At 37.1% G+C, this 57,671-nt stretch carries 48 protein-coding genes (1 of these 48 running past the window's edge); 13 read left to right on the top strand and 35 right to left on the bottom strand.

Features of this window, described 5'->3' with window-relative positions; all coding sequences use genetic code 11:
* The 7 genes from HX062_RS07190 to HX062_RS07160 all read right to left on the bottom strand — a co-directional run.
* Positions 1-2,270 carry the 5' portion of a primase-helicase family protein gene (locus HX062_RS07190; RefSeq protein WP_286466946.1) on the bottom strand. 133 nt of this gene lie to the left of the window's left edge, so 2,270 of the gene's 2,403 nt are visible here — the first part of the coding sequence; its start codon is at positions 2,268-2,270; its stop codon lies off the left edge, out of view.
* A 4-nt stretch (positions 2,271-2,274) separates the two neighbouring features.
* Positions 2,275-2,550: a helix-turn-helix domain-containing protein gene (locus HX062_RS07185; RefSeq protein ID WP_286466945.1), complete on the bottom strand. Its 276-nt coding sequence runs from the start codon at positions 2,548-2,550 to the stop codon at positions 2,275-2,277.
* Between the two features lie 109 nt (positions 2,551-2,659).
* Positions 2,660-3,718: a hypothetical protein gene (locus tag HX062_RS07180; RefSeq protein ID WP_286466943.1), complete on the bottom strand. Its 1,059-nt coding sequence runs from the start codon at positions 3,716-3,718 to the stop codon at positions 2,660-2,662.
* A gap of 17 nt (positions 3,719-3,735) precedes the next feature.
* On the bottom strand, positions 3,736-5,058 hold the full coding sequence (locus HX062_RS07175) for a tyrosine-type recombinase/integrase (RefSeq protein WP_286466942.1): 1,323 nt from the start codon (positions 5,056-5,058) through the stop codon (positions 3,736-3,738).
* A gap of 411 nt (positions 5,059-5,469) precedes the next feature.
* Positions 5,470-6,924, bottom strand: coding sequence for a SusD/RagB family nutrient-binding outer membrane lipoprotein (locus tag HX062_RS07170; RefSeq protein WP_286466941.1), 1,455 nt, complete (start codon positions 6,922-6,924; stop codon positions 5,470-5,472).
* A 3-nt stretch (positions 6,925-6,927) separates the two neighbouring features.
* Positions 6,928-10,023, bottom strand: a complete 3,096-nt coding sequence (locus tag HX062_RS07165) for a SusC/RagA family TonB-linked outer membrane protein (protein ID WP_286466940.1) — start codon at positions 10,021-10,023, stop codon at positions 6,928-6,930.
* Between the two features lie 10 nt (positions 10,024-10,033).
* Positions 10,034-11,218 (bottom strand): alkaline phosphatase family protein, encoded by a 1,185-nt coding sequence (locus tag HX062_RS07160; protein ID WP_286466938.1) that lies wholly within the window; start codon positions 11,216-11,218, stop codon positions 10,034-10,036.
* A gap of 454 nt (positions 11,219-11,672) precedes the next feature.
* On the opposite strand from HX062_RS07160, the gene HX062_RS07155 reads away from it, so the two are divergent.
* A complete protein-coding gene (locus tag HX062_RS07155; protein WP_286466937.1) occupies positions 11,673-13,115 on the top strand; it encodes a hypothetical protein in 1,443 nt (480 codons plus the stop codon).
* Positions 13,116-13,306: 191 nt separating this feature from the next.
* Positions 13,307-14,473 (top strand): immunity 26/phosphotriesterase HocA family protein, encoded by a 1,167-nt coding sequence (locus tag HX062_RS07150; RefSeq protein WP_286466936.1) that lies wholly within the window; start codon positions 13,307-13,309, stop codon positions 14,471-14,473.
* Between the two features lie 187 nt (positions 14,474-14,660).
* Here the strand turns inward: HX062_RS07150 and HX062_RS07145 are convergent, their stop codons facing one another.
* From HX062_RS07145 to HX062_RS07135, 3 genes are all read right to left on the bottom strand, one after another.
* Complete coding sequence (locus tag HX062_RS07145; RefSeq protein WP_286466935.1) at positions 14,661-15,128, bottom strand: YbaK/EbsC family protein; 468 nt, start codon at positions 15,126-15,128, stop codon at positions 14,661-14,663.
* Positions 15,129-15,289: 161 nt separating this feature from the next.
* Complete coding sequence (locus HX062_RS07140) at positions 15,290-16,000, bottom strand: siderophore-interacting protein (RefSeq protein ID WP_286466934.1); 711 nt, start codon at positions 15,998-16,000, stop codon at positions 15,290-15,292.
* An 885-nt stretch (positions 16,001-16,885) separates the two neighbouring features.
* A complete protein-coding gene (locus HX062_RS07135; protein ID WP_286466932.1) occupies positions 16,886-17,389 on the bottom strand; it encodes a hypothetical protein in 504 nt (167 codons plus the stop codon).
* A gap of 393 nt (positions 17,390-17,782) precedes the next feature.
* On the opposite strand from HX062_RS07135, the gene HX062_RS07130 reads away from it, so the two are divergent.
* A complete protein-coding gene (locus HX062_RS07130) occupies positions 17,783-19,210 on the top strand; it encodes an FAD-dependent oxidoreductase (protein ID WP_286466930.1) in 1,428 nt (475 codons plus the stop codon).
* A 676-nt stretch (positions 19,211-19,886) separates the two neighbouring features.
* Complete coding sequence (locus tag HX062_RS07125) at positions 19,887-20,249, top strand: DUF6713 family protein (RefSeq protein ID WP_286466928.1); 363 nt, start codon at positions 19,887-19,889, stop codon at positions 20,247-20,249.
* Between the two features lie 46 nt (positions 20,250-20,295).
* Here HX062_RS07125 and HX062_RS07120 read toward each other — a convergent pair whose 3' ends face one another.
* The 8 genes from HX062_RS07120 to HX062_RS07085 all read right to left on the bottom strand — a co-directional run bounded on the left by HX062_RS07120 (position 20,296) and on the right by HX062_RS07085 (position 31,778).
* Entirely contained in the window at positions 20,296-20,769 is a 474-nt protein-coding gene (locus HX062_RS07120; RefSeq protein WP_286466927.1) for a GNAT family N-acetyltransferase, read from the bottom strand.
* 84 nt (positions 20,770-20,853) lie between these two features.
* Positions 20,854-21,435: a lipocalin family protein gene (locus tag HX062_RS07115; protein ID WP_182627572.1), complete on the bottom strand. Its 582-nt coding sequence runs from the start codon at positions 21,433-21,435 to the stop codon at positions 20,854-20,856.
* 102 nt (positions 21,436-21,537) lie between these two features.
* Positions 21,538-21,993 carry a DUF1801 domain-containing protein gene (locus HX062_RS07110; protein WP_182627570.1) on the bottom strand — a complete coding sequence of 152 codons (456 nt, stop codon included), beginning with the start codon at positions 21,991-21,993 and terminating at the stop codon, positions 21,538-21,540.
* 47 nt (positions 21,994-22,040) lie between these two features.
* Entirely contained in the window at positions 22,041-22,400 is a 360-nt protein-coding gene (locus tag HX062_RS07105) for a DUF2200 domain-containing protein (RefSeq protein ID WP_182627568.1), read from the bottom strand.
* Positions 22,401-22,821: 421 nt separating this feature from the next.
* Entirely contained in the window at positions 22,822-23,442 is a 621-nt protein-coding gene (locus HX062_RS07100; RefSeq protein WP_286466925.1) for a hypothetical protein, read from the bottom strand.
* Positions 23,443-23,813: 371 nt separating this feature from the next.
* A complete protein-coding gene (locus tag HX062_RS07095) occupies positions 23,814-24,386 on the bottom strand; it encodes a Crp/Fnr family transcriptional regulator (protein ID WP_182627564.1) in 573 nt (190 codons plus the stop codon).
* Positions 24,387-25,108: 722 nt separating this feature from the next.
* Complete coding sequence (locus HX062_RS07090; protein WP_182627562.1) at positions 25,109-25,972, bottom strand: outer membrane beta-barrel protein; 864 nt, start codon at positions 25,970-25,972, stop codon at positions 25,109-25,111.
* Between the two features lie 88 nt (positions 25,973-26,060).
* On the bottom strand, positions 26,061-31,778 hold the full coding sequence (locus HX062_RS07085) for an MBG domain-containing protein (protein ID WP_286466924.1): 5,718 nt from the start codon (positions 31,776-31,778) through the stop codon (positions 26,061-26,063).
* A 365-nt stretch (positions 31,779-32,143) separates the two neighbouring features.
* Here HX062_RS07085 and HX062_RS07080 point away from each other — a divergent pair, with 365 nt between their 5' ends.
* Positions 32,144-32,866, top strand: a complete 723-nt coding sequence (locus HX062_RS07080; RefSeq protein WP_286466922.1) for an FAD-binding oxidoreductase — start codon at positions 32,144-32,146, stop codon at positions 32,864-32,866.
* On the opposite strand, the gene HX062_RS07075 is transcribed toward HX062_RS07080, so the two are convergent.
* The 3 genes from HX062_RS07075 to HX062_RS07065 form a co-directional block, all read right to left on the bottom strand.
* Entirely contained in the window at positions 32,861-33,283 is a 423-nt protein-coding gene (locus HX062_RS07075) for a GNAT family N-acetyltransferase (RefSeq protein WP_286466921.1), read from the bottom strand. The genes HX062_RS07080 and HX062_RS07075 overlap by 6 nt on opposite strands.
* A gap of 63 nt (positions 33,284-33,346) precedes the next feature.
* Positions 33,347-33,925 (bottom strand): Crp/Fnr family transcriptional regulator, encoded by a 579-nt coding sequence (locus tag HX062_RS07070; RefSeq protein WP_286466920.1) that lies wholly within the window; start codon positions 33,923-33,925, stop codon positions 33,347-33,349.
* Positions 33,926-34,145: 220 nt separating this feature from the next.
* Complete coding sequence (locus HX062_RS07065) at positions 34,146-34,688, bottom strand: GNAT family N-acetyltransferase (RefSeq protein ID WP_286466919.1); 543 nt, start codon at positions 34,686-34,688, stop codon at positions 34,146-34,148.
* Between the two features lie 152 nt (positions 34,689-34,840).
* On the opposite strand from HX062_RS07065, the gene HX062_RS07060 reads away from it, so the two are divergent.
* A complete protein-coding gene (locus tag HX062_RS07060; RefSeq protein ID WP_286466917.1) occupies positions 34,841-35,662 on the top strand; it encodes an AraC family transcriptional regulator in 822 nt (273 codons plus the stop codon).
* 118 nt (positions 35,663-35,780) lie between these two features.
* On the opposite strand, the gene HX062_RS07055 is transcribed toward HX062_RS07060, so the two are convergent.
* On the bottom strand, positions 35,781-36,440 hold the full coding sequence (locus HX062_RS07055) for a response regulator transcription factor (protein WP_286466916.1): 660 nt from the start codon (positions 36,438-36,440) through the stop codon (positions 35,781-35,783).
* Between the two features lie 358 nt (positions 36,441-36,798).
* Here HX062_RS07055 and HX062_RS07050 point away from each other — a divergent pair, with 358 nt between their 5' ends.
* The 4 genes from HX062_RS07050 (at position 36,799) to HX062_RS07035 (ending at position 39,636) form a co-directional block, all read left to right on the top strand.
* Positions 36,799-37,491, top strand: a complete 693-nt coding sequence (locus HX062_RS07050) for a DUF2589 domain-containing protein (RefSeq protein WP_286466915.1) — start codon at positions 36,799-36,801, stop codon at positions 37,489-37,491.
* Positions 37,492-37,544: 53 nt separating this feature from the next.
* Positions 37,545-38,135 carry a DUF2589 domain-containing protein gene (locus HX062_RS07045; protein ID WP_286466914.1) on the top strand — a complete coding sequence of 197 codons (591 nt, stop codon included), beginning with the start codon at positions 37,545-37,547 and terminating at the stop codon, positions 38,133-38,135.
* Between the two features lie 202 nt (positions 38,136-38,337).
* A complete protein-coding gene (locus HX062_RS07040; protein WP_286466913.1) occupies positions 38,338-38,853 on the top strand; it encodes a DUF2589 domain-containing protein in 516 nt (171 codons plus the stop codon).
* An 18-nt stretch (positions 38,854-38,871) separates the two neighbouring features.
* Positions 38,872-39,636 carry a M15 family metallopeptidase gene (locus HX062_RS07035; RefSeq protein WP_286466912.1) on the top strand — a complete coding sequence of 255 codons (765 nt, stop codon included), beginning with the start codon at positions 38,872-38,874 and terminating at the stop codon, positions 39,634-39,636.
* Between the two features lie 79 nt (positions 39,637-39,715).
* Here the strand turns inward: HX062_RS07035 and HX062_RS07030 are convergent, their stop codons facing one another.
* The gene (locus HX062_RS07030; protein WP_182627545.1) at positions 39,716-41,179 is read right to left on the bottom strand and encodes a S41 family peptidase; all 1,464 of its coding nucleotides are present in this window, start codon (positions 41,177-41,179) and stop codon (positions 39,716-39,718) included.
* Between the two features lie 266 nt (positions 41,180-41,445).
* On the opposite strand from HX062_RS07030, the gene HX062_RS07025 reads away from it, so the two are divergent.
* Both HX062_RS07025 and HX062_RS07020 read left to right on the top strand, forming a co-directional pair.
* Positions 41,446-41,859 (top strand): hypothetical protein, encoded by a 414-nt coding sequence (locus HX062_RS07025; protein ID WP_286466909.1) that lies wholly within the window; start codon positions 41,446-41,448, stop codon positions 41,857-41,859.
* A gap of 177 nt (positions 41,860-42,036) precedes the next feature.
* Complete coding sequence (locus HX062_RS07020; protein WP_286466908.1) at positions 42,037-43,023, top strand: diaminopimelate dehydrogenase; 987 nt, start codon at positions 42,037-42,039, stop codon at positions 43,021-43,023.
* A gap of 74 nt (positions 43,024-43,097) precedes the next feature.
* Here HX062_RS07020 and HX062_RS07015 read toward each other — a convergent pair whose 3' ends face one another.
* The 12 genes from HX062_RS07015 to HX062_RS06960 all read right to left on the bottom strand — a co-directional run bounded on the left by HX062_RS07015 (position 43,098) and on the right by HX062_RS06960 (position 56,410).
* The gene (locus HX062_RS07015; RefSeq protein ID WP_286466907.1) at positions 43,098-43,880 is read right to left on the bottom strand and encodes an enoyl-CoA hydratase/isomerase family protein; all 783 of its coding nucleotides are present in this window, start codon (positions 43,878-43,880) and stop codon (positions 43,098-43,100) included.
* Between the two features lie 2 nt (positions 43,881-43,882).
* Positions 43,883-44,764 carry a 3-hydroxyisobutyrate dehydrogenase gene (gene mmsB / locus HX062_RS07010; RefSeq protein ID WP_286466906.1) on the bottom strand — a complete coding sequence of 294 codons (882 nt, stop codon included), beginning with the start codon at positions 44,762-44,764 and terminating at the stop codon, positions 43,883-43,885.
* Between the two features lie 3 nt (positions 44,765-44,767).
* Entirely contained in the window at positions 44,768-45,877 is a 1,110-nt protein-coding gene (locus tag HX062_RS07005) for an enoyl-CoA hydratase/isomerase family protein (protein ID WP_286466905.1), read from the bottom strand.
* 1 nt (position 45,878) lies between these two features.
* On the bottom strand, positions 45,879-47,039 hold the full coding sequence (locus HX062_RS07000) for an acyl-CoA dehydrogenase family protein (RefSeq protein ID WP_286466904.1): 1,161 nt from the start codon (positions 47,037-47,039) through the stop codon (positions 45,879-45,881).
* Between the two features lie 14 nt (positions 47,040-47,053).
* Complete coding sequence (locus HX062_RS06995) at positions 47,054-48,550, bottom strand: CoA-acylating methylmalonate-semialdehyde dehydrogenase (protein ID WP_286466901.1); 1,497 nt, start codon at positions 48,548-48,550, stop codon at positions 47,054-47,056.
* Positions 48,551-48,632: 82 nt separating this feature from the next.
* The gene (locus HX062_RS06990; protein ID WP_182627534.1) at positions 48,633-50,084 is read right to left on the bottom strand and encodes a bifunctional 2-methylcitrate dehydratase/aconitate hydratase; all 1,452 of its coding nucleotides are present in this window, start codon (positions 50,082-50,084) and stop codon (positions 48,633-48,635) included.
* Positions 50,085-50,113: 29 nt separating this feature from the next.
* Positions 50,114-51,265, bottom strand: a complete 1,152-nt coding sequence (gene prpC / locus HX062_RS06985; protein WP_182627532.1) for a bifunctional 2-methylcitrate synthase/citrate synthase — start codon at positions 51,263-51,265, stop codon at positions 50,114-50,116.
* A gap of 2 nt (positions 51,266-51,267) precedes the next feature.
* A complete protein-coding gene (prpB, locus tag HX062_RS06980) occupies positions 51,268-52,161 on the bottom strand; it encodes a methylisocitrate lyase (RefSeq protein ID WP_182627530.1) in 894 nt (297 codons plus the stop codon).
* Between the two features lie 748 nt (positions 52,162-52,909).
* Positions 52,910-53,740, bottom strand: coding sequence for a CvfB family protein (locus HX062_RS06975; RefSeq protein ID WP_182627528.1), 831 nt, complete (start codon positions 53,738-53,740; stop codon positions 52,910-52,912).
* A gap of 17 nt (positions 53,741-53,757) precedes the next feature.
* The gene (locus HX062_RS06970) at positions 53,758-54,528 is read right to left on the bottom strand and encodes a DUF8439 domain-containing protein (protein WP_286466900.1); all 771 of its coding nucleotides are present in this window, start codon (positions 54,526-54,528) and stop codon (positions 53,758-53,760) included.
* 53 nt (positions 54,529-54,581) lie between these two features.
* Positions 54,582-55,667 (bottom strand): DNA polymerase III subunit gamma/tau, encoded by a 1,086-nt coding sequence (dnaX, locus tag HX062_RS06965; RefSeq protein ID WP_182627525.1) that lies wholly within the window; start codon positions 55,665-55,667, stop codon positions 54,582-54,584.
* A 47-nt stretch (positions 55,668-55,714) separates the two neighbouring features.
* The gene (locus HX062_RS06960) at positions 55,715-56,410 is read right to left on the bottom strand and encodes a DUF4294 domain-containing protein (RefSeq protein ID WP_286466899.1); all 696 of its coding nucleotides are present in this window, start codon (positions 56,408-56,410) and stop codon (positions 55,715-55,717) included.
* Positions 56,411-56,489: 79 nt separating this feature from the next.
* Between HX062_RS06960 and HX062_RS06955 the strand changes: the two genes are divergently transcribed.
* On the top strand, positions 56,490-57,581 hold the full coding sequence (locus HX062_RS06955) for a M42 family metallopeptidase (RefSeq protein WP_286466995.1): 1,092 nt from the start codon (positions 56,490-56,492) through the stop codon (positions 57,579-57,581).
* Positions 57,582-57,671 lie beyond the last annotated feature (90 nt).

The following is a 57,671-nucleotide window of genomic DNA, read 5'->3' as shown; positions in this document are numbered from 1 at the left end:
TTGTCATTTGACTTATATAAATTAAGAAAGTCTGTTGCATTAAAACCATCTGCTTTATTTGAAATTAAACTAAAAACACGTTCAAACTCTTCTGTAATAACATCATTAGAAAAGTATGCCCTGTAATTATCTTCTTCTTTATCATACTTCGGTGCGTCTAAACCAAATTCTAAATAATAACCAACACAAGCATACACAAAATTGTAAAAACGATTCCATTCATCAGAATCCCAATCTTCAAATAATCTACGATTAAAAACATCATTAGGTGTATTATCAAGATTAAAATAATCAGTTAATTTAAACTCTAAAAAACGTCTGTGAGTTGAAGTTGCTTCAGCATCATATCGAACTGCCCAATTTGTGGTTATTACAAATTTAGGAGCATCTTTAAAAGGAATTGTTATTGCTGTTTTTCCTTTACGTTCACAGGTAATATCTCCAATAATATTAGTATAAAGGTCATCATAATTAAAACCAGCCAATACATCATCAATAACATAGATTTTGTGTTCTTGTTCTAGGTCTGCAAACTTGTGTCTGTAACTACCATCAAACTCATTACCTCCTTTAATTTTGGTATTTCTAACATTCTGTAAAGCTTTAGTGATTAGAGTTTTTCCTCTTCCACCTTTTCGGCTAATATCATTAGCTCCCTCATCTGACAAAATGATTGCAGGGCTAAAACTTTGGTCTTTGTAGCTATGGCATAAATAACCAAACATTTTAAAGAATTGCATTCTTATTTTGTTTTCTGTTGCTGTAAGCGTTTCTTTAATTGGGTCTTTTGCAACTGAAACCATAGTAAGAAAACGTTCAAATTCACAAGGTTCAACATATTCTTTAAACTCAAAGTTTTTTTCTTGTGTTGGATGTTGTGCAAAAAATCCGTTTACTTCTTCATACTCCAAAATTTCCGTTTGTTCATTTCCTTTAGTGTATTTACAAAAACCATTTTTAAATGGTATTCCAAATTCATTTTGTAAATCAGTGTAATAAATAAGTTTTTTGGGTTTCATTAATAGAAAGCCCCCGTTAATGATGTTATTAATATCTCGTGTAATTTGATTTTGTACTGCCGTTGTATCATATTCGTTTATTTTTTCGGATAAATAAGAAACAGTATCTGTTTTATAATTAAAAGGTTTAACTACGTTATTAGAGTCTTTAAAAATGGTTATTTTATCAGTTTCTGCTTCTGTAATTCTTATAAAATTTTCTTGTTCAAAAAACTCTTTATAAAAAACGGGTTGAGTAATAACTCTATTATCTGCATCAATTTGGTAAAAGCTTTTCTTATTATTTATAACTGCTGGCGGTTTTACCTCTTTAGTATTAAATTTAACCGTTTCAAATTCTGTTTGAGTTATTTCTGTGGTTTCTAAAACAATTACTGCATCGTGAAGACGTACATATTTTACAATGTTATTAGCGTTTACAAATTCGTTGATATAGTTAGCTTCGTATTTAGTTAAATCTCGAAACATTTGCCCTTTATTATAAAAGCGTTTTTCTGTTATAACCTCATCAACTCGATTATCATAAACACATCTTAATTCATTGCGTACGCTTTCAATTGAAGTGCCTTCAATCTCATTATGAATATTTATTAGTTTATTAAACTTTCGTTTGTCTATTAAGCTGTAAACGTCTTCATTTCGGCTAATACCTAACTCTAAATCAATAAAAGTTGGATACGCTCTGTAAATGTCAAATTCTATTAATTTAAGTGATGGTGGTAACATTCCACGTAAAGGACGTGATAAAGATGTTATTGGATTGTATTCCCGATTTTCATCAATTTTAACGTTAAAAACTTCGTCCATTTTTTCGGGTTTATACAAACCTGTGAACTTTAGAAGTATAAACAAAACGTACTTTTCCCAATTGTTTTTTGAAAATGGTGTATAACTTGGGTTTTCATCTACCTTTTTATATAATTGATGTAATAATTCTAAATCGTGTTTAAAATACTTTTCATCTAGCTTCTTACCCTTTTTATAACTATTTAGATACTTGAAGTAATCGTTTTTCCCTAATGGATTTGAGCTTATAAATTTAAAATGCTCTATAAATACATTATCTAAAGGTGTACGTCGACCTTCACTTTTTTCAATAGCATCATTTATTGTAAAAACGTGCTTTTGACTGTTTAAGGCTTGTTTTATTCGTGAAGTAAAGTCTGTTTGCCATTCTGTTATAAAATCCGTATATTTACTCATATTCTCAGCTACAAGAATATTAGAGCTATTTGTGTTTTGTGTACTCATAGCTCTATTTTTTTTGAACTAAACTTTGTTCTAACTCAGACTTTTTAAAGTAGCGTTTGCCACCAATACCGTGTGAAGTGATTTTACCTTTCTTTTCGTATCTCCAAAGCGTGGCTGTTGTAATTTTTAAAAACTGCATTGCTTCAGTACGTGTCAAAAATTCTTCTTGTTCTGTTTCCTGACGTTGAGGTGCTTGATTAATTAATAGCTCTGCTGTTCTTTGAGCTATTCTTTCAATAAGTGTGTCCGTGTTTATAGGACTAAAAACTAAATCGTTCATTGACTTATAATATTGAGTTAATTAATAAACCCTCGTCAGGGCTTCATTTTCAATTGAATACCCCAAATTTATAGCGAACGACTTGGTACTTAAACTGGTACTGGTACTATTACAGTACTATTGTTTCAAACTCATTTAGAAACCATTCTTTTGGTTCTTTACCTATTGATTTTAAATGTGTTAATACTTTTTTAATTATTTCGGGATTATTACGTAAATTTTTATTTTGATTTGAAACTGTGTAGTTTGCAATCGTACATTTTAGATAAACTTCATTAAGCATATATTTATCAGCTAATTTTCGAAAGCTTAAATCTGTATTAAGTAAAATATTACCTTCTTTAATAATTAAATCTTCATCAAGTTCTCCCAAAGCTAATTTTAAACCAATCTTAAAAAGATATCCTTCCTTCTTTGTAGGTTTTTTCTCAATGGTATTAGATTGATTGTTTTCTTTTATTGTTTGTACTTGTGTTTCTAAATATATTTTCAAATAATTATCTAAGTACATTTTAGCTTTTGCATAATTATCTTCAAATTCTTTTTTGTTGAAGTTATTATTTAAGAATCCATTTAAATGTGAATTTATATTTTCTTTGTCGTTTATAATTGTTTCAATGATTTTTGTTCTTATTGGCTCGTAATTTAGATTTTGTATTTCTGAAATTAGACCTTCGCCAAACTCTTTTGCTTGTTGTAACAAACTATCTGTTGAAATATCAAAGTCTTTCATTTCTTTGAAACTATTAAGTATATTTTCAATATTTCTAAACTGTTGATAAATATTGGTTTCTACAATAATATGAGTATAGCATTTTTTCGGTTCTTTTCCTTCTCCTATTAGGTTATAAAATTTTCTTGACTCATCATTTAATTCTTTTTCTGAAGGAACTTTTTCAATGTTGCTTTGAATTCCTTTTAATTTTAGTATAGTAGCGTTTACATTTTCTTCTCCAAATTGTCCTATCCAGTATTTCGAGACATCTGGTTTTAATGCTGTATTTGAAAATTCATTTTGAAAAGCCTGCATAAATTCATTATCATCTTCGAAACTTCTGAATAAATTAATGAAAGTATTACCTAATTGCTGAATTTTTCTATATTCAGTATTAAATTCTTCTTCAATGCTTTTAGGTGTAAAATTGAAATCATTATTTTTTTCTTTCATAACTGACTATTAGTTAATTAAACAATGCTTTTAAAATAGTTACTTGTTTCTTTTGCTAAATCTTTGTTTGATTTTCCGATATATGCCAAGAACATTGCTTCTGAAGAATGCCCTGTGGTGTAAATTAAATAGGTTGTTGGTATTTTTCCGTAAAAATTAGTAGCAAAAGAACGTCTTCCAATATGAGAGGTTATAAGTTCATATTTAGGAAATTCTCCTGATACTTTTCTATATTGTTTACTCTTTGGTGCTGTTTCAACTTTTTTACTTCCACTTACAATTTGTGTAATTCCAGCACGTTGGCAAACTTCTTTTATATATAAGTTGTAATTCACATCTGATATTTTTCTTGGAAAATCTCCGTTTCTCTTTTCTAGTATTTCAATAACTTTTGGGTGTATTGGTACTGTCATAGGTTTTTTAGTTTTAACTTGAGTGAACTCTAAAAACATTTCATTATTTTCAATGCGAATCATATCTTTTTTAAATCTCATAAAATCAGATACTCTTTGCCCTATATAACAACTAATTATTAACCAATCTCGTGCATTATCTAAATACTCAGGTAAATTATTAGTTTCTTTTATTTGTTCTATCTCTTCAAAAGTTAAGTAAATAGGAATTACCTTTTCTCTATCTATTCGTAAACCTTCCATTTGTGGGTGTGTTTCTAATCCTACAAAAGAAGCGTGTCTGCAAAATGTTTTTATAAATACTAATTCTCTTTGTATAGTGTTTTGAGAATAACCATGTTTTTTTTGATACGCTACAAATTCTTGTTTGAACTTATCGTTTACATCTTTTATTAAAATTGTTTTTTTACGTTCTTTCTGAAAACGAATCAATTTGTTTTTAACAACATTGTTCTTTTTGCGTAATGATTCCGAAATTTCGTGTTTACGATAATCTAAATAATAATCAATATAGCTGATTAAGTCAGTTGGAATTTTAGCCTGTTCTTCTTCTTCCTTAGTTTTAGGAGGGTTGTAATAAATATCAATTTGGTATTCTAACCATTTTTTATTTACTACTTTTAAAACCTCATCGCTTGGTACTAAATCAAAAGCCGTTAATATATGAGTTCTGATATTTTCAATTTCTTCATTTATAGCAAACTGCTTGTTTTTTATTTCTTTTACTTCATTTTGTTTGTCAATATCTCTGTAGTTAGGAAAATCAGTTTTAGTATGTAAATTTTTCCAATAAACTTTTTCAACAATAATTTTAGAACGACAATAAAAAGAGTAAGGATTTTTACTTCCATCAATACGAAATGATAAACGAACTTCTAAAGGTGCTTTTTCTTTTGTAGAACGATAAGAGAATGTTACAGCAGACATTATTAAATATTTTTGAATGTATAAACTCAAATTTAATAAATTTGCACACAACTTGCACACAAAAATTAAATCAGTTAAAATAAAATGTAACTTTAAAAAATATTTATATTTGTAATGTACTGATTAATAACAGTATTATGTTTTAATTAGTTTTAAATAATTTCAAACAATTTCATTAGCAATACTCTCGGCGACTCCACAGAAACAAAAGCCTAACTATTGATAATTAAATAGTTAGGCTTTTTTATTTGTATAAATTGTAGGGATTTCCATCAAGTAAACTGAAGAGTCTACTTTGAATTTGTGCTTCTATGCAAGGCTGTATTGCATTCGCTTAGCTGAAATAGGGAAAAAAATAAACCTGTAAACGAAAGTCTACAGGTTTATACTACTTATTTTAATTTTTGTTTGCTATTTCATCAGCCACATCACCCCATTAATATCATCTCCAAGGGTAAACTGTCTTTCAATTGCTTGAGACAGGTTGTCATTATTGCTAATTACTTCCGAGTTTGGGTACATCCATCTCTGTGGTATTTTACCTTGATTCAATACTCCACCTCCATCTACGTTAAACGTGGGAAAACCAGTACGTCTATGATCATAAAACGTATTCCATCCTGTATTCATAAAAGAAGCAATATGTTTCTGCGTTAGGATGAGCTCCAAGTCATTCTTCCCATCCAAAGCAACTCCTTTACTGCCTAAATAATCTGCTGGTAATTCTGCCTTAAAAAAGGCAAATGAACTCTCAATTCCCTGTTTGTAATACATCGATGGATCCGTTGGTAACCACCCGCGTTGTGCAGCTTCAGCTAAGATAAAATTCAATTCAAAATAACTGATTAAACTACTCGGCTCATTGATTGGATTGTTATAGTATCTCTCATTAATTCTAGAAGCCTCTCCTGCTACTGCCTTTTTCACATTGTCACTCAATACACCACTTCCTTTTAGACCTCCATAATTCTCGAAATTAGTTATATCATTATCTTGTCTTTTATTTTTTAAAGCAGCAAATTTAAACAAACGCGAATCTTTGAGTTCCTGTAGTTTACTAACAAAAGACTCTTCTAAATAGTAAGCCGTTTGCATTGAATTACTATTAAAAGTTGGATATTGATTCGCCTTACTGTCTACAAAGTGTAGAAAGGCTGAGTCTTGATTGTTTTCAAAAATAGGATACTGCTCTGGGTTATTTACAATCTTCTGGAAGTGTTCTACTACTTTAAGATCGCTATCGCCGGTTTTATTAGATAAGTTAATCAATACTCTTAAAGCATAAGTATTCACTAATTTTCTCCATTTTAAGCGATCGCCTTTGTATAGTATATCCCCTTTAATTGGATCATTATTTTCAGCTAACAATTCATTTGCACGCTCCAAATCCTTGAGTATTTGTACAAAGATCTCTTTTTGTGTATCGTACTTTGGTTTTGTAATTCCTTGTTCCACTTTGAGTGCTTCAGCATATGGAACATCGCCAAAAACCAAGGTAGTCTGAAAAATAAAATGAGAATTAAAGAATAAGGCTAGAATAGAATAAACTTCTTGTTCATACTTTGCAGCTTCTTCTTGCATTTTTTGTACTTGTTTCAGCTTGTAATAATTGTCAAAATCCGCACGTTGCCAATTGTAATACTGGCTATTGCTCACGCCATCTGTATTTGTTAGTTGTCTACTTGCTAATGCGTTGTCAGTAGATATATTCTGGGCAGCATCAATAATAATCGTAGTTAACAACAGATCAGGTGTAACACTTTGTACTCTGTTTGGGTCGTCTTGTAGGTTATCTATTTTTTCGCAACTCACAACTACTGTGGCTAAACTAAGAATCCCTATCAGTGGTAAAAAAAATCTTTTCATTAGTTAAAACTTAGCGTTAATATTAAATCCTATACTTCTCATTGTAGGGGTTTGTAAGGCGTCTTTTCCTGAATCTGGATCTATGTTTTTAATTTTAGATGCCATCCACAAATTCGTCCCAATAAGAGAGAAGCTCAAGCTACTAAATGCTGTTTTCTCCAATTGCTTAGGTTGTAGTTGATAGGTTAAAGAAAGGTCTCTTAATTTGATAAAATCTTGTTTGTAGTAGTGATAATTCTTCTCTGCATTATTACTTGTCGTCTGCATAAATGCATTGTAATTTACAGCTACATCATTTGCTTCAAAAACGCGGGTATCACTTACAATATTCCCATTACTATCATACTCTACTTGTCCAGATACAACCTTTACTCCTTTTGCGATAAAGGTATTCAAGCCTTCGTTAGCATCGTCTCTAAACTGATTTACTGTACCTGGATCTACACCACCCCACCACATTTTCTGATTGGTTTGTGAAAACATCATACCTCCTAGTCGACCATCTAAAGTAAAACTCAATACAACATTTTTATATTTGAATGTATTGGTTAATCCAAAGGTCCAATCAGCATCTGAGTGACCAATAAAACGACTATACGGATCAGCTACGGGATATCCATTTTCATATATTACATTGCCTTCTTTATCATATTGGTACTTGCTAATATACATTCCATCAACGCGATCTCCTTTTTTAATGTATTTATCTGTCTGTGTACGCCCCTCTGCTAATTCAGTTAGATATTTTCTATACGTACTTAAATTTATTACTGTATTCCATTCGAAATCCTCATTCTTAATTGGCGTACCCTCCAAGACAATTTCTATTCCTTTTCTCTTAAACTCATCTCCATTTATTAGGTTGTTTTCATACCCTGTTCCCAAAGACAAAGGCATATATATAAGATTGTTGAAATCTTTGGTTTGATAATAAGCGATATCAAAACTAAAGCGATTTTTAAAGAATCTCATATAAGTACCTATTTCCCAAGTATCTGAAGTTTCTGGTTTTAAATTACTGGACAACAAAGAGTTTCCGAAATAAGTAGAAGGAATACCGTCCCAAGTAGTACCTTGTTCGTATCCTTGAATATGATTATAAGGATTGCTACCAATGCGACCTTCTGACACTCGTGCCCATGAACCTCTTACTTTGGCAAAATCAATCCAAGAAGGCATTGACACGATATTGGATACAACGATAGACGAAGCTACAGAGGGATAAAAGAATGAATTAGCAGCAGTTGGTAAAGTAGAAACCTTATCATTACGTCCTGTTAAAGACAAAAAGTACGTTTGATCGAATTCTAAATCCACAAATCCATAAAAACTGTTGATTCCCTCTTTCTCTTCTCTATTAGAAGAAATAATGGTTGGACCCGCATTATTAGCTAGACTGTAAAATCCTGCAATATTTAAACCATCTGTTGCACTGCTCAGTTTATTCCAATTTCTTCTGTATCGAGAATAAGCAACCTCTCCAGTTAGGCGTAATCTACTTGTAATATCGCGATCTACTCTAAACCCAAAGTCAGTTGTTATATCAAAATAACTCTCTCCTTCAATTGTATAATTACCTCTTGATTTAGCTCCATACCCAATATAACTTTTTGGTTCTTTATACGTTCTATCCAATCCGTAGTAGTTTATTCCTCCGAGAGATTTAAAACTAATGCCAGGTGCAAACTCATAATTGAGATTAAAATTACCGAATAGGTTATTTTTGTTATATCCTCTCAAATATTCGTAGGCTTGAAAATAAGGATTGTTATAATAGGAAATATTGTAATGTCTTTGTTGCACTCCTTCTTGTCCTGGTCTCCAATAGTTCTTTAAATCTCGTATATCTACATCTGTTCCCGTCCACAACAACAAATTGTACAAATAATTCGTTGGGCCATACCCCACTTCTGGGAAATTATCTGTAAACTGTCTGTTATAAGTCAGGTTAGATGAAACAGTAAACTTATCTGTTGGGGTTAGACTACCCCCAATAGCAAAGGAAGTATTATTTAAGTCTGTATTGGGAACAATCCCCTTTTGATATTGATTTGATAGTGAAAGACGAAAACTCGCTTTATTACTACCCCAATCAATACTTACATTATTGGATTGGATTAATCCAGTACGGAAAAAATTCTCAACGTTATTTTTTCCTCTTGACAAAAACGGTATAGGAATTAGCTGCCCTGTGGTAGGATCTATTTCGCTATTATATTGAGGTGTTTCGAAATAACCACTTGCTGTAGTGGGGTCTATTTGATCCAACTTTGGTCCCCATATCCAGCCTCCACCTTCTGTACCTCCACCTGTACCATCTATATAAGCGTATTTTCCTTGATTTCCATTTCCATACGTTGTTTGTCTATTTGGCACTCTTAAAAAAGACGTTTGAAACATCGTAGAATTATTCGCAGATACTGTTAATCGGCCTTCTTTTCCTTTTTTTGTTGTAATCATTATAGCACCACTTCTTCCTACTGAACCATATAGTGCAGAAGCCGTAGCCCCTTTTAAAACACTTATATTTTCAATATCATCGGAGTTAACTCGCCAAATATCTGCTGTTCGATCTGGAATACCATCGATCACAATCAACGGTTTTGCACCTCTTAAACTCACATCTGGATTTTGAAACAAATCCCCCGAATTCTTTATGTTAAGTCCTGCAACCTTTCCGGTTAAAGAACTAATTGCATTACTCTCTTTTACCTTCTCTAAATTTTTTCCATCAAAATCTTGAACAGCATAGCCCAGTGCTTGCTTCTCTTTTTTGATTCCTAATGCGGTAATTACAACTTCTCCAAGTCCTTGGCTTTCGGATTGTAAAGCAACCGTAAATACAGTTTGAACTCCTACCTTTACTACAGCATTTTTATAGCCGATATAACTAAACTCTAACTCACTGTGATCTAGGGTAACAATAGAAAAGTTTCCATCAACATCAGTCATTGTTCCTTCTGATGTTCCTTTGATGGCAACTGTTACGCCAATCAATGCTTCTCCTGTCGCTTGATCTTTTACAACCCCACTTCGTTGTATTTGCCCTATCAAGATACTTGGTAGGATAAGACAAAGTATTAAAACAATATTTTTCATATCCCTGCAATTACATTATCCAAGTATTCAACTGACCTACTGAAGATTTCAAGTAAACCTTATAGAATTCTCCTGAGTGATTTTTTAACTTTTTTGTCCACTTTTTATCCTTTAGGTTTACTTTTCCTAATAAAACAAAAGTATCTTCTCCTCCTTGCTTTTTATTATTTGAAGAGGCTCCCCAAATTTCGGCTGTTTCTTCGCCATCCAATTGGCTTGCTTCCCAAGTTAAGGTTAAGTTATTTCGCTTAATATCACCCTTTAGGTTGGCAATTTTCACTGCATCAAACATAGAATTACCGTCCCACTCTCTTTCCACTTCTATCGGAGCTTTTAATCCCAAATAATCGATGACTGAAGGTGCAATATCAACAATAGAAGGCGTAAAATTTGTGGTCTTATTTTTCCAATCTTTCTGATTAGATAAGATCCAAATACTGCGCTCTCTATCCGATTGCCCTCCATGTCCTTTTCCATCACTTGCTGTACGTCCATGATCCGTAGTCACCACAAACAACCAATCTTCATTGAACTCTTTTTCTCTTTGTACTACTGATTCATATATTTTTCCAATTAATGCATCTTCATAGGTAATTGCATTGTACAATTGCGCTCCATCTCCATAGCGATGCCCCATATCGTCAGTGTATTGCAAATACACCCATGACAGATCTGGTCCGTGTTTTAAAATATATTCAGCAGCACGATTCGCAATTGCACCATCTATCTCTTTAATATACTCGCTATTATTGTCGTGGGGATATCGTTGTTTGTCTATTTCAAAACCATCAAAAGCATAATCTACTTCCACTTTATTTGTTTCTTCTAAACCTTCACCTATTAACTTAGTTCGATTGTCTAACCAAGTAGAAAAAACAGCTGTTTTTAAGGTAGGTTGCAGTTGTTTTACAAGTTGAAATAGCGTGGGATAGTTATAGTTTGGAGCATCAATATTATTATCTGGCACATTGTGTTTATTTACCCAAGTCCCTGTTAGCAAACTATTGTATCCTACTGCAGATATTGTAGGAGTCTGAGTATAGGTGTCTTTTCCTCCGCCTATATAAGCAGGTAGTAAACTTCCTTTTTCCGCTATCTTATCCAGAGAAGGAGTAGCTGTTTTAGCAAGCATATCGTATGCTATTCCATCTACAATAATAAATACCACCTTTTTTGTAGGTGTTTCTTTTGCCATAATTTGTCCAGTCAAAAGCAAAGCAAAACAGACTATAAGCTGTTTGAAATAAAAATTGTTCATTTGTTTTGATTTATTTTTATCCAAAAGTAGATACATTACACTCCAAACACTTTAACTAAACATTATCTATCATTTAACTAATCACCATGGCAATATCACCCCAACATTAACTAAGATAACTTTCGCTTTACCTTAACTTACTCCGCGATAAGATTGGACTCCGAGCCAATACATCGGCTGCGATCTACATCATCTTCAACAAAAGTGAATAGTGTCGAATTAATAAATAATAACACTTTACCTTGTATTAATTTATTTGACAACATTCAAAATGCAGTTTATTTTTTGATGTTTATTTTTTCTATATTTGATTTATATCGAAACTTTAATGCTATTGTTAAAGCATTAAAATTTCCAATTTACATCCCAAAATATCCCTTCAAAAAAACACATGAGAAAACGACTATTCTTATTTTGCCTATTGGCTTTTGCTCAGTTTTCAATTGCACAAGAAATCATGCAGTTCAAAGTAAGCAAGCCCTATTGTGTATATAATTTCTTGGAAACAATGACCACTCAGCAGGGAGTTTCCCCTAATTTAAGAGAGTATATTGTACCAAACATCGCAAAGGACAGCAGTTTTCGACAGCTTTGTATTGATTTTCAAAATTTAAAACTGAATCACCACTATCAATTGGAGGGGTATCCAGCAAATAGAAAATCATTTCGTTCAACCCAGGATTTACTCATTATCGCTTTAGTCAATGCCCATACGATAGACGATTTTAAACAGAGGTCGATTGGGATTTTACCTCATAGTGAACAGCAGAAATTGGTCACGCTTCTTAAACAAGCAGAAACGTATTACGATGTTTTAATCTGGGATGATTATGAGGAAAATATAATGGAACAACGAAAAAAATTAGAAACATACGTTCCACAAGCATCGGAAATATTTAATAAAATTCGACATTTTTATCGTTCCACATGGACGGCAGATATTCCTTTCCTCGTGAGTCTTTACCCCATTCCTGGACAAAAGGGAATTTCAACCGCTACCCCACATGCCAATAGTCTTTGTATTGGTGTTTTGACGAATGATACCCGAGGTGTCGAACGAATGGGCGTTGTTTTTCACGAAATGTGTCATGTGCTATTTAATGAGCAAACGCCAGAATTTCAGCAGCAACTCGATCAGTGGTTCGAAGCAAATACCTCTCCATACAAGCAGTATGCCTATAACTTTTTTGATGAAGCCTTAGCTACAGCCATAGGAAATGGGTGGGTACATAAAAACATCAGTGGTAGCTTACTTACAAAAGATTGGTACAACAACGAATACATCGATGGATTTGCAAAGGAACTTTACCCATCTGTTGAGGAATACTTCGCCAAACAACAGCCGATAGATCAACCTTTTATTGATCATGCTATTGCTTTATTTGCCGCAAAATTTCCCGATATGCGAACAGATTATAGCGTTCTTCTCAATCGAGTTTCCATTTACAATGATGCCGAAACTAATATAGAACGAACAGAAATAAGACAAGCTTTTGGGAAATATTTTCAACTGACGCACAGCAGTTTATCCTCCCCCATTTTAGCTCCACAAAATTTGGAGTCCCTACAAAGTAGCCCTCAAACACAATTGATTATTATTGACAAAAATCATCAAGAAACACTGAATGCTATAAAAGAATTATTTCCGCAATTATCAAAGATAACGGCTAGTGATTTAACCAATCATACACTTCTAAGTTTTTACGATCATTTGAATAGACCTATTATTATTTTATATGTCATCAATGAACAGGGAATGGAAACACTTGTGCAACAAATGAAAGCACTCCATTTTTTTGACACAAAGAAAATCATCCAGTACAAAGTAGACTAATGGATTGTATTCTTCTAATACCCTAATCTTCACCATCCGAAAAAGAACAGCTAGTCATCTAACTTTCATTTCCTCCGTCTTGGTAGGTGTTGTTCACTAAATTGGTCATTTTCAATTAATCCTAGGTATAGTTTTTATTTATCGTTATTTTTACGAAAAATGCACGAAAATAAAAATTAGCACGAAAAAGAATGACTACTCCAGAATTTGAACTTTCGAATGAACAACGTGCCTATTTAGGGCTTGAACTGGTTGAGGCCCATTGGGAACGCGTATCCTTGTTTAACAAATACTATTACTTTGAGGGAGACACGATACGCAAAGAAATAAGCGTGGGCGAACAAGGCTATACTGAGCGCAGCCTCTGTGAAAAAACAGCAGAGAACAGAAGTATACTCTTACCTAAAACGGGCAAGGGCAAGAGTAAAAAACTCAATTTTACTGCTTCTCAATCTTTTAAGGGGATTGGTGTTTATTTTTCCTTTTGGAATGAATACCTAACGCTGTCGAATTATACCACACAGACCTCGTTTTACAGTGAACAATTGCCCAATCATAAGCTAGAAGACCTGCCGTTGTGGTTAGATCAATGGATAGCCGCTACTACCCCTCAAGAGTTAGAGGCGATTACGCAATTTAGCCAAGCCCAGCGACAACACTGTAAGTATGCTGAGGGCGACTTTTTTGCTTTCAAGACAGGAAGAAACCAATGGGGATTTGGACGTATCCTCCTCGATGTTCAAAAGCAGATTAAAACCAATAAAATAAAGCGAAACGAACACTTTGGGTTGACCAATCTCATGGGAAAATGCCTTCTTGTCAAAGTATACCACAAAATAAGCGATACCCAAAACGTAGATTTACAAGCACTTGCTCAAACACCTGCGCTACCTTCTCAAATCATCATGGACAACCATTTTTATTATGGAGAAAATCCCATAATTGGTCATCTTCCCTTGCAACCACAAGAATATGACATGCTCATTTCTTATAGTAAAAGCATCAGCAGTGACTCCCCTTCTATGGTCTACTTACAATATGGGATGTTGTTTCGCACTCTAGATATACAAGTGTTTGACCGCTATCTCCTACATGAAGATGACAGCCTTTATTTGGGCTATGAAGAAAATCCGTATCGCAAAGAAGATGCTGGCTTTGGTTTGGATACTGATAGCCTTGTGGAATGTATCAAGACAAAATCGAATCTTCCGTACTGGCAGAGCAAAGCTGCATTCTACAACACCCGATTTGACCTAAGAAATCCAGCCAACCTTGCTATAAAAAGAGAAATATTTAAGGCTTTTGGCTTAGATGGGGATAAAACTTATATGGAAAATTTACAACTGACTGAAAACTAATACTTAAAATATATAATATAAAGTAAATCGCTATAAAAATTAGCCTTATAAACGCGGAACGAGAATCAAAACTATTGAAGTACATTTTATCTTGATTGAACTCAAAATAAGCATTAGCTGTACTACTAAGCTTCTAATGTGGCTAAGTGGTTGTGTTTGCAATTTTATAGCAAACCAAAATCTGGATCTATTTTGTTACCGATACCCAATCAATAAAATCACATAAGTCAAGCAGTTCTTCTTGTTTTAGTCGAACTACGGTATTAGCACTACCACCTGCTGGATAGAGCACTTGATGCTTTTGTAAAGATTTATCTAAGTAGATTTTGGTTGACTCTTTTACCTTAAAAGGGCAGACTCCCCCTACTCGATGACCTACTAGTTCTTCTACATCTTCGTATTTAAGCATCTTGGCTTTGACACCAAAAGTGTCTTTAAAAGCTTTATTATCAATCTTACTATTTCCTGAAGCAACAACAAGAATAGCAGTTCCCTCTTCTGGGGCATAAAGTGTTATACTCTTTGCTATTTGGTCACCTTCACAACCAATCGCAATTGCAGCTTCACCCACAGTAGCTGTACTTTGTTCAAATTCAATAAAACGATCTTCAAAACCCTTGCTTTTTAGATAGTCTTTTACTTTTAAATGGTTCATAATACGTAATCTTGGTTTTTAAAAATATGAATTATAATGCAATTGACAAGTTTTAATGGTGAAGACTTGTTTTCTCCGCAAGCCCAATAATCCTTTTTATTTCAATAATAAGCGCTGAGATCGATACGCTTAGCGATACACCCATTACATGAAAACAAAGTTTATAACCCCTTCTTTCCTTCTAACCAATAACCTTGAAAACAGATTTTTCCCCCCTTCTTCGCTTTTAGGGTTTTTCTTATTTGTTGTACGCTATTAACATTACCAGTGAGAATAAAATTGGCGTTTACCCAACTCGGATCTTCAAATAATGACAGGCTCTCCATCCATGTAGGCTCTTTACATGCATTATTTTTTGGCACAATCGTAAAGTTTTCTAATCCCAAGCGCTGTGGTACTTCTTCATTAGAAGCGTTTAATTCAAAGTAAAAATGAAAGCGCTGCTTGTTTTCTTTAAAAAGAGGAAGTAAGAAACACGCCAATCCCAAAGAGGTTTCATCGCCAAAAAACAGCTGTTGTTCAACAAAAGATTCATAGAGTCTTTTGCCACGAGGTAATGAGATAAATAGTTCATCTCCAACTTGCAAAGAAGCAATAAGATCACTGCCTACACCGTTGCCGTGAAGCGTAAAAATCATGTCAAAGGTAGACTCCTCTATATTGTATGTTGCAACGGAATAATTCCTAAAATCTGTATCGTTGATTCGAATAACATTCGCATAGCCTGCTTGAAAATTCCATTTGGAGATGTCTCCTTTAAATCGGATTTGCTTAATTGCTGTACTTAAATAGATTATTTCTACAATTTTCATATTGGGACGTAGTGCATTTCCAAAGAGACTACTTACCCATTTTGGTAGGGTTGAAATCATAATATTACGTTGTTTATTCGCTCTTTCTTTTACAAATACAAAGCAATAACAGCGTACTCTCCTATCCAAGACCAAACTAATGGATGTATTGGACTAATCACTGTTTTTATGTTGAGTTAATAGGAGGATTTACTGCCCTACCTTTATGTGTTGCAGCAATGTGATATACCGCTATTATTTCTCAGAAGCAGATCCTATTTTTACACCCTAAGCTTCTCCTAAATATCTTTAACTATCCATACTTTACTTTGCTACTGCCTATTGTTTTGTCTGCCTTAATTCAAAACAAAGTCTCAGCAGAGCACATAAAAAAAAAGAGGCTGTCTAAAAAGGCCGAAAAACAAGATCCCGACTTTTAAAGACGGGATTTTTTTTATCCCGATCAGACAGTTTTATGTTTTTAGATGAATTTAGACGAAAAAGAAGTATTTAGTTTCCTGCTCTACATCGGTAAATGGTTGGGTTTTGTTCGAGTCTGCTTCGAGTCAGCTTCGGTAAATCGGGGTTAAACCCCCGTAAATACGAAGGTTTGTCGAAGAAGACCCGAACAAAACTAAAACAAAACCAAATAAACAACTGAATAACAGCTGTTTGTGTTGTTTGTTGAAGGAAAAACAAACCCTTTTGTGCTTTTTTTTTCCATCTAATGGAAAAACACGAAAGAGGATAGTTTAGGTTAATTTCGACAGATGTAGTTTTGTAGCGTATTCGTGTAGAAGGTGTATAGAACAAAACGATTGTAAAAAAATAGTAATCCCCACGATGGGAGTCTAACATTCGCTTTATTTGCAAGAATTTTTAATCAAAGAAAAAAATACTGTTTTATAAAAAAACAAGAGGGTGACCTTTTGGGACACCCTCTTTTAAATAGAGGTTACAACTCGCTTATTTTTTTGTTAACTCAAATTGAATAAAGGTTGTTCCTTTTGGCCAGCCTTGTTTTTCTACGGCAGCTTCTGTTTGTATATTCAAATCTAATACCACCATTTTTTTTGCTTGCATAGAAATAATTTCTTCTTGAAAAACCACTAACATATCACCATCCGCATAGGTATAGTTAATCTTATTTCCAACAATATCGAATTCTTCTTGTAAACGCTCCGTCACACAAGTGGCCGCATGGTTTTTATAACTAAAAATATTCGTAACAGAACCTTTGGCATATACTCGTTTATCAACACCACAACCCTCATGATCTGGGGCTGCTACTTGGCCAATTACCTTCCTGTTTTTGTCTAAATAGAAGATCTTTGACTTCTGCCAAGTCCCTTGAATTGTCTCTTGGTAGTTTGGATTGATAGGTCTTGAATTGTTGTCGTCACCTGAACACGCTAGAGTGCCTACTGCCATAATCCCTATGGCTACTACTAAATAAATCTTTTTTATCATCTTAATTAAATTTTTATTGAAAATAAAAATATACAATTACCATTATAATCACATAAAGAATGGTATATTTATAATTATTACACAAAAACAAAAAGATAAAACTAAAATTTACACCATATACCAACCTTTTTAATTGCAGCTGTAAAATGCTAGCATACTAAAGTATATCTACAAACAGAGGTGCTATTCACTCTACTTTTTGCTTATGTCAAGGCCTTTATATGATGCTACCTAGGTGGCAGAAGTACACCTTTTTATTTTTTAAATTATACTTAAAATACCTCGTCCTTGGACAAATTAGCTGTCGATTATTGTAACTTTGTTGGCTAAATAGCTCCCCAATCGTTCAGCCTTGTGTTTTCTTCGTTTGGGTGATTGAGACCTATCAATAAAATGAAGAAAGAAAAAGGAGACAAAGAACAGCTACATTGGACGGCGTGTAAAGCCTGTCATGGGCTAGGAAAGAAAAACAAAGGAAGGCGAAAAAAAGCAAAGTACAGCAAGGAATTGTCTGTAGCAGCCGAGGAGAGAGCTATTGTTCATTACTCCCCTTGTTCGAAGTGTGGTGGGTCTGGTATTGTGCCTGCTACTTCCCCTCCTATTCCAGATGAACAATACCCTCATCTAGCTATTATCGGCGGTGGCATTGGCGGTATCGCCTTAGCCGTTGCTTGTTTACACCGCGGAATCCCCTTTACCCTCTATGAACGAGATCAACACCTGAATGCTCGTGCTCAAGGCTATGGACTGACCTTACAACAAGCGGGTAAAGTAATGAAAGACTTTGGACTTTTATCTTTAGATGATCAAGTTATTTCTACCAAGCACGTAGTTCATCAAACCGATGGTAAAGTGCTTGGCGAATGGGGCCTTCGAAAATGGCAGCAGGAAAATCAAACCACTCCAAAAAAGAGAAGTAATTTTCACATCCCGCGTCAATCGCTACGCTCAGCATTGTTCCAACAATTGGGCCAACAGCAAGCTGTAGAATGGGGCCATCAGTTGATCGACTATACGCCTCTGAATACGGAGGAGATTGAACTGACTTTTCTAGTGAATGGCCACATCAAAAAAGAGCGAACCAATCTTTTGGTTGGAGCAGATGGGATTCGAAGTACCGTTCGAAAACTAAGCCTGGGCGAAGAAGTAGCCCCTTTACACTATTTGGGGTGTATGGTTATTTTGGGAATCTGTCCTTTGGCTGCCATACAAGAAGAAACAACAAGTGAATTACTCGATTCAGCCACTGTCTTTCAAACAGCCAATGGAGAAGAACGCATCTATATTATGCCATATACGGCAGATTCCATTATGTGGCAACTGAGCTTCCCTATGGACGAAAATGAAGCTATCGCCTTAGCAGCACAAGGCAAAGAGGCATTGTATGAAGAAGCTTGTCGCAGAACGCCCTGGCACAATCCTATTCCTTCAATTGTAAAAGTTACTGCACCTGCCCTAATTTCAGGCTATCCCGTATATGATCGGGAAGTTGTTGATCCTGCCAATTGGAAAGAAATGAATGCTGTGACACTACTTGGTGATGCAGCCCATCCCATGAGCCCTTTTAAAGGACAAGGAGCCAACCAAGCCTTGTTAGATGCCTTACTCTTAGCGCGATTGATCGTCAAAGGATGTACCCATACCCCATGGAGAGAAAAAGGACTAAAAACTAGTGTACTGCATGAATTTGAATCCCTGATGCTTGAGAGAAGTGCTGCAAAAGTTAAAGGCTCAGCTCAAGCTGCTCAGCTGCTCCACTCTACCCTTGTTTTAAAAGAATGCAATCAACCTAGAGGAACACTCGTAAACTATATTTCTTAATAAAGAATATATATTTGTTTGTATTTTTTAACAGTAATTACATATATTCTGTACATATAAATAAAATTATATAAATATGATTAAATCATATAGTTAATTATATAACTTTACTTTGCAATTCAAAATCTCATCTACAAATAAAAATGTTGTTGATGCGTTGTCGTTCTATATTTTAAAGACCAATAACAATCGCTTCCGATAAAACCTTGGGGTGCCTCCAAAGGGAATGGGTTGACGAGAATAGAAGAAATAAAGGTTGTATAGGGCTACCATACTACAAGTGAGGTAATTGTGCTAGTGACATTAGTTTGCGTTCATTAGCTTGCTCTATTAGCTATACATTTAATAGAATGCATGAGGTAGCCGTATAGAAGATTGGAGGGTGTCCCTAGTGGGCATCCTCTTTCTTTTTAGCTGTAGGTAGATCATTATTTAGGTTGCCCTGCTTTTTTCTTTTTCAATGGTGAACGAAAATAAAGAAAGGCTTCTTTATTTTCAAGAAAACGCCTGCGCAAGCAGGCCTTATTTTTTATGATGGACCTAGACGATTTACGATAAGAAAATTATTGAACTACTTGAGGAGCATACTGTACATTATTTGTTTGCATAGCTGAAGCTACTTCAAATCCACCTATCTTTGTAGGCAATTTTTACATTATACTATTTGCCCCAAATCATGGATTATATTTTTTTTTACTTGGCGCTTTCCCTTATCATCATGCACGAAATCGACGCCGTCCGTTGCAAGGAATGGAGAATATTTCCCGGACTAGCTTCTCTGGGTGATAAAGTAGGATATATTGTTTTTCTTTTTGGACATTTACCCCTCTTTGTTTGGGCGCTATGGTATTTAAATCAAAGTGAAAATCCAGACAATTTTATCATAGGATTTAGTCTGTTCTGTATTTTACACATCGGGCTTCACCTTTTGTTTTACAAGCACAAATACAATGAATTTAAAGATTGGATCTCCTGGTCTTTAATAGTGGGCGCTGGATTGGCAGGACTATTCCAATTAATTTGGATGAGCAGTTGCTAATGGCCTTTTTTATACACTTTTATTAGACTTTGAGCATGAAAACAATCTAATCAGCACGATTTAAACGCATGCGCATGGAGTGACTAAATGGCTCTAGGCCCATTCGTTTGTATAATTCTATTGCCTTTTGATTTGTGGATAGCACGTTAAGTTCAAAATAGTCAACCTTATTTTCTTGTCCCCATTCCTTAACTCTTTCTATGAGTTTAGTACCAAAGCCTTTGCCTTGAATTCTTGGGTTAACCACTAAATCCATGAGGTATACACAGCGTTGTTGTACAAAACAATTGTAGGGTGGACTATTTTGCAATTGAGCAATCGCAAATCCTTGGATTTGACCCTCTTTTTCTGCTACAAATATTGAGAAATCATTTTCTCCAAGAATAACACTTCTTATAAATGATTCGTCTTGTTTAGCTTCTTTCATATAGTTTGGCTCTAAATCGGCCATTGAGCTAAACAGCATTTCGTATAATTCTTGGACTTGTGTTAAATCTTGTATATCAGCTTTTCTAATCATATTTAGTATTAATTTGACCAAACTCACTTGGTTTTTACTTCCCACAATTCGTGTGGCCCATAGATGACATTCAAGGTTTAGAAACTACTTTGCTAAACCACCACCCTCATTTAAAAACGGATTACTATCCTTATCGTGATTAATCCACAGTAAACGGGACGTATCATACCCTATTTCTTGCGCAATAGCTAGATACTCTTCTTTTACAGCAGTGGGAATCGTCTTTTCTCTTGATAAAATCCACAGATAGTCTAGGTTTTTTCCCGCAATTAATGCATAATTGTAGTCTGCATCTAAGGCAACAATTGTATAACCCGAATAAAACGGACCAAAAAAGCTCACTTTTAGCGCCCCTTGGGTGTTATCTCCTCGAAACTTAGCCTTGCCTTCTGCCTTTTTCCACTCTTTTTCTTTGGTGTGAAAACCGCTATTCAACACGAGTACATCCCCGTTTGCATCTAAGCTATATTGGGCTGAAGTATTGTCTAAATCCTTTTCAAAACGAAAGTCAAAACGCGCAATTTCATACCATGTACCCAAATAGCGATTAACGTCAAAATCTGTAACAGCTTTCGCCTTTTCTGGCATGTCCTTCGTATTACACGATACAAATGCAAAAAGTAAAGCAAATACAATACTAATTCGATATAAAGTTTGTTTTTTCATGAATTTGTGTTTCTTTCAAAGATACATAATCGAAGCTACAAGCACTATATTATTTAGATTTATTTTAAATAATACAACTAAGTTCATTATGTGGGTGGGTTGTTATTTCTTACGTTGGCTTTCATACAGATCAATCCATTGCTGTACGCTCATTTTTTGCATTAGTTCGCCTATGAGTGCGTAAGGAATCTCTTCTAGTTTTTTGAATCGAATACAACTTTTCCCCATGTCTAATTTTTGCTTGCTGTGTTTGGGATATTCAGTGATAAACCACTCCAATAAAGCAGGATCTGAATAAATGCCCATATGGTAAAAATTAACCGAGTTCTTCTGAGAGGCTAATCCAGCAAAAGGCAAGGGTTCCACAGGCTTGCAGTGATAGCCCTGGGGATATAGCCGATGAGGAACGACATAGCCCAATCCACCGTAGCTTATTGCGGCTTCAAAGCCCTCGGGTAGGTGTTCTACAATGGTTTGGTGTAATTTTCTAAAAGCCACTGCTCGTTCTGCAGGTATGCGCTCTAAAATTTCTTCTACGGTAGTTCCTTCTGCTTTCATCGTTTATTCTAAGCGTTATAGATTGATTTGTAAATAATAACTGTATGTTACGGAATGATTTTTTCTATTTTTTTTCCTTTGGCCAAATCGTCGACTAACTTATCGAGATAGCGGATCTTTTTTGTCAGTGGATTTTGAATTTCCTCAATCCTGTATCCACAAATGACACCTTTGATCGCTTGGGCTTTCGGATTGAGTGTTGCCCTATCGAAAAAGGTTTCAAAAGTAACCCCCTCGGCAATGAGTTGCTCTACTTGTTTTTGATTAAAACCAGTAAGCCATTCAATTACTTGATGAAGCTCCGTTACTGTGCGCCCTTTGCTTTCCACTTTTGTTACGTAATGCGGATATACAGAGGCAAATACAAGCCTAGCCATGCGATCATTGTGTTGTTCTGTTTCTTTCATTCGCTTTTTTTAGGTCAAAAAAATAAGTAAATCCCAGAGAAATAGCCCCCTACAATCGTCCTTTAACCATCGCTTTTCCTACACCCTAATATAGGTAAAAACAATATATAAATACCTTCTCTATTTGATTTATAAATAAACTCCCTTTTTTTAACATAAAACATAAGAAGCAGTAGGAGGACATTGTTTTTTGTACTTTATTTGAGGTATAAACGAAGACGTAAACCCATTTCCGTTAAAAGTAAATAGGAAGTGTCTGTTGGGGATACAAATACAGTAAAACGCAAACAACCCTGCCAATGCGTGGTATACGAAAAAAATAAAATGACAAAACCCCGTCTCCATAGACGGGGTTTTGTGTGGAGGCTTATTTGAGAGCCTCATTAGTTTGTGGAGAAATACATCCCCCAGGTTGAAAATTCTATAGGCTTGCCACAGTTTGCTGTCGATCAAAGGAAGTAAGCGCTGTACGGATTTGAAATTTATCGCAGAGAGCATCTAGGATACCCTCAAACAACTCCTTTAGTGCTACTAATTCCGACTGTTTCAATTGAGTCGCTTCGACATAAATGGCTACTTCATACTCATTATCGGTTAATTGTTCCCCCCATATTCCATCTTGTGTATCAATAAATAACCCTTCTATATTGAGATCTAGAAGACTTCGCCTAATCTCAGGCAACAAGAATACACAAGTATTGGGATTCATTGTGTGTACGTGGTATTGGCGGTCAAATTCCCGATCTAAAGTTCGGTATAAATTCCCATGGAAGAGATTGACTAAACGGTTGAGAAAACTCGCTTTTTCTATCCGAATCTTTAACGATTGAGGATAAGTAAACTTACAGTACACCCGAGTAAGCAGGGATTCATAACTTCTTGTTCCCACCGTACTGCTAAAAAAATAATTGTCAAAAACGACCGAAAAGCCCTTATATAAATGAATAGCCTTTGGAGAGTACCAATATTTTCGCTCCATAAACTGGGCGTTGATGCTGTCGCTAAATGTCTTCCAATATAGATTGTCTTTTTCTGTAAACATGAGGATAATAGTAAGCCAATAAGTATAAATTTAATAAAAAAATTCAATTATTTGGACGTTTATTGTGTTTATTACAATATTTTATTTAGCAGCTTTTATCTTTCGTTACCTGTTGTTGTGTTTTTGTATACGGTATACTAATAGCTATGCGATTAGCGAGAATGAAACTAGTCTAAGACTTAGAACAATAAGCAAGTATGTTACTTTATCTGGTATAAGTTGTATTTCCAAAAGAAGTATCCTCTAGGAACACCCAAACAAGAAGAAATACAACGCTAATTTTGAAGTGCACTTGCCAAAAAACAAGGTGAAATCAGCCTATACAAACGATTTTTACGCTAAAAAAGAAGGGGACTAAAAGTTCACCCTCTTTAGGAACGGAATAGTTTATTTTTTATGCGACTTAAGTGTACCTTGGAAATACCGAGATAAGAGGCAATATAATGCTGAGGTATGCGCTTGATTAATTCAGGCCGCGTCTCAAATAACTTGAGATAGCGTTGTTCTGGCGTTAATTGTATAAAAGAAAGGCTGTGATTGACATAGTCAAACGTGCGTTGAAAAATAACATCTATAAACAAATCCCTATATTCGGGATGATTTAAAGAACTGTCCAATAAGGGTTGAATATCTTCTTTATCAGCTACCCATACTTCTGTTGGCTCAATCGTTTCTAAAGTAAATGTGCTGGGTTGCCCTTTCCAAAAACTCTCAATAGACGAAACCAAGCTATTTTCTAAGAAAAACTGAAAAGTGACGTCCTGTCCTTCCCTATTCAACCATACGCGCATACATCCTTTTTTAATCCAAAACACCCTAGTTGCCACCTGCCCTTCTTCTAATACAATGGTTTTAGCAGGATATGACGCCGCCTTAAAATAGGGGCCGTAAGTAGCAATAAAGGTTTGCATTAAAGGCGAAGTAGGCTCAAATTTTTCAAACATAATTGTTCTTTTTGTTGGGAAATTGCCGGAAGTGGACACCACTAAATTACATTATTTTTTGATTGTTGAAATAAAAAAGGAGTGCCTACTGTTGATAGAACGAAACATTCCGCCTTCTTTTCGCCTGTTTTTATGTTGCTACTCCCTATCTTATTTTTTTAAACTTAACGACATAGTACCGGATCATTTTCCGTTTAAAAAAAAACGAAGATCTTCTTCTAACATAGGTCGTCACATAGTAGCCTTCCTTTTTTAACCTACTTACTAAGACCTCGGGAATATAGTTTATGACAATGCCATTTTTACCTCTTCGGGCACTTTTTTCTAATTTAGCAATAATAGAGTCATATTTTTTTAAAGAAGCTTTTATAGCAACATTATTCAAGTATTCTGGTGTGATTTTAGTTTGCATAGAATCTTAATTATTATAGAGAAATCGTTTTGAAATTAAACACAAAAAAACAACCAAAATCACAAAAAATTAGACTAAATCGTAAAAATAACTCACAATATACCTTTTATATTATATTTTTAGCATCATTGATGCAATTGTGATGATGCAAACATTCATCAAGCCTTCGATCGGCTTGCTTTATTGCTTCATATTATTTAAACGTTTGTTCTTCTAGTTAAACGCGCCTCCACTTGGCTAAAAATAAAAAAAGTGCAACTGAGTTTTTAGGCTCAGTTGCACTCTGTATGTACTTGCATACTACTATTTGCTACAATCCAATTGCATAGCGAAGTTGAATTCCAAAGCTGTAGTTCTTAAAGACTGCTTTGGAGCTTTCCTGAATACTGTTGTACTCTAAGGCATTGTTTAGCTCAGGCTTATAAACTAGGATATGCTCTTTGTTTTCATTAATGCTCGGCTTTTGATTGTTTAGCCCCAAGTCGAAGTATAATCCAACATATAGATTTTGATTTTCGCTAATGTTGTGTTTTACCCCCACTTCAGCAATCCATGCCCAACGATCTTTTAACTCAAGGTCTGGTTTGTGTTCAACTTTTTCCTGAAAACCAAAGCCCGCATAAAGTAATGCTTCGTCTAACAGCAAATTATAGGCAGGAAAGTAACCCGAAGTTTGCAAATTGTTCCACGTAACCGTTGGTTTACTGCTCATCATCAGGGAGAATTGAACGCCTGTTCGCACATATATCGCTGTTTCTGCTTCTCCTACATATTGCACGGTTAAAGGAATATTGACTTGATTCACCTTCCACTGTTCTTTAAACGTTTTTCCGTCATAAGAGAAGATGAATTTTTGATTATCCGAATCAATTTCCTCACTTTGACCTGTTAAATTCGAGCCAGTAAAATCCGTTGTATACATAGCATATTGGGCTCCAATACCTAAGCTCCATTGTCTACTTAGGTAATAATCATACTGTAAACCAATGGCTGTGTTGAATTTTAAATCACTCGAAATTTGACTAGGCAAGCTACCATAGTTCTGTAGCATGCCTGCCTTTACACTGACTGCTACTTCGTGTTGGTTGAAGTAGTGTCGACTGTATTGCGCCTGTACTTGTTGATAGCCTCCTACTAAAAGTCCTAGCGTTAGAATACCAATATATTTTTTCATCTGTAACTGAATTTAATTAGAAATTTACCTCTTTTTTAAAGTGGGTTCACTTGGTATGAACCCACTTTTTCTTTAAAAATAGTATTCTTTATTCTTTGACAATAAATTGAACACGTCGTTCTTTACCATCAATTTTCATTACTAAGAAATATGAACCAGAAGAAACAGTGGCAGGAATTTCAATGCGCATATCTCCTTTTTGAAGTTCACCTCCCTTAATAGTCTGTCCTTTGATATCGTAGATCATATAGCTCGCTGTTTCTTGTACTTGATTGTCCAACGTAATATGTAACATTTGGCTTTTCTGTACAGGATTCGGATAAACACTTAGGGTGTCTTCTACTTGATTTTCAATAACAATTGGACAGCTAATCATTTTCTTGCCATTGTGCAGGGTTACTTCTACGTGATAAATCGCTCCTGCTTCAAATTTACTGCCCGACTCACTTCCTGCAGCATAGAACTGTTTCTTACCTACAGACTCTCCGTCTTTAAACCACTCATAGGCAGTAAATACATAGCCTCCATTGGTCTCTTTGTTGTTGTTAACCAAAAGTAGATTACCGTATTTTTGGTGTACTAGAAGATCTGCAGCAATGCGTTTGTCAATGATCACTTTGTAGGTTTTTTCATTTCCATGGGCAGAAATAACTGTAATTAGTTGCTCGTATATACCGTAAGTAGGAACAGCAACTTCAAAGTAATCCGCTGGTTGTACCGTTACTCCTGATTCCACTTCAACCTCAATTACCACCACATCTTGTGGTTTATCACACCCTATAATCACATGCACTTCTTCTTCATCCGTGTTATAAGATACGCCGTCTATGATTAGATTGAGAATGGATGCATTTTGCTTAATTACTTCAATTTTTCTATCGATAGACAGTGCGGCATTGTAGTTTTCATTTCCTTCTTGACGTGCCGTAACAGTAACAAAACCAGGTTTTAAGAACTGAATATCCCCTGATGGAGTTACAGTTGCTATTTCTTGCTCTTCTACACGATCAATACTAAAGGTAACTGCCAATCCTGAACTCGCCTCTGCAACCAAGCGAAGTGTTGGCGTTTCTTCAAGGATAACCTGAACCGGCGCAACAAAGCGAAGCGTTTGATCTGCTTTTATAATAGTCAAAACTCCCTCTAGGGTAATTGGCTCAAAATTAGCTCCATAATCTACCTGAGCGGTTACTGTATAACTGCCAACATTCGTATGGCTGTTATTCGTATAGGTAATTACCGCATCTGCAGGAATATCCCCTTGAACAACAAGTGATTTTGGCGTTCCATCATATACATAGGTTGCATTAGCCAAAGTAAGCCCTTCAATGTGTCCACTAGTGATCTCAAATTGAGCTCCCGTAAACGATGCCAAGGTATAGTTAGCTCTTGGAGCAAGTGTTCCCTGTGAAATAGCATACGTACCAATGTCTTCCCCTGCTTCACGCTCTAAACGACCTGTAAAAGAACTCAAAACGTAATCTCCCCTTTGTAGCCCTTCTACTGTATAAGCTAGCACTGGATCTGCCTGACCAAATACTTTTTGTTGATCAGCTGTCACCACTACGTGTACTGCGGCTGGAGTAATAGTAAATTGCGATTGATTGGCAATTACAAACGTATAATTTGAAGGCTGGGTGTGTAAACTACCTATACTATAGAAATAACGACCTACATTTTCGCTTCCTAATCGTTGAATCGTCCCTCTCACAACACCTTCTCTCGTATCGTTAAATTGGAATCCACTAATCTCATACTGGAATACAGGATCTGGTTGTCCATAAATCTTCGTCGCCCCTTCTGGATAAACGCTTAACACGGCTGGTGTTATAGTAAATGCAGCACTATGGAAAACAAGTTGGTAGTTCGGATTAGTACTTGCTAAAATCCCTTGATTAATTGCATAGGTTGCTACATTCTCTCCAGCTTCACGCATCAAGTTTCCATCTAAAAGTGTTTCTACTGTATCATTGTTTTTGAATCCTGTTGCCTCAAAAGTAAGTGTCGGATCTGCCTCTCCATACACTTTTGTTTGTGGCGCTGCCGTAATTGTTAATTCGGCCTGTTTAATGATAAAGTCCTCTCCTATAAAGGTAACCTCATAGTTCGGTCCAACTTCAAGTGTGCCTATTTCAATTGGATAAGTTCCCGTAGATTCACCTGCTTCTCTTGCCAATGCCCCTGTAAATGAAGTTGTTGTGTCCGCATATTTTAAACCAGTGGTGGTATAGGTCAATGTAGGCTCTTCATCTCCATAAGCTTTCTCTTGTCCTTCATCTACTGCAATTTCTAATGCTGCAGGCGTAACAGTTAACGTAAACGCAACATCTTGTGCTGGTAAATACATTCCACTTCCTACTTGACTCGCTGTGATAGTAGTTGTTCCTACTCCCTTTATTACTAATTCTCCTTCCTCAACTATAGCAACTTCTTCATTTGCTACAGCATAGGTTAAAGGAAGTCCGCTACTTGATGATCCGTGAATAAAAGGTTCTTCTCCGTATACTTTGGTTACATCTTCTACTGTAATTTCCTGTAACTCTGCGGCTTCTACCATAAAGGTAAAAGGTCCCGTCCATTCTTCACAGTATTGTCCGCGAATATAAACATCATAAGTTGTTTCTGCTTCTAGATCCTCAAATACATAAGGACTTAAGATATCATTTACAACTGTACCTTCGCCTAATTCAAAATCTTCTAATCCATATTGAATATCAAATTTAGCTGCTTCTGATTCAATAGTTAAAGTAGGCCCATCACTTGTAGAAACATCTATTGTAGCTTCTTCTATCTCATAACATGGAATACCTCCTGAAATATCAAAATCATCAATTGCTACATAGAAATCATCTCCTCTGAAAACTTTTAAATTTGTCTCTATTTTAATTTTGACATATTGTCCTACATACGAAGTCATATCTTTGGTATAAGTACTCCAGCCTGATTGAACATCGTTATTTATTGTAGCTATTCGCGTATATGTTGCTCCATAATTTGTTGAAAATGAAATAACAATATCAGCTACTCCTGCAGTAGGTGAAGAATTTCCGAATGTATTTTTGAACAAATACTTAAATGAAAATATATCTTCATTTAAAATAGGTCCTACATTAATAGTTGATACTGTAGCATAATCATTGCTCCAAAGCCAATCATCATATAAATTGGTAGCTAAACTATTTCCAGTTGTTGTAGCAAATTCTTCATACTCCCAGTTACTTGAACTTGGAGCTTCCCATCCAAAAGGCAAATTGTCATTTTCTTCAGAAAAATCTTCATGCCAAGGTGTTGGCTTTACTAATGGCGTTCTAAACGTAAAAGGTCCTTGCCATAAGCTATGATCATTCTCACCACAGACTGTACGAACATAAAATTTATATTCTGTTGATACGTTTAGATTTGAAAGCGTTAAAGGATTTGATACTCCTTGGTGTGTTGGTGTACCTGTGGCAACTTCTCCTGCAGTAACATTAACAAGTTCAACATCAAACAATGTAGCAGTACTGGTCCATCCCAATATATATTTAATTGCTGTTACTCTTTCCGCAGTTTGATTTGAAGGTGCAGCACATGTAGGCTCAGGAACAACTGAAAGAGTGTAATCTTCTGCTTCACCGTATTTAAATTGTGCCTCTCCACATGCCTCAAAAGAATAAGTATAATACTGAGAGCGAATTCTAATGCGATAATCTCCTAAAGGCAAGTTAGCTGGTACTGTAAATGTACCTGTTGTATTACCTGCTGAAGAATACGTTAAATGGGAAGCAACCAATTCTGAATCATCAAAAACAAAATCATTATTAAAATCGATCCAAATTTTAATTGCTGTAGAAGAAGGAAGATTTACTGCATAACTCACCTCTCCTCCAGGTGATTGTGTAACCTTCATATCTGAAAAATTGCTATAAGCATTTGCTGTCCCATTATTAAGGTTATCGATATTAGTATATCCGCCTGTTGTCTTTACGCCATTAATTCTATTGGAATTATTAGCCCCAGTTACTTGACAATATTCGGTATAAAAAGAATAAGAAATCGGTATACTAAAACTATCGGTTCCACATTTTGAACGCATATGGATGTAATAAAGGGTATTAGGGGTCAAATCAGACAATGCAAGCGACGTCTGCGTAGTTGTTAACCATGTGGTAGGAGTTGTATTTGAAGTGCTAACTGCATATTCATAAAGCGTAGTGTTACTGCTTCCTAACCAAGATATCTCCGCTGAAGTAAACGAAGTTAGACTTGAAGAAAAATTAAATGGTGGTCTACAACTTGATACAGTACCTATAAGCTGAATTTGTGGTAGCTGTGACTCTAAACTACTAGCTGTTGGTGGTGTAGCAGGTGTAGGATTTGTAGAATCATTTCGATATAAAATACCACGGTTTACAACACTATTATACATTCTAAATGTTGGCGCGCTTGACCAACCTGGTGTTTTCTCATGTACAGCAATAACAATATTATCTCCTGTATAATTAAAAGGAGTTGTCAATGTAATTTCAAACCAATTATTTGATACCGCTGTAATCGTTCCATTAAAAACTTCAGTTAAATCCGTTAAGGGAATCCAATCAGTAGTGGTGTTAAATACTTCTTTTGTTGTATTACCCATATAAACTGTCCAGTTATTCCAAACACTTAATGTTCCGATATTAGTCGCATAATAACGGATCTTCGTTATAGGTCCTACTCCACCTCCTTGTAGCCCATATTCTGATGCTGTTACAATTTGTTGGCTGTAATTAAAATTGAAATTTGTTACAGGAATTGTAGTGCCACCAGTCCTCGTTTCGTTTCCATCTCCAATTTGGAAAGCATTTTCTGCTGTAAAGGTTAAAGGACCTGCCCAAGCACTGAAACCATCCGTTGCACAATTTCTACGAACATAAACATCATACCTTTGTCCTTCAGTTAAACCAGAAAGATCATGCGCTGTACTTGTAGTAGTTATGGTTGTTCCTGCTGATACTACATCAAAACCAGTTGCACCATATTTTACTTCGAAAGATGTGCCGCTACTCACCCAACTTAAAACAATTCCAGAAGATGTAATTCCGTTACCAGCAAAAGCAGTAGGTTTTGGGCAAACGGGTATATATTCTGCTGAAACAGCAAAAATATTCAAAAAACCAGTGGAGCTACTCGTCTTTGTAAAAGATATCTGCTGGATAAGTTTGCTTTGATTGGCTTGCTCAATCGCAATAGGAACCTGAAATATCTTCGGGTTTGTCGTATTGTTATCTGGGTTTCCACTACCGCGTGGTACTCTACCAATACCTTGGATAGCGGCAGGAGATGTTCCCGTGTCATACCAATCTGGGACAGACTGAGAACCAAAAGCTTGTGTTGTCCCATCCGTAAAGGTTATCGTCCCTGTAAAGGTCGATGCACTACTACCCGAAGTGGCTAAAATAAAAAGCTTAGTAATTGGAAAAGCACTTGTTAAAGCTAATGTGCCTCCCGAATTAAGCTCATTGAGCTTTAATACATTATTTCCATCGTAGGGTGCCAATTGAAATTGCAATCCTGGCGTTGCACTAGCAATAGATGTAATTAATCCATTCGCGGGAAGTCCAACGGTTGCTCCTGGGTAGGACCTGGACATAAAAGCATTATTTGCCCCACTACTCGTCGCATCTACTGCTGATGTAGTAAAGGTTGATGCGGGACTGTTTTCCGCAATAACATCTTCGTTAAAACCAGAACTGATGGTTAGAGGCATGTACTCTTGTCCTCTAACCATATGAACCGATAATAACATCAAACTCAATAGGAGTTTAAAAAGTAATTGTTTATTCATAATCATTATTTGGTTAGTTTCATTAGTATTTCTATAGGTAAGGGTTATTTTACTGTTAATATCTACATCTTATTTTTGCACTTTTTAATAAAAGATACCGTTAAAAAAAATAATACGCTTTTTTAGTATTTTCAAATAATTACTAATATAGTAATTTAAATAACATTACGTTATTACTAATGATAAAAATATAAACTTTATTCATATTGACTTTTGCTAAAAACACAGATATAAGTTTAATGTTAATAAAAACCCAATTTACAAACAACACTTCGTTGTACTAAAACAGTGTTTTGTCCATTTAAAACAATTTTTTCTCTTGTCTTTACCCAGGTTTTTTACGCTATTTTTGTAATAAAAAATATATGATCACAAACCTATTCAGAAGAGTTTTGGATTTTATTGGATTCACTCCGTATAAGTTGCCTTTGGCTCAAGTTTCAGCAATTACCACTGTAACGCCATCTGTTAAGGTTATTCAACTCAAAGGGGATTTTAAAAACTTACAGTTTAGCAGCGGTTCTTATCTCAGTCTTAAACTCAACTATATACAGACGAGAAAATACACTATATCTCAGCTAGACAAGGACAACGGAACTCTTGAGTTAATCGCTTACCTTCACCCCAATGGAGGTACAGGGCAACATTTTATGCATCAACTTAAAATGGGGGATACTATAAGCATGAATAGCTTACATGCGAATAGCAATTACTTAGCGATTTCTACAGCTAGCTTTATTTTTTTCGGAGATGAAACCTCGTTGGGATTGGCGTATTCCCTCTGTCAAAAATGGAAGGAGAAGCAGTATAAATACTTGTTCCTATTTGAGTTAGACGAAGAAAACAAAACAGCTCCCTTGGCGTTGGGTATTGAACAATCCCTCGTTTTTCCCAAAAAAAAAACCTTTCGAAGCGAAAGGTTAATCAGTCAGTTGGATCCTATTGTGATGCCTGAGTGGAAAGAGGCAGTATTCTTGTTGACAGGAGATGCAAAATCGATTCAAATTTTTAGAAAAGTCATCAAAGATAAAACAATGAGTAAAGTCTATACTCGAGGCTATTGGGTAGAAGGTATTGAAGGGTTATAATTCCAGCTGTAAAATGGGATAGGGCTTTCCTTGTCCATCCACCTCCAATCTGTTTATTACTTTAAACCCCAGATATTCATAAAAGCCTAAGGCTTGTGTATTCTGCTCATTGACCTCTACTTTACGAATACCTTGCTCTTGCATACCGAACTGAATAAGCGCCTTACCTATTCCACGGCCTCTTGTGGTTTCATCAATAAAAAGCATCTCCAAACTGTTGCCCGAAATTCCCATAAATCCTACTAATTCACCCTCTTCTTCGTATCCCCAAAGGGTTACAAATGAAAAATAAGAAGGTAAATGTGTTTTGTAATAGCTAAAATCTTCCGATGTTAAGAAATCATGAGTCGCTAAAACAGCACTTTCCCAAATGCACAATAAGCGGGGATAATCTGTTGTGTTGATTGGTCGTATCATCCTATTTAATTTTTAAAGTAGTGCAAAGGTCATCTCTTTTATTCACGTTCTACTGAACCCAAGTTAAAAAATGCGCTTGCGAATTCTGCTCAACGCCTGAGGAGTAATGCCTAAAAAAGAGGCAATATCCTTCAATGGGATGGAGTGAATTGCAGCGCCAAAAGTAGACCTTAGTTCCACATAATACTCCTCAGGCGAATACTTGATTAAAGCCACTTGCCGATGTAATAATCGATCCAATAAACGAGCTGTCAAGTTTTCAAAAAGAGGTGTAAGTGCTGGAATAGCAGCATATAGCGCACCTATTTCCTCTTTTTTAATGCAATAAATTTCACAATCAACCAAGGTCTGTACATTAAAAGTAGCCCTTTCACCCAAAGTAAGGGAAATATTGGACATGGAAAATGTTCCCTCCTTACAAAACCAAAACGTCTGTTCTACTCCATGCTGATCCAATATCCAACAACGCAATATCCCACTATACACAAAGTAGCTATACGTCTCAATCTCTCCTTCTCGAATCAAAAAGGTGTTCTTTTTCACTGGCCTATACTCAAAAAAAGAATCGAATAGTTTTTCTTCTTCCGCTGTAAACACCCTGTCTTTTATCTCAAATTCACCTAATAATTTTTGTAATAACATAGCCGATCTCATCTAAATAGTAAAATAACTACATCAAAACTATATATGCAATAGATGGTAGAGGCACTAAAAAACCTTTTTTCAGAAGGAAACGGGTAATAGCCATAAAAAAAGCAAGTGTACGTATCTGTACACTCGCCTTTATAAAAGGAGATTCACTAGTATCAAGTCATCGTTCGATACTCCCTTTTGGTATGTAATACGGCGCTCCGGCCTTGTGTTATCGATTGGCAAGCCAGTCTTTCTTAGTCAACCGACTGACGTATTCAACGCAATAATCACCCGTTGCTTCATTTCTTTGATTTTCGATGCGATGAGAATGCTTAAATCCACATTTTTCTTGTGCTCGTCTAGATTTCTCATTATCCTCATAAAATACACACCAAAGGTCAGTGAACGCTAAATTTTCGAAACTATGTGCAATAATCGCCTCTAGCGCTTCTGGTATTAAACCTTGCCCCCAAAATGGAACACCTAGCCAGTACGCCACTTCGCCCTCAGAGGAAGAAATTGGCAAATGACTATCTTCTCCTACTAATAAACCAATACAACCAATAGCGCGGTTATTTTCTTTTAAAGCAAGGGCGTAAATCTCTGGCTTAGAAAATACCTCTTCTATAACCGTGATACTCTCTTCCACACTGCTATGAGCTGGCCATCCTGCCGCTGGTCCAATTTGTTCTTCCTTTGCATAGCGAAATAAATCTTCTGCATCACTTAATGCCCAAGGCCTTAAGATTAATCGATCTGTTGTTAATTTCATCTTTTACTTCTTTATTTATATCTAGGACAAAAGTAAAGCAGGTCTTCCTCTGTTTTTAGTCTACTATTTGCGCTATTTCGGTACTTTTGAAAACTATCGTAAAGAATAGTAGAATAAAATGAATAATTTTACACAACTATCCAAACTATGTCATGCAGGACTTCGATTTAAAAAAGACAGCTATAAGCCTATCGCACGGCCCTATATCCTTTAGCGAACAGCTCAATTATCCGCTTTCGCTTTCCTATCTCGTTGTGATTATTTGCCTAAGAGGTGAAGCAACGCTAAGTGTTAACTTTACAGACTATATCATCAACAAAAACACCCTTACCGTTTTATCCAGTGATGATGTGGTGATTGTACAACAAAAAACCGACGAGTTCTCTGCTTATATTTACGGGATTGATCGTTCACTCGCCAGCGAAATAGCGTATCACCTCCCCAATACGTTGTTTGGATTTTTGCACGACTATCCTGTCCTTCAAATGACAAGTGAACAGCGCACACAGTTGGAATTTTGGATATTACAACTCAACTATTTCTTAGAACAGTCTAGTACATACCTTGATCGTATCATCTGTAATCACTTTCAAAACCTCTTTTTACACCTGGTCAATTATATCGATGGATACGATCAACTGAGGAAGAAAAAAATTAGTAGAAAGGAAGAACACTGTTGGAAATTTTGGGAACTTATAGGGCAATATGCCAAAACCAATCGAGATGTTGCCTTTTATGCAGATCTACTGCATATTACCCCATTTTATTTGGCTCAAATTTCAAAAAGCCATCTCAACGACCTTCCGAAAGACCTCATTAATAGACAGGTTATTCTCGAAATAAAAAACTTACTCCTAACTACAGATAAGAGCATTGGTACAATTGCAGAAGAATTAAACTTTGTAGACCCTTCCTATATGGGGCGATTTTTTAAAAGAGAGACGGGAGTTTCATTAAGTATGTATAGAAAGTGAGACAATTACAGGGATAGAAGATGTTTTCGAGTCTAAGGAGCACACCTTTTGAATACTGCTAAGCGCAAGGCCTCTATGTGGGATTTCTCCTTGTTATAACCAGTATAACCTAGAGGGCTTACCTCGAGTCAACCGAAATAATTCGCCTATGTATAGCCCAAAGGACTAAACCCACAATGCTCTTTGTTCCAGTTTTGACAAAGAGGACACTTTTGTAGTTCTCCACTGTTTTTGGCGATATGAAAAGGCGTTTGCCTATTTCTTTTGCCGTGTATTGTTGGGCCAAAAGATAGAGGATATCTACTTCTCGCTTAGAAATATTAAACTGCTTGAGCGTTGACGTTTCTGCATGGTCATACACAGCTTCTTTTAAATAGGTAAACTGCTCCTTATCCAGATAATGTCCCTTCTGCACAACCTCGTATAAAAGTATTAAAAATTCACTTAACTTGATGTTTTTGGGTAGGTAACACGAAACACCTAAATTCATCATATACTCAATTAAAACAGGATTGTATTGGGTGGTTACGATCACTATAGGAACGCCAAACGCTGCTTGTTTCAAATGTACTAACAATTCCTCCATATGCTTGTCTCCCAATTGAAAATCCATAATTATTAAATCCATTTTTGAACAGTGACTCATAACTAATTCGTACAGATTGCTACTACCCCCAAAAGAGTAACAAACCTCAAAGTCTTTTGATGCGTTTAAAAATTCTGTCAATAGTTCTCGTATTAACGTATCGTCTTCTACAAGTGTGATTTTATATTTCATCCGGTATAGCTGCTATTAGATTTGTTCCACAATAAGAGAAGTTTACTTAAAATCTTTCACGTACGAGTATGAGTAAAAGCAAGTCGAGATAAACAGAGAATGGAATTGTTTGAGCAAACAATTGTACAACTGCCAAAGGTAATTTGCCCGTCCACCGTCCAACACAAGATACTAAACAAATAGTACGCCATATCGAGATAAGAATGGGATGAATTCCTCAAAAAGTGACAGCGAATAGTGGGATCCCCTCAGCTATATAGCTAAAAAAAGGGAATTTCACTGGATAATTCCAGTAATTATACCCTAGGACGATACGTATTCCAAGCGTAATTTCAAGTAAACTAAAAACAGAAAAGTTATGGAAGTAAATTTAGTATCCATGTCCCAACAATTTACGGGACTACCAATGGACGCCTTGATAGGTGGCCCATTGAATGCAGCGGCAGATGCTAATGCAAAAATGGCACTCTCACAGACCAAGTTTATTTTAGACACTTGTTTTGTGAAAAGCGGAACTGATTCTTCTATTTCATATCAAGCCATTCTGGTTACTATGAAACTCAACAGATCCGTTAGGCAAGACGAGCAAACCACAACCCAAGTAGAAACAGTCTTTCAGCTCCCTCTAATGACGCTTATCCCCCTCAATGCACTTGCAGTTGATCAAGTCGATATTCACTTTGATATGGAAGTCTACTCCAGCTATGTAGCTGAAGAAACTTCAGAAACAAAAGAGCAAAAAGCAGCTGAGGCTTCCTTAGAAGCCAAAATAGGTTTTGGGGTTTTTTCAGCTGAAGTTAGAGGAAAAGTAAGTTATGATGCTTCACAAACAAGCAGTGAAAATCAACAGTACAAAAAAAGTAATGCTGCCAAATACAGCGTGAGCGTTCACGCAGGCCAGCTTCCGCTTTCAACGGGTGTAACTACCCTACTCGATCTTTTTTCAAAAGCCATGGACCCTGTAAATATACAGCAACAAACTAGCCCGCAGACTATTCCGCAGACTAGCCCGCAACCTAATGCGCAAAACCAAAATCAACTAACGGAATAAAGGAGTTACAAGTCTAAAAAAGATCTCCCAACATTCCTCTAAAAACAGGAATCATGAACCAACCGAACACATCGCTCAAAAAGAGTAAAAAACAAGATTCAGAAATCAATATTGAATCGCTGATCTCTGCTCCTTTGGTTGCACTTTCAAAAGCCAATACACTACTGTTAAATGGTCAGCTATATGCACTACTCGATCAGTACTTTACCAAAGTAGATGCACAAGATAACAATCGAGCTACTGCAGCCCTAGAACTATATCAACCCAAGCTCATTCACTTGGTATTGACCACATTTCAACAAGTAGGACAAGAGCGCATAAAACAAGAAATTGTAGTAGAAGTTCCCCTCTTATCTATCGTTCCGCTTAATTCAATAGCCCTAAAGCAAGCGCAACTAAAGTTTAATCTGGATATTACCTCTAGTACGAGTTACCTCAATCCAAGCAATGCTATAATTGAACGGCATGCTCAGCTCCACGGCAAAGTATCTACCGCAAAACCCACGCCTGCGAATCAGGGGAAAGACCACAGCAAGCAACAGTTCTTGCGCTTGGATATCCAAATGGAGGCACTGCCACTACCCTTGGGCATTTTGACCCTTCTCGATATCTATGCAAAAAATATTCAACCTATTAATACTTAAATCCCATGGAAATTCTAACTAGCCGTATTAACTGCCCAAATTGCCACACTCCCGTTGAGTTAGAGCTCGTGCAATTGCTAATGGGAACCAAATTTAGTTGCTCAAATTGTCAATCGTTAATTAGCTTGTCTTCGGATAGTCAGGCAGTAGTAAAACAAGCGATACAATTGTATCATACATCAATCGAAAAAACAAAAGCCAAATGACGACAATCAGTGTAAAAAAATTTATTGAAGCCCTACATCTAGCGATTTTAAATGCAAATGATCAGATAACAGAAAAAAATCTGACCTTGTTGGATCATTATTTTGAGGAAAGAGAAGTTGAATTTGTTGACCCGACAGGCGAACGCATAAGCCGAAAAACAAGAATTCCCAAAACCTTACTCCTCAACTACCCAGAGAATATATTCAAAGATCAGGAAAATCAAGCGCCTACTCTTGCAGAAATGAATCCAATTGAAGTCCCTTTAATCGCCTTAATTCCCTTGGAAATCTGCAGCATCCAAAAAGCGACGTTTTCCCTTGATTTTAACCTAGAAGTCCAGAAAGAGGAACTCCTTTTAGACCTTGGAAAGTCTTGTGCTATTTCCTTCAAGAAAAAACCACCTAAGAGCAAGGGAAGACTGAAAATAACGCTGCGTCCACATCCTCCAACACAAGGGTTTAAACACCTAAGTGAAACCTATGAAAATTATATTAGAAGACAAGTACATTAACCCTGTAATCTACTATTTATGCAAGTCCTAAAACCCCAGATGTACAACCCAGAAATCGCCCAATGGAAATCGTTTTTGAAGGCAATAGGCCGTTATGAATTTCCTATAGACGAGTGCTATGATCCAACGTTAGAAGTCGCAGTTAAAGCCTATCAAAGGCAGAAAAACACAGTAGATGACGGCTATATAGGCAATGCGACATGGTTTGCTGCTTATAGGGATGGCATGCCTTTTTCTGAGCCTCAACGCAGTGCATTTCCACTAAAACCTGCCTTTGCTCCACTAAAGTCACAGCAAGAGCGATTTGCAACGTTTGGCCTTATTGAATTTAAGGCAACGCCCCTTGCTGGCAATCCTGAAAATATAACAATGGTCAACGACTTTGAAGCGCGTAATATAGTAACAGTACAAGTGCCTCAACTTCAAGCGCTTTTTCCCCATCTACAGCACATTCGCTTTCACCGTAAAGGGGTTTCTCAATTGCTTGATTTTTTTCAAGCGATTGAACGCCAAGGCTTATTAACTAAAATAATGAGTTTTGGAGGGAGTTATGTACCTCGATTAGTTAGAGGATCAACGACAGTTTTGTCGAACCACGCTTTTGGTACCGCCTTTGATCTCAATGTCGCATGGAATCCTTGGCAGGAGCAACCTGCTCTTTTAGGTGCTCTGGGATCTGTGCGCGAAATTGTTCCTCTAGCCCACGCTCATGGTTTCTATTGGGGAGGTCACTTTACAAAACCTGATGGGATGCACTTTGAACTGGTCAGACTACTCGAATAAAAAAGGAGCATTACATAAAAAAACAACCCCACAAAATACAGGTGGGGTTGTTTCCTACTATATAAAAAAAATAAAGAAATTAATTGCCTTTTTTCAACACAGACAACGCTAATTGTAACTCTGCATCTTCTCCCTTTTGTAAGCCTTCCTGAAAGGCTTCAGCTGTGATTGTATAATCAGGTATAACCCCTCTACAACTGTTTTCTTTATTCGCCAAAACATTGAAGAAGATCTCACTTCTCGGTATGGTTACTAGAAAACCTGAATGAGGTAATTTGTAGTTGAGAAACCAAGCTGCCGTGGTGAAATTTCCACAACTTCTCGTTTCTTGTCCTACTTTAAGACCGCGTTGATTTAGCTCAAACACATAGGCAAAGTAGGCAGCCGCAGAAACTGTATTGTTGTTTTGTAGTAAGACTACTGTACCCGTAAAAGCGTTTTTATCTTGTGGATAATTTTCAATATAATACTCTTCTAAACGGTTGTTTCCATAATAAAAACCATCTTCTGCTAGGTCGAAACGCTGCTTCATAAAGTTGTTTAAAGCCGCAATCTCACTACCCGTAGCTAGCTTATCATTTTCGTCCACTAAATTGTCCTTTACGCGTATTTCTGGAACTTTTGTAGCGTACTTATAACTGTTTTTAAACGTCTTACTTTTGCTAATAAAGGAGTAAAACAGCGGAATATTAGACAGAGAACCTCCTGCATTATCGCGTATATCTATAATCAAGTGCTGTATGTTTTTTTCCTTTATTTCAGCAAAAACAGCATTCAATATCGTATACGCATATTCTTCAGATGGATTAAACGATTTAATATAGAGGATATACGTACTGTCGTCAATTGCCATTCCGTAAATACCTGTCTTATAAGCCATAAGTGCTAAAGGTAGAATGGACTTATTGTTATTGTAGTCATAGGTCATATAGTTGACCGAGTTGATTTGTATCGTTTTTACATCCTCTTTTGGATTAGCGCGATATTCAACTGTATATACAGTTGCCTTTGGAAAAAACAAGGAAATATATAGGCTAAAATCTTTCTGTGTACTCGCTTGTACATGACCATCAACTTTGTCTGGCATTTGACGTAGTAAATCCCCCACATCTTGCCCATTGACACGGAGTAGCTCAGCCCCACTAGGAATGGCAAAAGAATACTGATTCACCCATACTCTATTGTCATAAACCAATGTCGACAATGGAAAGAAATTTGCCTGCTTGGAATACTTTTCAAACAGCAAAGGATCAGAAATTAATTCCAAATGAGCATCTCGAATTAAATAGAGCGGATTGTCTAAGATAAAACGCTCTAAAGTAGGTTCTTTCTCCAGCCTTTTTCTCCTTTTACTAACTTCTTTGTCAAAGTCTTTTTCGGTTATAAAACGAAAGGGATTCGGGTGTTGATGCTTGACAAGATCAACCATAAAGTCAAAATCTTCTATATATTCTTTAGCTGTATAGTAGTTTCCTTTTACTTGGGAAAAAACACTAAAATTACAAAATAAGCTAAAAAAAATAGCCCATACAACATTTCTCATATCATTATAAAGATTTACTTGTTAAAACGCCAAAAATAACAATTTTATTATTCTAGCAACATAAATAGTGTAAAAATAATGGTCAAGGCAAATTTCCCCTACTATTTTTCATTTGCGTCTCTTTTTAAAATAACGTTAGCTACAAAGTGACACATTATCCCAATTAATCGGAATAAAATGCGATATAATATTAAAATAACTGTTAATATAATTGGATATCATCTATTAAAACACAAAAATACTATCTTAGCATCTTTAAAATGAAAATGATGAGAAATTTTAGCCTGGCCTTTCTTGTTCTTGTACTAGGATTAACTTCAAGTTGTTCAAAAGATCAACACTATTTAGGTGATAAGAGTACGAGTATTCACTATATAGGCCCTCAAATTAGCGAACAAGCAACGAATGAATCTACTCAATTTATGTTTGTCGTACAATCCAAGGTCAATTACAATATCAGTGTATTTGTTCAAGCAGAAACGCGTGAAAACACAACCTTAACCTCAGATAAATGGTTAATTCTACCAGGGGAATCCAAGGAAATTCCCATCACTACTCCAGGGATAATCTACGATAAAGATTATATCAAAAGTTACCGTGCAAAGGCTGTTTTTAGTGATTTTTCAAACTATCCCATACAGGTATCTCCTGATCCTACCCCAAAGCATATACGTCAGTAAGGCAAGGCTATAAAATGAAGCTAAGCGTTGTTCACACAAGACAACACAAGTCTACATCACCTATGCCTTCCGTGCTCAAGCGAATAAATCACATCACAGTAGCCCTGAGTCTCTAAACTTTTGAGTATTTTTGGACTTTCTCAAACAAAAGAGCAGTAGTGCTTAAAAATATATCGTATGACACACACAACATCCCCTATTCGCATAGGAATTGTAGGTTATGGAAATTTAGGAAAAGGCGTAGCATATGCCATTCAACAAAATGCTGATTTAGAGCTAGTAGCCATTTTTACTAGACGTGCACCAGAAACACTTGCGACTACTTCTGCGGTAATTGCCCTTGATCGCATACTGGAGTACAAAGGTAAGATTGATGTTATGTTGCTATGTGGCGGATCTTCAACAGATTTACCAGAACAAGTAACACAAATTGCTGCACACTTTCACACCGTAGACAGTTTTGATAACCACGGAGAAATTCCTGCTTATTTTGCAAAAGTAGACCAATGTGCAAAGGCCAGTCACACCCTAAGTTTAATTTCAACGGGATGGGATCCAGGACTTTTTTCGATGTTGCGTTTATTAGGCGAAAGCATTTTGCCTAAAGGAGAAACCTATACGTTTTGGGGGAAAGGTTTGAGTCAAGGACACTCAGACGCTATTCGTCGACTTGCAGGCGTTAAACATGGCGTGCAGTATACCTTGCCTATTGAAACGGCATTAGCCAAGGTACGCGCTGGAGAAAACCCTAGTTTTACTGCGGCAGAAAAACACCAAAGAGTGTGTTATGTCGTAGCTGAAGAAGGAGCTGATCAAAATGAAATTGCACGCGCTATTAAAACCATGCCGAATTATTTTGAACCATACCACACCACCGTTCACTTCATTACAGAAGAAGAACTAAAACGCGACCACAATGCGATGCCTCATGGAGGTTTTGTCTTGCGTTCCGGTGAGACAGGACAAGGACATCAACAACACCTCGAATTTGGGTTAAAGCTAGAAAGCAATCCTGAGTTTACAGCTGCTGTACTCGTGGCTTTTTCACGTGCAATCGCCAAAATGGCGAAAGAAGGACATACTGGTGCCAAAACAGTTTTTGATATTCCGTTGGGGTATCTATCGCCAAAATCAGCAGAAGAATTGAGGGCTTCTCTTTTATAATAAGCAACCTATCCTATAAAAATAGGGCGTACTACCAGTGGTAGTACGCCCTTATTTATTTGTGCTTAAAGCGATTATTTTCCTTTGAAATCAGGCTTTCTCTTTTCGATAAAAGCTCCTATTCCTTCTTTTTGATCCGCTGTGTTAAACAAAGTACCAAAAAGAGCACCTTCTTGTTTAAGTCCATCAGCTAAAGTCAAATCATAACCCGTATGCATAGATTCTTTGGCTTTTGCCACTGCAATAGGTCCTCTAGAAGCAATTGTCTGAGCCATTTCTTTCGCTTGATGTAACAAATCTTCTGCCGCTACAACGCGATTGACAAATCCCATGGCTTCGCAAGCAGCTGCGGAGTAGAAATCTCCAGTGAATACCATTTCCTTTGCCTTGTATAGTCCAATGGCTCTTGGTAAACGCTGTGTTCCACCAAAGCATGGAAGTAAGCCCAGTGTAGATTCTGGTAGACCAAACTTAGCTTTTTCACTGGCCAAAATAATATCACAAGACAATGCTAGTTCACATCCACCACCTAAAGCAAATCCGTTTACTGCTGCTATTACAGCAAAAGGCAAAGCTTCAATAGCGTTAAATGCCGCTTGTGCTACATAGGAAAATTCAGTTGCCTCTTGGGGAGTCATGCTTTGCATGGCTTTAATATCTGCGCCAGCAACAAATGCTTTTTCACCAGAACCCGTTAGAATCAAAACGCGAAGATCGCCTTTGTCTTTCACTTGTTCTGCAAATGATTTCAATTCCGCCAATACCGTTTTATTCAACGCATTTAGCGCATCAGGACGATTAATCGTCAAGGTGCCTACATACCCTTCTTGTTGGTAAATTAAAGTTTCAAAATTCATAACTATTGCTGGTTTAAAAATTTGATTATACTCGAAAAGTCAAACTTTCCATTTCCTGCCTCACTCCACATGCGGTATAAATTCAGTGCAGCATGACCTAGTGGAGTCGAACTCTTTGTATCTATACTTGCTTCAGCAGCAAGTCCTAGATCTTTTGCCATTAAATCAACGGCAAAACCACCTGCATATCCCTTAGATGCTGGTGTGGTTTCCGATACACCAGGATAAGGATTATACACCTCTAAAGACCAGTTTCTACCTGAACTTTTCTGCATGATTTCACTTAGCACTTTAGGATCTAAGCCATGGCGAACACCCAAGTTAATTGCTTCTGACGTACCAATCATATGAATCGCTAGTAACATATTGTTACAGATCTTAGCCACTTGACCAGCACCAGATTCTCCTGCGTAAAATATATTTTGTCCCATCGCTTCTAAAATAGGTTTGGCACGTTCAAAATCAGCTGCTGCACCCCCCACGATAAACGTCAACGTTCCCGCTTGAGCTCCTGCCGTTCCTCCGGAAACTGGAGCATCAATCATTGCATGTCCTAAAGCTACTGCTTTAGCTGAAACGCTACGAGCTGTTACAGCATCAATGGTACTGCTATCGATTAAAACAGCATTCGGTTCTAATTGCGCCATAAACGCTTCCGTATACAAATCGGCCACGTGTTTTCCAGAAGGTAGCATTGAAACTACTACTTCAGCGCCACTAGCCACTTCAAGTGCCGTTGCCGCCACTTGTCCTCCATGGGCAACCAATTGATTTAAAGCAGCTTCACTAACGTCAAAGCCGGTTACTTGGTGTCCATTCTTAATTAGGTTGGCAGCCATTGGACCACCCATATTTCCTAAGCCTATAAAAGCTATTTTTGCCATACACTATTCGGTTTTACCTAAATTCTTTAATACGTGATTCTCTTTCGTCCAAAGCGGGGTAAAATAGCTGTCTACCCAACCGTCCGTAACATCTTCTAAAGTAGCAGGTTGCCATTTAGGAGATTGGTCTTTATCTACTAATAAGGCACGTACACCCTCAGCAAAATCAGGGTGGATACAACATTGACAAGCCAAGTTCAACTCCGTTTGGAATACTTGCGCTAAGGTGTAGTCTTTTCCTTCTTTCAACTGCCTAAAAATGATATGTGCCGAACTAGGAGACCCTTTTTCAAAACTTTGTAGGCCCGCTTCAATCCAACTATCCTTTGGCGTGTAGTTGTTCAATACCGTGCGGAACTCCCCTAAAGTAGTAACTCCTTCAAACTGTGAAATAAAGGCCTGATGTTCTGCCGCTTGTGATGCCGCAACAACATATTTTTTCGCTATAGTTGCCAATAATTCATCTACTTGTTTTTCAATGGCATCACTCCACTTTATCCCAACTAAAGCATCTATAACACTTTGTTTTTCAGTAGATTCCATATAGTAATCCGCAAGTCCTAAGAAACGACAATCCGCAGCATCTAAGCGAGCACCAGTTAATCCTAAATACACGCCATAAGCGGATGGCATGCGGTTTAAGAACCAAGTCGCTCCTACATCGGGAAATAGTCCAATTGTAATTTCAGGCATAGCTAGTTTACTACGCTCTGTAACAATGCGATGAGAAGCTCCAACCATCACGCCAATTCCGCCCCCCATAACAATTCCATGTCCCCATACAATAATGGGTTTTGGATAGGTATGTATGGCGTAATTTAAAGCATATTCTTTTGCAAAAAAATCAAAACACCCCGCTGGTACTTGTGTGGGATCTATCGCACGTTGAGCAATTATATTGTCGTATAATTGTCGAACATCTCCCCCTGCACATAGCGCTTTTTCACCTGCTCCTTGTATGAAGATACACGCTACTTCCTCTGATGTTTTCCAGGTTTCAATCACCGTTGTTAACGCTTCAATCATCGATAAATTCAGGGAATTTAGCGTTGCTTCTGAATTTAAGGTGATAAAACCTACCTTATTTTTTATTTCTGTTAGAATTAAACTCATATTAACGTATTTCGGCTGTTGCACCTTCTTCTAATATTCTTCTTGAGATGACCAATTTCATTATTTCATTGGTTCCTTCTACGATTTGATGAACGCGGGCGTCGCGCATCAAACGTTCCACTGGAAAGTCTTGGGTACACCCATAGCCTCCTAATAATTGTAAGGCTTCGTTGCACACAGTAAAGCTATTATCTGTTGCAAAACGCTTCGCCATGGCACAATACGTCGTTGCGTTTGTGTCTTGGGTATCGAGTTTAAACGCAGCCAAGTACACCATCTGACGAGCAGCTACTAATTCAGTCACCATATCGGCAATTTTAAATTGCAAGGCTTGAAATTGAGCGAGTGATTTGCCAAACTGCATGCGTTCGTGCATATAGCGCTGTGCTAAATTTAAGGCTCCTTGAGCAGCTCCAACAGAACAAATACCCACATTGATACGTCCCCCGTCAAGCCCTTTCAAAGCAATCTTAAATCCATCCCCTTCTTTACCCAATAAGTATTCAGCAGGTATTTCAACCTGATCAAAGAACACAAATCGCGTGGGTTGTGTATTCCAACCTAGTTTTTTTTCTTTCTCTCCAAAGCTAATACCTGCCGCATCAGCAGGTACTACAAAAGCACTGATTCCCTTTGGACCTGCTTCTCCAGTACGAGCCATCACCACAAGGTAGTCACTCTCTCCAGCTCCAGAAATAAACGCTTTGGTACCATTGAGTACATAGCTATCTCCCTTTTTTACGGCTGTTGTTTTTAAACTTGCTGCATCAGAACCCGAATCAGGTTCTGTTAAGCAGTAAGATCCAAACTTCACTCCAGCAGCTAATGGTGGACAAATCGTTTGGCGAACGCTTTCGCTTCCAAAGGCATCGATCATCCAGGTCACCATATTGTGAATCGTTATATAAGCAGTTGTAGATGGGCAAGCTGCAGCTAATTCTTCAAATATAATCGCAGCGTCTAATCTTGAGAATCCCAATCCCCCTACTTCTTCACGCGTGTAAACCCCACAAAAACCTTGTTCTCCAGCTTTTTGGATCGCCTCACGCGGAAATATTTTATTCGCATCCCAATCTGAAGCATAAGGCGCTAGTTCTTTTTCTGCAAAACTCCTTGCTGCATCTTGAAATGCTAATTGATTTTCATCTAAATTAAATTGCATAATACCTACTTCCCCTATTTAAGATTAATCGTCATATTTACATTTCCTCCAGGTACATCTTCCTCAAACCAACGCGCTGTAATCGTTTTGGTTTCCGTATAGAAGCGCACCCCTTGTTTTCCGTAAGAGTGTAAATCCCCGAAAAATGACTTACGCCATCCTGTAAAAGAGAAAAATGGCAATGGCACTGGAATAGGTAAGTTAACGCCAATTTGTCCAACTTGAATTTCGTGTTGGAATTTACGCGCTGCTGCTCCTGAATTAGTAAAAATGGACGTTCCATTTCCATAAGGGTTGTCGTTGATGATTTGAATTGCTTCATCTAACGTATCTGCTGTTATAAGTAGCAATGCAGGTCCAAAGATTTCTTCTTTGTAGATATCCATGTCTGTTGTTACTTTATTAAACAACGTAGGTCCAACAAAATATCCTTTTTCATAACCTGGTACAACACAATCGCTTCCATCAAGTAATACTTCAGCTCCTTGGTCGTAACCACTTTTAATTAAGCGCAATACCTTTTCTTTTGCTTGCTTGTTGATTAGCGGTCCATAAGCGGCAGCATCATCAGACCAAACCCCTGGTTTGATTGTGCTTAACGCTTCTTTAATATCATTCACCCAGTTTTGTGCTTCTCCAACTAATACTGCTACACTAATAGCCATACAACGCTGACCAGCCGCTCCACAAGAAGCTCCTACTAAGTTGTTGATTACTTGTTGTTTATTTGCATCCGGCATAACAACCATGTGGTTTTTTGCTCCACCAAATGCTTGAACGCGTTTTAAGTTGTGTGTTCCTGTACGGTATACGTGCTCCGCTACTGGAACAGACCCTACAAAGGAGATTGCACGAATATCCTCGTGATTTAAGATGTGATTTACCTGATCTTTTGATCCGTGAACGATATTTAAAACACCTTTAGGGAATCCTGCTTGTTGGAATAATTCAGCCAATTTCATTGCTGTCATTGGCGCTTGCTCTGATGGTTTTAGGATAAAGGTATTTCCACAAGCAATAGCCATTGGGAACATCCACAACGGAATCATTGCTGGAAAGTTAAATGGCGTGATTCCCGCGCATACACCCAACGGTTGAATGTAGCTATATGTATCTACTGCACGTGCTACGTTCTCCACTGTTTCTCCCATCATAAGGGTAGGGATAGAACAAGCGTGCTCTACTACTTCAATTCCTCTCCATACATCACCCATAGCATCTGCAAAGGTTTTTCCATTTTCCGTCGCTAAGATCTCTGCAATTTCTTTTTGATGTTCTTTTAGCAAGTGCTGGTATTTTAAGAATAAGCGCGCACGTTCTGGTGTAGCTACTTCTTTCCACGTTTTAAACGCTTCTCCAGCTAAGGCAATTGCCTCGTCTATTTCTTCTATTTTCGTAAGTGGTACTTCTGCTATAATATCTTGATTTGCAGGATTTTCTACAGGTAGGTATGCAGTGGTTTTACTTTCTGTAAATGCTCCATTTACAAATAGTTTTATTTTTTGTGTCATAATTGTCATAATTTATGGGTTGGTGGTTGCTTTTAAGGAACAAGAGTTGATTTTCCAATCAACTCTTGTCTATCATATAAGCTTAGATAACTAGTAGGTCAACAAACTCATTTACATTTAGATTAACTAAAGTATCGTAATCTAAAGAGTTCTCCATTACTACACGTTGTTGTTTTTCTGGGTACACACGTGCTAAGTTAATTTTGTATTTCTTGATTAATTCAGGAATACCTTCTTCTCTTCTGCGTTTGTGTCCGATTGGATATTCTACTTCTACTTCGTCAATTGAAGTTCCGTCGTTAAACGTAATTGTCAATGCGTTAGCAATAGAACGTTTTTCTGGATCGTGGTAGTCTTTTGTAAATTGAACATCTTCTACACACTCCATTTTATCGCGTAATACGTCGATTCTAGGGTCAGAAGCGATGTTGTCTTCATAGTCAGCAGCAGTTAATCTTCCGTAGATTAATGGAACAGCAATCATGTATTGAATACAGTGGTCGCGATCTGCTGGGTTATCTAATGGACCTTTTTTATCGATGATGCGAATTGCTGCTTCGTGCGTGCGAATTGTAATCTTCTTAATATCGTCAGTAGATTTTCCTAATTCTTTTAATTTAGCGTGTAAAGTCATCGCTGCTTCAACAGCTGTTTGTGAGTGGAACTCCGCTGGGAATGAAATCTTGAACAATACGTTCTCCATTACGTAAGAACCGTAATCTCTTTGGAATTTGAATGCATTTCCTTTGAAAGATACATCATAGAATCCCCAAGTCTTAGCTGTTAATACAGAAGGGTATCCCATTTCACCTGTTTTAGCCATTAAAGCTAAGCGCACCGCACGTGAAGTTGCATCTCCTGCAGCCCATGATTTACGGCTTCCTGTATTTGGTGCGTGACGGTAAGTTCTCAACGCTTGTCCATCAACAAATGCCAATGAAATTGCATTAATTAACTCATCGCGTGTTAGTCCAATTAACTTACCAACAACAGCTGTAGAAGCTAATTTCACTAATAATACGTGGTCTAATCCAACGCGGTTAAACGAGTTTTCTAAAGCCATTACTCCTTGCACTTCGTGTGCCATGATCATAGCTTCTAACACTTGTTTCATTTTTAAAGGTGCTTTTCCTTCTGCGATATTTGTTCTCGACAACCAATCTGCAGTAGCTAAAATACCTCCTAAGTTATCTGAAGGGTGTCCCCACTCTGCTGCTAACCAGGTATCGTTAAAGTCTAACCAACGCACAATTGTTCCAATGTTGAAAGCCGCTTGAATCGGATCCAATTGGAATTGTGTTCCTGGAACTTTGGCACCATTGGGAACAATAGTTCCTTTTACTACAGGTCCTAATAATTTAGTACATGCAGGGTATGTTAAAGCTTCTAATCCACATCCTATGGTGTCTAATAGACAGTAATGGGCTGTTTTCCAAGCTAAATCGTTCTTAATTTCATAGTTTAATACGTAATCAGCAATGTCCACTAATACTTGATCTGGTTGTGGTCGTTCGTTTGAAATGTGTAATGACATTTGTACTTTTTATTTTTTTAGTTATTAAATTATTTTCTGTTTTTCATGGAAACAAATTCTTTGTTCTCTGGCCCTACATAGTTTGCACTAGGACGGATGATTTTCCCATCCTGACGCTGCTCCATAATGTGAGCACTCCATCCTGTAATACGAGAAATAACGAAAAGGGGAGTAAACATTAAGGTTGGTACGCCCATTTGGTGGTAAGATACAGCCGAGAACCAATCTAAGTTCGGGAACATTTTCTTCTCTTCCCACATTACGCTTTCTAAGCGCTCCGCAATATCGTATAACAGCATATCACCTGCTTCTTTTGACAGGGATTCTGCTACTTTTTTAATAACGATATTTCTCGGGTCTGAAATGGTGTATACTGGATGACCGAAACCGATGATCACCTCTTTATTTGCCACGCGGCTTCTGATGTCTTCTTCGGCTTGAGCTACATCGTTATAACGGCTTTGAATTTCAAAAGCTACTTCGTTTGCACCACCGTGTTTTGGCCCGCGTAACGCGCCAATTGCACCTGTAACACAAGAGTAAAAATCAGAATTTGTACCAGCAATAACGCGACTCGTGAACGTTGAAGCATTAAACTCGTGCTCTGCATATAGAATTAGTGATACTTGCATCGCCTTTACCCATGATTCCGACGGCTTTTCTCCGTGTAACAAGTGTAAGAAATGCCCTCCAATCGTATCGTCATCTGTTTCTACATCGATTTCTTTTCCGTTATGTGTATAGTGATACCAATACAACAACCCAGAACCAAAAGACGCCAATAATTTATCAGCAATATCTCTTGCTCCAGCCATATTGTGGTCATCTTTTTCTGGTTGAATCGTTCCGATGGCAGACACCATAGAACGCATTACGTCCATCGGGTGAGCCGCTGCAGGGATATTTTTTAGTATACTGCGCACTGATTTAGGTAACCCGCGCAGTGATTTTAATTTTGCTTTGTAGTTTCTCAGCTGAGCCTCATTGGGTAGATGCCCGTAAATCAATAGGTAGGCTACTTCTTCAAATGTTGCATTTTCAGCTAAATCTAATATGTTATATCCTCTATAGTATAAATCATTACCGCTTTTCCCTACGCTACACAAGGCTGTATTACCAGCTGCAACGCCAGAAAGTGCAACACTTTTCTTTGGTTTGAAGCTTGTTTCGTTGTTTGACATGCTTATTGTTTTTTAAATAGGTTGTTTAATTTTTGTTCGTAATCGTGGTAGTTGATACTGCTGTATAACTCCTCACGCGTTTGCATTGTATCTAAAACATTAGCTTGTGTACCTTCTTGACGAATGTGATTATAGACGTTTAGTGCGGCTTTGTTTGCCGCGCGGAAAGCAGAAAGTGGATAAAGCACTAAACCAACGCCAGCCGCTTTTAATTCCTCCACAGTATACATCTTGATCATACCGAATTCCGTTATATTCGCTAGTACTGGAATACCTGTAGCATCGACAAATTTTTGGTAGAAACTCAAATCAGGCACTGCTTCAGCAAAAATGAAATCTGCCCCTGCTTCTTTATACGCAATAGCGCGTTCTAAAGTGCGCTCTAAACCTTCATTGGCGAAAGCATCTGTACGAGCTCCAATCACGAAATGCTCATCTGTACGAGCATCAACAGCCGATTTAATGCGGTCTACCATCTCTTGCATGCTTACCACCTCTTTCCCTGGGCGGTGTCCACAGCGCTTTGCACCTACTTGATCTTCTATATGTAAGGCAGCTGCCCCAGCTTTAACTAAGGATTTTACCGTTCTAGCTACGTTAAATGCCGATGGACCAAATCCCGTGTCAACATCTACCATTAGCGGTAAATCACATATGTTGGTAATGCGTTGTACATCAATTAAAACGTCTTCTAACGTGGTAATACCCAAATCTGGTACACCTAATGATCCCGCTGCAACACCTCCTCCTGATAAATAAATAGCATTAAATCCTGCTTGTTGTGCTAATAACGCATGATTGGCATTGATAGCTCCAACAATTTGTAGGGGACTTTCCTTCTGCATCGCCTCCCTAAATCGTAATCCGGGAGAATTGAAATTGTTTGTTTTGTTCATTCTTATGGTTGTTAATAATCTAAATCTTTTTATCTTCTCTCAATCAAAACGCCTAAAGTGTCGCTGTAGTCAGCTCCCCTTCTTTTATACCTCCATCCCAGTCATAATGGGACTTTAATCTGCTTTGATTTTATAAATATAAAACTATTTATATCTGATAAATATATGAATATTTTTATTGAAATCATTTTTATATCCAAATTTATATAGGATATAGTCAGCTAACGAAAAGTTAAATCCTATTAATTAGACAAAATAGGGTAGAAATTAAACCTTTATTAACAAGAAATGATATTTTATAGGACTTAAAAATGCAGAATTCTAATAAAAAAAAATTAGTAAATACCGACGACCTATGGGAATGGAGCGAATATTATTGACGACAAAGCAAAAGGGCAAACCACGTGCATCCTTACATTCGGCCGTATTGCGATCTTGTATATCGCATTCTTACGTTTTAATCCGAATTCAATATACTGATATTAATGCGTTTATCTCAATAAAAAAGTTTATTTAACTGTTAAATAAATCGCCAGGTGGAAATTGTACGTGCATAGTGAGTCAATTTTCCAGCATACCCTCGGGATAGGCATGAGCTCCGTTGGGATTTTGAGAAGAAAAGGTGGAAACATACAGCCGAATTCCACTGCTTTAGCTGTGTAAAGCACACCTAAACAATCGGTTTAGTCCAAAAGCAAAAAGCACCTGACAATCAGGTGCTTTTGCTTTTATTAGTAGATACGAATCTTTATTTTACTAAGTAAATACCATTTTCTTTGATCTCTATTTTCTTTTCCTTATAGAGTCCGCCAATGGCCTTTTTAAACATCTTCTTGCTCATGTTGAGCACTGTTTTAATGTCTTCTGGGTGACTGTTGTCCGATAGCCCTAAAAAGCCATTATTCTCTTCTAAAGCCACTAAAATCTGTGCTGCTCCATCGCTGATTGCTTCTACACCTACGCGTGTACGAGAAACGTCAATTTTACCATCAGGTCGAATCATTTTGATATACCCCAAAATACGGTCACCCGTTCTCAAGTCTTCAAAAACTTCATTTTTATACATCAACCCTTTGTGTTTTTCATTAATGATGACATTAATTCCCAAATCCGTGATATGTGAAACGACTAATTCGACTTCCTCTCCTACTTGAACCGTAATTTCATCATTGCTCAAGAACTGATTTAGACGACTAGACCCCACTAAACGATTCGACTTTTCGTCCAACATCATATAAACCAGGTAATAATTGCCTTCTTTCATCGGGCGGGCTTGCTCCGCAAAGGGAACAAAGAGATCTTTTTCTAATCCCATATCCAAAAAGGCACCAAATTGATTGATGAAACTCACTTTCAACAACGCAAATTCATTGCAGTAAATAAGAGGTTCTAAAGTTGTAGCAACAGGTCGTTCTTCCTGATCTAAGTAAACAAAAACTACAAGCTCATCCTCTACTTCTATATTTTTAGGTACGTATTTGTTTGGCAATAGAATATCGGTTTCTCCATCAGTTAAATACAAACCAATGCTCGTTTTTCTTGCCACTTTTAACGTATTATCATGTCCAATTTTAATCATACTGATTAGATTTTTTACTAATATTTGAATTCTAGATCAAAGAGTTCTTTCATGTATTGCATGGCAGGATTTAGTTCGATGAACCGAACTAACTTATCTTCTTTATCTAGTATTTTCTTTTGAATTTTTACTTCTTCGTTGACGATAATTTCAATTTCCAACTCGTAATTACTCAACTTTTTGCGCAAATAGTTAACGAGGTCGAATTTATTCTCATCGAAGCTCAATTTAGATCCTTCATTCGGCATTTCTAATGAAACCGATGTTCCCTTCAGAACTGGAGGTACCATCCCCATTAAGGACGACATTAGCATAAAGCCCGATCGAGCTAATTTTTCTGCGTATTTGTTCCACTCCTCCATCAGCTGTTCATAGGTAAAAGGCTCTTTAGGTAAGTCATCTGGATTGACCACTTTTTTCTCTAAAGACATTTCCATTTCCTTACGCGCGCGAATACTCGACAACGAAAGGGCGGATACTTTTTTCTCAGCTAGTGGAGTTGGTTGTCCGAAATCCAAATCAGCTAAAGGCAATGGCTCGGCGCTTGTTTCCACAGGTGCGGCTACTTCTGCTACAGGAAGAGGCTCTGATTCACTTGGCATAGCCACAGCTGGCGCTACAGGTAGTGGCTGAGATGCTGCTTGTGTCAATTGTCCTTCCTTCTCTTGTGGTGAAAATTCAAGAACAGGCTCTACTTGCCTTGTCTCTTGAACCGAAACCAGTTGTTCAACTTCTGGGGCAACTTCGACCTGAGTTTGCTGAGAGTTAACCGTAGAATTTTGAGGCAACTGCGGAAGAGCTGAAGCCGTTAAATCAATGGTTTCGAGTACAGTAGGGGGAATTATGAAAGATTTATCTTTTTTTTTTCGCCTTCATAAGATAAAGACGCTAATTTCATTAAACACAATTCAACCAATAATCGCTGATTCTGACTGGCTTTATATTTCAAATCTGCTTCATTTGCCAAGTCAATCGCTTCGAGTAGTAAACCAACACTTGCTTTTTTAGCCTGTTCGTCAAACAATTGACGCCCGTGCTCCCCTACTTCCAACAAGGAAGCGGTTTCTGGAGTTTTACACACCATTAAGTTTCTGAAGTGTGAGGCTAATCCAGCAATAAAGTGCTGTGCATCAAACCCTTTAGCTAAGATAGCGTCAAAAGACGTCAGCAAAGCCGGAATATTATTGGCTAAGATCAAATCCGTTACGCGAATATAGTACTCAAAATCAAGCACATTGAGGTTTTCTGCAACCGCTTGTCGCGTAAGATTTTTTCCACAATACGATACTACACGGTCAAAAATAGACAAAGCATCACGCATGGCACCATCTGCTTTTTGTGCAATGATACGCAAGGCATCGCTTTCATAAGTAATTCCTTGGCTATTAGCTACTAAAGCGAGGTGATCGGCTGCATCAGCTATGGTAATGCGCTTGAAATCAAATATCTGACAACGCGACAATATCGTTGGAATGATCTTGTGTTTTTCTGTTGTTGCTAAAATAAAAATAGCGTGACGAGGCGGTTCTTCCAATGTCTTCAAAAACGCATTAAAAGCAGCCGTTGACAACATGTGAACCTCGTCTATAATATAGACTTTGTACTTTCCCGTTTGGGGCGGGATACGCACTTGATCGATTAAGTTTCTGATGTCATCGACAGAGTTATTCGACGCCGCATCCAACTCAAAAACATTAAAGGTAAAGTCTTCGGTTGGATCGTCATAACCGACCTGATTTATTTTACGAGCCAAAATACGCGCACAAGTAGTCTTCCCTACTCCTCTCGGCCCTGTAAACAACAACGCCTGTGCCAAGTGATTGCTCTCTATAGCATTTACTAAGGTATTGGTAATGGCTTGTTGTCCTACAACTTCTTGAAAAGTTTGCGGTCTATATTTTCTTGCTGATACGATAAATTGTTCCATAAAATCACTATTACTGCAAAGGTAGCTTAATTTTTATAAAGCCAAAATTATTCCCTTAATTCAATTGGAAAAAACTCTTGTTCTGAAACCTTGAGCTTCCACATTTTTCTCAAAGCATTGAAGTCAATCTTCTCTTTTCCTGCACTGTATTCCAATTGATAGTTGAAGAACAAGTATTGCAATTGTGTTTCGAGATAAAAATCCTGTAAATCACTATCGGGATGAAATTCTGATTTTAAATCTAAATTGAAGGTTTTAGCCGTTGTATTGGACCAAAAAGCAGTCCATCCACTTCTAAATTCTTTGATTAACGCAAAGGTAGTTTCTCCAGTTTCCCGATGAATGAGTTTTAATAACACCTGACCATCTTTACGAGATAATTTCTTTAATCGCTCTTTAAATTGGCCTTCTAAATATTTTTGTGAACGCTTGATATATTGTCTTCGTTGCCTATTGTTTTCTAATTTCTCTAGATTTTCATTCAATATCATCAGATTTTCCGCCGTGGCACGTGCATAGGGATATACCCTGCGAATGCGATTGCGCAGAATATTCATATCCTGACGATAGCGTTCTTCTTTTTCATTTGTTCCTATGTATATTTCTGGAATACTGTACTTTAAAGTGTCAGCATCTTCTTCAATACTCGGTATAAGTGCGGGCACTGCCTTTAAAGGCTCTTCCTGACCATACACAACAGGCACAACAAAGAGTAGTAGAAAATAGAAATAAAGCTTTTTCATGTGTTAAAAATATAACCAAATGTAAAGAATTTGATTGAGTATTCACTAGCGAATCAGTACATTCGTATAAAAATTAATGATGGATAAAAATACAATATTAAATCGGGAATCGCTTGCTTTTTTAGAATCGTATTTGAACAATGCTTCTCCGACAGGACATGAGTATGAAGGTCAGAAACTATGGATAGATTATTTGCGTCCCTATGTAGATACTTTTATCACGGACACCTATGGCAATGCAGTGGGCGTCATTAATCCAGATGCACCTTATAAAGTGGTAATTGAAGGTCATGCGGATGAGATCTCTTGGTATGTCAAATACATTACGGATACTGGTTTTATTCACGTGGTTCGCAATGGAGGCAGCGATCACATGATTGCCCCATCAAAACGCGTTCACATCCACACAGCTAATGGAATTGTGGAGGGTGTATTCGGCTGGCCAGCCATTCACATCCGCAATAGAGCGGGAAAAGAGGAATCACCAAAAATCGAAACAAACTTTATCGATGTGGGCTGTGACACTAAACAAGAGGTATTAGACCTAGGTATTCACATTGGTTGTGTGATAACATATCCCGATACTTTTACAGTACTAAACAACAAACGCTGGGTTTGCAGGGCGTTAGACAACCGCATTGGCGGATTTATGATCGCTGAAGTAGCGCGTTTGCTAAAAGAAAATAAAAAAGAATTGCCTTTTGGACTGTATATCGTCAATGCGGTACAAGAAGAAGTGGGCTTGCGCGGGGCAGAAATGATTACGCAAACACTAAAGCCCAATGTAGCAATCGTAACCGATGTATGCCATGATTCGAATACACCCATGGTGGACAAGAATATCGAAGGAGATAACACCATCGGACAAGGACCGGTTATTGCTTATGCGCCTGCGGTACAAAATAAATTGCGCGAGTTAATTGAACAAACGGCATCAACCAACCACATCCCTTTTCAACGCAATGCCTTATCCCGTGTAACTGGAACGGATACAGATGCTTTTGCCTACAGCAATGGCGGAGTAGCTTCGGCTTTGATTTCGTTGCCATTGCGCTATATGCACACCACAGTAGAAATGATTCACAGACAGGATGTGGAACACACCATTCAATTGATTTATCATACCTTACTACAAATCGAAAACGGAGAGACTTTTTCGTATTTTAACTAGTGAGTGGTGAGTGGTGAGTGGTGAGTGGTGAGTGGTGAGTGGTGAGTGGTGAGTGGTGAGTGGTGAGTGGTGAGTGGTGAGTGGTGAGTG

This window comes from Myroides sp. DF42-4-2, from assembly GCF_030326445.1.
Taxonomy (GTDB): domain Bacteria; phylum Bacteroidota; class Bacteroidia; order Flavobacteriales; family Flavobacteriaceae; genus Flavobacterium.
The sequence above is the reverse complement of the archived record's forward strand: the minus strand, read 5'-3'. Positions and strand labels throughout refer to the sequence as shown.

Bases quoted from the DNA above. Each gene is read 5' to 3' on its own strand.
- HX062_RS06960 (WP_286466899.1), bottom strand. From the start codon at position 56,410: ATGAAAAAGCTTTATTTCTATTTTCTACTACTCTTTGTTGTGCCTGTT.
- HX062_RS07025 (WP_286466909.1), top strand. From the start codon at position 41,446: ATGATGAGAAATTTTAGCCTGGCCTTTCTTGTTCTTGTACTAGGATTA.
- HX062_RS07050 (WP_286466915.1), top strand. From the start codon at position 36,799: ATGGAAGTAAATTTAGTATCCATGTCCCAACAATTTACGGGACTACCA.
- HX062_RS07015 (WP_286466907.1), bottom strand. From the start codon at position 43,880: ATGAATTTTGAAACTTTAATTTACCAACAAGAAGGGTATGTAGGCACC.
- HX062_RS06955 (WP_286466995.1), top strand. From the start codon at position 56,490: ATGGATAAAAATACAATATTAAATCGGGAATCGCTTGCTTTTTTAGAA.
- HX062_RS07005 (WP_286466905.1), bottom strand. From the start codon at position 45,877: ATGAGTTTAATTCTAACAGAAATAAAAAATAAGGTAGGTTTTATCACC.
- HX062_RS07070 (WP_286466920.1), bottom strand. From the start codon at position 33,925: ATGTTATTACAAAAATTATTAGGTGAATTTGAGATAAAAGACAGGGTG.
- prpB (WP_182627530.1), bottom strand. From the start codon at position 52,161: ATGAACAAAACAAACAATTTCAATTCTCCCGGATTACGATTTAGGGAG.
- HX062_RS07020 (WP_286466908.1), top strand. From the start codon at position 42,037: ATGACACACACAACATCCCCTATTCGCATAGGAATTGTAGGTTATGGA.
- HX062_RS07135 (WP_286466932.1), bottom strand. From the start codon at position 17,389: ATGATAAAAAAGATTTATTTAGTAGTAGCCATAGGGATTATGGCAGTA.
- HX062_RS07055 (WP_286466916.1), bottom strand. From the start codon at position 36,440: ATGAAATATAAAATCACACTTGTAGAAGACGATACGTTAATACGAGAA.
- HX062_RS07060 (WP_286466917.1), top strand. From the start codon at position 34,841: ATGCAGGACTTCGATTTAAAAAAGACAGCTATAAGCCTATCGCACGGC.
- HX062_RS07065 (WP_286466919.1), bottom strand. From the start codon at position 34,688: ATGAAATTAACAACAGATCGATTAATCTTAAGGCCTTGGGCATTAAGT.
- HX062_RS07040 (WP_286466913.1), top strand. From the start codon at position 38,338: ATGACGACAATCAGTGTAAAAAAATTTATTGAAGCCCTACATCTAGCG.
- HX062_RS07090 (WP_182627562.1), bottom strand. From the start codon at position 25,972: ATGAAAAAATATATTGGTATTCTAACGCTAGGACTTTTAGTAGGAGGC.
- HX062_RS07075 (WP_286466921.1), bottom strand. From the start codon at position 33,283: ATGATACGACCAATCAACACAACAGATTATCCCCGCTTATTGTGCATT.
- HX062_RS07095 (WP_182627564.1), bottom strand. From the start codon at position 24,386: ATGTTTGAAAAATTTGAGCCTACTTCGCCTTTAATGCAAACCTTTATT.
- HX062_RS06975 (WP_182627528.1), bottom strand. From the start codon at position 53,740: ATGATTAAAATTGGACATGATAATACGTTAAAAGTGGCAAGAAAAACG.
- HX062_RS07030 (WP_182627545.1), bottom strand. From the start codon at position 41,179: ATGAGAAATGTTGTATGGGCTATTTTTTTTAGCTTATTTTGTAATTTT.
- HX062_RS07000 (WP_286466904.1), bottom strand. From the start codon at position 47,039: ATGCAATTTAATTTAGATGAAAATCAATTAGCATTTCAAGATGCAGCA.
- HX062_RS07100 (WP_286466925.1), bottom strand. From the start codon at position 23,442: ATGTTTACAGAAAAAGACAATCTATATTGGAAGACATTTAGCGACAGC.
- HX062_RS07105 (WP_182627568.1), bottom strand. From the start codon at position 22,400: ATGAAAGAAACAGAACAACACAATGATCGCATGGCTAGGCTTGTATTT.
- HX062_RS06990 (WP_182627534.1), bottom strand. From the start codon at position 50,084: ATGTCATTACACATTTCAAACGAACGACCACAACCAGATCAAGTATTA.
- HX062_RS07110 (WP_182627570.1), bottom strand. From the start codon at position 21,993: ATGAAAGCAGAAGGAACTACCGTAGAAGAAATTTTAGAGCGCATACCT.
- HX062_RS07155 (WP_286466937.1), top strand. From the start codon at position 11,673: ATGAGAAAACGACTATTCTTATTTTGCCTATTGGCTTTTGCTCAGTTT.
- HX062_RS07115 (WP_182627572.1), bottom strand. From the start codon at position 21,435: ATGAAAAAACAAACTTTATATCGAATTAGTATTGTATTTGCTTTACTT.
- HX062_RS07140 (WP_286466934.1), bottom strand. From the start codon at position 16,000: ATGATTTCAACCCTACCAAAATGGGTAAGTAGTCTCTTTGGAAATGCA.
- HX062_RS07145 (WP_286466935.1), bottom strand. From the start codon at position 15,128: ATGAACCATTTAAAAGTAAAAGACTATCTAAAAAGCAAGGGTTTTGAA.
- HX062_RS07085 (WP_286466924.1), bottom strand. From the start codon at position 31,778: ATGAATAAACAATTACTTTTTAAACTCCTATTGAGTTTGATGTTATTA.
- HX062_RS07125 (WP_286466928.1), top strand. From the start codon at position 19,887: ATGGATTATATTTTTTTTTACTTGGCGCTTTCCCTTATCATCATGCAC.
- HX062_RS07150 (WP_286466936.1), top strand. From the start codon at position 13,307: ATGACTACTCCAGAATTTGAACTTTCGAATGAACAACGTGCCTATTTA.
- HX062_RS07120 (WP_286466927.1), bottom strand. From the start codon at position 20,769: ATGATTAGAAAAGCTGATATACAAGATTTAACACAAGTCCAAGAATTA.
- prpC (WP_182627532.1), bottom strand. From the start codon at position 51,265: ATGTCAAACAACGAAACAAGCTTCAAACCAAAGAAAAGTGTTGCACTT.
- HX062_RS07175 (WP_286466942.1), bottom strand. From the start codon at position 5,058: ATGTCTGCTGTAACATTCTCTTATCGTTCTACAAAAGAAAAAGCACCT.
- HX062_RS07165 (WP_286466940.1), bottom strand. From the start codon at position 10,023: ATGAAAAATATTGTTTTAATACTTTGTCTTATCCTACCAAGTATCTTG.
- HX062_RS07185 (WP_286466945.1), bottom strand. From the start codon at position 2,550: ATGAACGATTTAGTTTTTAGTCCTATAAACACGGACACACTTATTGAA.
- HX062_RS07160 (WP_286466938.1), bottom strand. From the start codon at position 11,218: ATGGCAAAAGAAACACCTACAAAAAAGGTGGTATTTATTATTGTAGAT.
- HX062_RS06995 (WP_286466901.1), bottom strand. From the start codon at position 48,550: ATGACACAAAAAATAAAACTATTTGTAAATGGAGCATTTACAGAAAGT.
- HX062_RS07045 (WP_286466914.1), top strand. From the start codon at position 37,545: ATGAACCAACCGAACACATCGCTCAAAAAGAGTAAAAAACAAGATTCA.
- HX062_RS07130 (WP_286466930.1), top strand. From the start codon at position 17,783: ATGAAGAAAGAAAAAGGAGACAAAGAACAGCTACATTGGACGGCGTGT.
- dnaX (WP_182627525.1), bottom strand. From the start codon at position 55,667: ATGGAACAATTTATCGTATCAGCAAGAAAATATAGACCGCAAACTTTT.
- HX062_RS07035 (WP_286466912.1), top strand. From the start codon at position 38,872: ATGCAAGTCCTAAAACCCCAGATGTACAACCCAGAAATCGCCCAATGG.
- mmsB (WP_286466906.1), bottom strand. From the start codon at position 44,764: ATGGCAAAAATAGCTTTTATAGGCTTAGGAAATATGGGTGGTCCAATG.
- HX062_RS07080 (WP_286466922.1), top strand. From the start codon at position 32,144: ATGATCACAAACCTATTCAGAAGAGTTTTGGATTTTATTGGATTCACT.
- HX062_RS07180 (WP_286466943.1), bottom strand. From the start codon at position 3,718: ATGAAAGAAAAAAATAATGATTTCAATTTTACACCTAAAAGCATTGAA.
- HX062_RS07170 (WP_286466941.1), bottom strand. From the start codon at position 6,924: ATGAAAAGATTTTTTTTACCACTGATAGGGATTCTTAGTTTAGCCACA.